Source organism: Nitratireductor sp. CH_MIT9313-5, assembly GCF_037029545.1.
GTDB lineage: Bacteria > Pseudomonadota > Alphaproteobacteria > Rhizobiales > Rhizobiaceae > Chelativorans.
The window spans coordinates 57283-112224 of the sequence record NZ_JAYMER010000014.1 but is presented as its reverse complement, the minus strand read 5'-3'; the positions used below and the strand labels follow the sequence as shown (position 1 = coordinate 112224).

Annotated in this window: 60 protein-coding genes and 1 tRNA gene (2 of these 61 cut by a window edge); 30 read left to right on the top strand and 31 right to left on the bottom strand. The window is 59.7% G+C overall.

From position 1 onward, the window contains the following. The 3 genes from radC to WA367_RS08075 form a co-directional block, all read left to right on the top strand. Positions 1 to 445, top strand: the 3' portion of a protein-coding gene (radC, locus tag WA367_RS08085) for a RadC family protein (protein WP_336056281.1). 338 nt of this gene lie to the left of the window's left edge; only the last 445 of its 783 coding nucleotides appear in the window; the start codon falls outside the window, past its left edge; the stop codon is at positions 443 to 445. Positions 446 to 543: 98 nt separating this feature from the next. Further along, positions 544 to 1173: an RNA polymerase sigma factor gene (locus tag WA367_RS08080; protein WP_336056280.1), complete on the top strand. Its 630-nt coding sequence runs from the start codon at positions 544 to 546 to the stop codon at positions 1171 to 1173. A gap of 2 nt (positions 1174 to 1175) precedes the next feature. Then, a complete protein-coding gene (locus WA367_RS08075) occupies positions 1176 to 1559 on the top strand; it encodes a VOC family protein (protein ID WP_336056279.1) in 384 nt (127 codons plus the stop codon). A 70-nt stretch (positions 1560 to 1629) separates the two neighbouring features. Here the strand turns inward: WA367_RS08075 and WA367_RS08070 are convergent, their stop codons facing one another. The 3 genes from WA367_RS08070 to WA367_RS08060 all read right to left on the bottom strand — a co-directional run bounded on the left by WA367_RS08070 (position 1630) and on the right by WA367_RS08060 (position 4736). After that, on the bottom strand, positions 1630 to 2616 hold the full coding sequence (locus tag WA367_RS08070; RefSeq protein WP_336056278.1) for a glycoside hydrolase family 25 protein: 987 nt from the start codon (positions 2614 to 2616) through the stop codon (positions 1630 to 1632). Positions 2617 to 2775: 159 nt separating this feature from the next. Continuing rightward, positions 2776 to 3552 (bottom strand): MBL fold metallo-hydrolase, encoded by a 777-nt coding sequence (locus WA367_RS08065; protein ID WP_336056277.1) that lies wholly within the window; start codon positions 3550 to 3552, stop codon positions 2776 to 2778. Between the two features lie 134 nt (positions 3553 to 3686). Next, positions 3687 to 4736 carry an aldo/keto reductase gene (locus WA367_RS08060; RefSeq protein ID WP_336056276.1) on the bottom strand — a complete coding sequence of 350 codons (1050 nt, stop codon included), beginning with the start codon at positions 4734 to 4736 and terminating at the stop codon, positions 3687 to 3689. 241 nt (positions 4737 to 4977) lie between these two features. Between WA367_RS08060 and WA367_RS08055 the strand changes: the two genes are divergently transcribed. Then, positions 4978 to 6375 carry an MATE family efflux transporter gene (locus WA367_RS08055; protein WP_336056275.1) on the top strand — a complete coding sequence of 466 codons (1398 nt, stop codon included), beginning with the start codon at positions 4978 to 4980 and terminating at the stop codon, positions 6373 to 6375. Here WA367_RS08055 and WA367_RS08050 read toward each other — a convergent pair. Continuing rightward, the gene (locus WA367_RS08050; RefSeq protein WP_336056274.1) at positions 6356 to 6787 is read right to left on the bottom strand and encodes a hypothetical protein; all 432 of its coding nucleotides are present in this window, start codon (positions 6785 to 6787) and stop codon (positions 6356 to 6358) included. The genes WA367_RS08055 and WA367_RS08050 overlap by 20 nt on opposite strands. Positions 6788 to 6988: 201 nt before the next feature. On the opposite strand from WA367_RS08050, the gene WA367_RS08045 reads away from it, so the two are divergent. Beyond that, positions 6989 to 8014, top strand: a complete 1026-nt coding sequence (locus WA367_RS08045; RefSeq protein ID WP_336056273.1) for a DUF1176 domain-containing protein — start codon at positions 6989 to 6991, stop codon at positions 8012 to 8014. A 2-nt stretch (positions 8015 to 8016) separates the two neighbouring features. Here WA367_RS08045 and WA367_RS08040 read toward each other — a convergent pair whose 3' ends face one another. The 7 genes from WA367_RS08040 to WA367_RS08010 are packed head-to-tail and all read right to left on the bottom strand — an operon-like array spanning position 8017 to position 14261. Beyond that, on the bottom strand, positions 8017 to 8874 hold the full coding sequence (locus WA367_RS08040; RefSeq protein WP_336056272.1) for a prolyl oligopeptidase family serine peptidase: 858 nt from the start codon (positions 8872 to 8874) through the stop codon (positions 8017 to 8019). A gap of 10 nt (positions 8875 to 8884) precedes the next feature. Continuing rightward, positions 8885 to 10492 carry a molybdopterin-binding/glycosyltransferase family 2 protein gene (locus WA367_RS08035; protein WP_336056271.1) on the bottom strand — a complete coding sequence of 536 codons (1608 nt, stop codon included), beginning with the start codon at positions 10490 to 10492 and terminating at the stop codon, positions 8885 to 8887. After that, positions 10489 to 11196: an XdhC family protein gene (locus WA367_RS08030; RefSeq protein WP_336056270.1), complete on the bottom strand. Its 708-nt coding sequence runs from the start codon at positions 11194 to 11196 to the stop codon at positions 10489 to 10491. Before WA367_RS08030 ends, WA367_RS08035 begins: the two co-directional genes overlap by 4 nt. Beyond that, positions 11197 to 11535, bottom strand: coding sequence for an XdhC family protein (locus tag WA367_RS08025; protein ID WP_336056269.1), 339 nt, complete (start codon positions 11533 to 11535; stop codon positions 11197 to 11199). It abuts the gene before it with no gap. After that, on the bottom strand, positions 11522 to 12796 hold the full coding sequence (locus WA367_RS08020) for a vWA domain-containing protein (protein WP_336056268.1): 1275 nt from the start codon (positions 12794 to 12796) through the stop codon (positions 11522 to 11524). The genes WA367_RS08025 and WA367_RS08020 overlap by 14 nt, the downstream gene beginning before the upstream one ends. A gap of 7 nt (positions 12797 to 12803) precedes the next feature. Further along, complete coding sequence (locus WA367_RS08015) at positions 12804 to 13733, bottom strand: AAA family ATPase (RefSeq protein WP_336056267.1); 930 nt, start codon at positions 13731 to 13733, stop codon at positions 12804 to 12806. 33 nt (positions 13734 to 13766) lie between these two features. Continuing rightward, on the bottom strand, positions 13767 to 14261 hold the full coding sequence (locus WA367_RS08010) for a flavin reductase (protein WP_336056266.1): 495 nt from the start codon (positions 14259 to 14261) through the stop codon (positions 13767 to 13769). A gap of 156 nt (positions 14262 to 14417) precedes the next feature. Between WA367_RS08010 and WA367_RS08005 the strand changes: the two genes are divergently transcribed. From WA367_RS08005 to purB, 5 genes are all read left to right on the top strand, one after another. After that, positions 14418 to 15479 carry a branched-chain amino acid ABC transporter substrate-binding protein gene (locus WA367_RS08005; RefSeq protein ID WP_336056265.1) on the top strand — a complete coding sequence of 354 codons (1062 nt, stop codon included), beginning with the start codon at positions 14418 to 14420 and terminating at the stop codon, positions 15477 to 15479. Between the two features lie 5 nt (positions 15480 to 15484). Further along, on the top strand, positions 15485 to 16504 hold the full coding sequence (locus WA367_RS08000) for a P1 family peptidase (RefSeq protein WP_336056264.1): 1020 nt from the start codon (positions 15485 to 15487) through the stop codon (positions 16502 to 16504). A gap of 125 nt (positions 16505 to 16629) precedes the next feature. Continuing rightward, positions 16630 to 17364 (top strand): DUF2259 domain-containing protein, encoded by a 735-nt coding sequence (locus WA367_RS07995; RefSeq protein WP_336056263.1) that lies wholly within the window; start codon positions 16630 to 16632, stop codon positions 17362 to 17364. A gap of 18 nt (positions 17365 to 17382) precedes the next feature. Next, positions 17383 to 17949: a hypothetical protein gene (locus WA367_RS07990; protein WP_336056262.1), complete on the top strand. Its 567-nt coding sequence runs from the start codon at positions 17383 to 17385 to the stop codon at positions 17947 to 17949. A gap of 5 nt (positions 17950 to 17954) precedes the next feature. Continuing rightward, complete coding sequence (purB, locus tag WA367_RS07985; RefSeq protein ID WP_336056261.1) at positions 17955 to 19256, top strand: adenylosuccinate lyase; 1302 nt, start codon at positions 17955 to 17957, stop codon at positions 19254 to 19256. A gap of 19 nt (positions 19257 to 19275) precedes the next feature. Here the strand turns inward: purB and WA367_RS07980 are convergent, their stop codons facing one another. After that, a complete protein-coding gene (locus tag WA367_RS07980) occupies positions 19276 to 20076 on the bottom strand; it encodes a VOC family protein (RefSeq protein ID WP_336056260.1) in 801 nt (266 codons plus the stop codon). 200 nt (positions 20077 to 20276) lie between these two features. Between WA367_RS07980 and WA367_RS07975 the strand changes: the two genes are divergently transcribed. Next, positions 20277 to 20825, top strand: coding sequence for an RBBP9/YdeN family alpha/beta hydrolase (locus WA367_RS07975; RefSeq protein ID WP_336056259.1), 549 nt, complete (start codon positions 20277 to 20279; stop codon positions 20823 to 20825). A 49-nt stretch (positions 20826 to 20874) separates the two neighbouring features. On the opposite strand, the gene WA367_RS07970 is transcribed toward WA367_RS07975, so the two are convergent. Both WA367_RS07970 and WA367_RS07965 read right to left on the bottom strand, forming a co-directional pair. Then, positions 20875 to 21651 (bottom strand): HpcH/HpaI aldolase family protein, encoded by a 777-nt coding sequence (locus WA367_RS07970; RefSeq protein WP_336057069.1) that lies wholly within the window; start codon positions 21649 to 21651, stop codon positions 20875 to 20877. A 6-nt stretch (positions 21652 to 21657) separates the two neighbouring features. Then, the gene (locus WA367_RS07965; protein ID WP_336056258.1) at positions 21658 to 21975 is read right to left on the bottom strand and encodes a DUF1476 domain-containing protein; all 318 of its coding nucleotides are present in this window, start codon (positions 21973 to 21975) and stop codon (positions 21658 to 21660) included. Positions 21976 to 22244: 269 nt separating this feature from the next. On the opposite strand from WA367_RS07965, the gene purC reads away from it, so the two are divergent. Genes purC through WA367_RS07925 form a run of 8 tightly spaced genes read left to right on the top strand, consistent with a single transcriptional unit; the run spans position 22245 to position 28550 of the window. Next, positions 22245 to 23036: a phosphoribosylaminoimidazolesuccinocarboxamide synthase gene (gene purC, locus WA367_RS07960; protein ID WP_336056257.1), complete on the top strand. Its 792-nt coding sequence runs from the start codon at positions 22245 to 22247 to the stop codon at positions 23034 to 23036. Positions 23037 to 23057: 21 nt separating this feature from the next. Continuing rightward, positions 23058 to 23297: a phosphoribosylformylglycinamidine synthase subunit PurS gene (gene purS, locus WA367_RS07955; RefSeq protein ID WP_336056256.1), complete on the top strand. Its 240-nt coding sequence runs from the start codon at positions 23058 to 23060 to the stop codon at positions 23295 to 23297. A gap of 20 nt (positions 23298 to 23317) precedes the next feature. Further along, positions 23318 to 23578 (top strand): hypothetical protein, encoded by a 261-nt coding sequence (locus tag WA367_RS07950; RefSeq protein WP_336056255.1) that lies wholly within the window; start codon positions 23318 to 23320, stop codon positions 23576 to 23578. After that, on the top strand, positions 23575 to 24243 hold the full coding sequence (gene purQ, locus WA367_RS07945) for a phosphoribosylformylglycinamidine synthase subunit PurQ (RefSeq protein ID WP_336056254.1): 669 nt from the start codon (positions 23575 to 23577) through the stop codon (positions 24241 to 24243). Before WA367_RS07950 ends, purQ begins: the two co-directional genes overlap by 4 nt. After that, positions 24240 to 24662, top strand: a complete 423-nt coding sequence (locus tag WA367_RS07940) for a hypothetical protein (RefSeq protein ID WP_336056253.1) — start codon at positions 24240 to 24242, stop codon at positions 24660 to 24662. The genes purQ and WA367_RS07940 overlap by 4 nt, the downstream gene beginning before the upstream one ends. Positions 24663 to 24669: 7 nt before the next feature. Continuing rightward, complete coding sequence (locus WA367_RS07935) at positions 24670 to 25302, top strand: Pr6Pr family membrane protein (protein ID WP_336056252.1); 633 nt, start codon at positions 24670 to 24672, stop codon at positions 25300 to 25302. A 21-nt stretch (positions 25303 to 25323) separates the two neighbouring features. Beyond that, entirely contained in the window at positions 25324 to 27531 is a 2208-nt protein-coding gene (gene purL / locus WA367_RS07930) for a phosphoribosylformylglycinamidine synthase subunit PurL (RefSeq protein WP_336056251.1), read from the top strand. Between the two features lie 53 nt (positions 27532 to 27584). Further along, complete coding sequence (locus WA367_RS07925; protein ID WP_336056250.1) at positions 27585 to 28550, top strand: LysR family transcriptional regulator; 966 nt, start codon at positions 27585 to 27587, stop codon at positions 28548 to 28550. Here the strand turns inward: WA367_RS07925 and WA367_RS07920 are convergent. Next, positions 28493 to 28945, bottom strand: coding sequence for an ester cyclase (locus WA367_RS07920; protein WP_336056249.1), 453 nt, complete (start codon positions 28943 to 28945; stop codon positions 28493 to 28495). The genes WA367_RS07925 and WA367_RS07920 overlap by 58 nt on opposite strands. A gap of 196 nt (positions 28946 to 29141) precedes the next feature. Between WA367_RS07920 and WA367_RS07915 the strand changes: the two genes are divergently transcribed. From WA367_RS07915 to WA367_RS07905, 3 genes are all read left to right on the top strand, one after another. Continuing rightward, entirely contained in the window at positions 29142 to 29375 is a 234-nt protein-coding gene (locus tag WA367_RS07915) for a BolA family protein (RefSeq protein ID WP_336056248.1), read from the top strand. Between the two features lie 115 nt (positions 29376 to 29490). Then, positions 29491 to 29826 carry a Grx4 family monothiol glutaredoxin gene (gene grxD / locus WA367_RS07910; protein WP_036480961.1) on the top strand — a complete coding sequence of 112 codons (336 nt, stop codon included), beginning with the start codon at positions 29491 to 29493 and terminating at the stop codon, positions 29824 to 29826. 216 nt (positions 29827 to 30042) lie between these two features. Continuing rightward, entirely contained in the window at positions 30043 to 31287 is a 1245-nt protein-coding gene (locus tag WA367_RS07905) for a multidrug effflux MFS transporter (protein WP_336056247.1), read from the top strand. Here WA367_RS07905 and ttcA read toward each other — a convergent pair. The 4 genes from ttcA to WA367_RS07885 all read right to left on the bottom strand — a co-directional run bounded on the left by ttcA (position 31271) and on the right by WA367_RS07885 (position 34690). Next, entirely contained in the window at positions 31271 to 32149 is an 879-nt protein-coding gene (ttcA, locus tag WA367_RS07900) for a tRNA 2-thiocytidine(32) synthetase TtcA (RefSeq protein WP_442935563.1), read from the bottom strand. The two genes, WA367_RS07905 and ttcA, sit on opposite strands and share 17 nt — an antisense overlap. Positions 32150 to 32234: 85 nt before the next feature. Next, entirely contained in the window at positions 32235 to 32852 is a 618-nt protein-coding gene (gene rpsD, locus WA367_RS07895; protein ID WP_036480963.1) for a 30S ribosomal protein S4, read from the bottom strand. 231 nt (positions 32853 to 33083) lie between these two features. Continuing rightward, positions 33084 to 33881, bottom strand: a complete 798-nt coding sequence (murI, locus tag WA367_RS07890) for a glutamate racemase (RefSeq protein WP_336056245.1) — start codon at positions 33879 to 33881, stop codon at positions 33084 to 33086. After that, positions 33881 to 34690: an RNA methyltransferase gene (locus tag WA367_RS07885; protein ID WP_336056244.1), complete on the bottom strand. Its 810-nt coding sequence runs from the start codon at positions 34688 to 34690 to the stop codon at positions 33881 to 33883. The genes murI and WA367_RS07885 overlap by 1 nt, the downstream gene beginning before the upstream one ends. 146 nt (positions 34691 to 34836) lie before the next feature. Here WA367_RS07885 and WA367_RS07880 point away from each other — a divergent pair, with 146 nt between their 5' ends. The 3 genes from WA367_RS07880 (at position 34837) to WA367_RS07870 (ending at position 37298) form a co-directional block, all read left to right on the top strand. Continuing rightward, positions 34837 to 35451, top strand: coding sequence for a DJ-1/PfpI family protein (locus WA367_RS07880; RefSeq protein ID WP_336056243.1), 615 nt, complete (start codon positions 34837 to 34839; stop codon positions 35449 to 35451). Between the two features lie 65 nt (positions 35452 to 35516). Then, entirely contained in the window at positions 35517 to 35912 is a 396-nt protein-coding gene (locus WA367_RS07875) for a ribbon-helix-helix domain-containing protein (protein ID WP_336056242.1), read from the top strand. 174 nt (positions 35913 to 36086) lie between these two features. Beyond that, positions 36087 to 37298, top strand: coding sequence for an NADP-dependent isocitrate dehydrogenase (locus tag WA367_RS07870; protein ID WP_336056241.1), 1212 nt, complete (start codon positions 36087 to 36089; stop codon positions 37296 to 37298). A 102-nt stretch (positions 37299 to 37400) separates the two neighbouring features. Here the strand turns inward: WA367_RS07870 and alaS are convergent, their stop codons facing one another. Together alaS and recA are read right to left on the bottom strand one after the other, a co-directional pair. Continuing rightward, on the bottom strand, positions 37401 to 40064 hold the full coding sequence (alaS, locus tag WA367_RS07865; protein ID WP_336056240.1) for an alanine--tRNA ligase: 2664 nt from the start codon (positions 40062 to 40064) through the stop codon (positions 37401 to 37403). A 180-nt stretch (positions 40065 to 40244) separates the two neighbouring features. After that, on the bottom strand, positions 40245 to 41330 hold the full coding sequence (gene recA / locus WA367_RS07860; protein ID WP_336056239.1) for a recombinase RecA: 1086 nt from the start codon (positions 41328 to 41330) through the stop codon (positions 40245 to 40247). A 266-nt stretch (positions 41331 to 41596) separates the two neighbouring features. Between recA and WA367_RS07855 the strand changes: the two genes are divergently transcribed. Together WA367_RS07855 and WA367_RS07850 are read left to right on the top strand one after the other, a co-directional pair. After that, positions 41597 to 42559, top strand: coding sequence for a carbohydrate kinase family protein (locus WA367_RS07855; protein ID WP_336056238.1), 963 nt, complete (start codon positions 41597 to 41599; stop codon positions 42557 to 42559). A gap of 1 nt (position 42560) precedes the next feature. Continuing rightward, positions 42561 to 43472, top strand: coding sequence for a pseudouridine-5'-phosphate glycosidase (locus tag WA367_RS07850; RefSeq protein WP_336056237.1), 912 nt, complete (start codon positions 42561 to 42563; stop codon positions 43470 to 43472). A gap of 76 nt (positions 43473 to 43548) precedes the next feature. Here the strand turns inward: WA367_RS07850 and WA367_RS07845 are convergent, their stop codons facing one another. The 4 genes from WA367_RS07845 to mgtE form a co-directional block, all read right to left on the bottom strand. After that, the gene (locus tag WA367_RS07845; RefSeq protein WP_336056236.1) at positions 43549 to 44205 is read right to left on the bottom strand and encodes an OmpA family protein; all 657 of its coding nucleotides are present in this window, start codon (positions 44203 to 44205) and stop codon (positions 43549 to 43551) included. 113 nt (positions 44206 to 44318) lie between these two features. Beyond that, positions 44319 to 45446, bottom strand: a complete 1128-nt coding sequence (locus WA367_RS07840) for a GGDEF domain-containing protein (RefSeq protein WP_336056235.1) — start codon at positions 45444 to 45446, stop codon at positions 44319 to 44321. A 136-nt stretch (positions 45447 to 45582) separates the two neighbouring features. Further along, entirely contained in the window at positions 45583 to 45969 is a 387-nt protein-coding gene (locus WA367_RS07835; RefSeq protein WP_336056234.1) for a MerR family transcriptional regulator, read from the bottom strand. 163 nt (positions 45970 to 46132) lie between these two features. After that, complete coding sequence (gene mgtE / locus WA367_RS07830; protein WP_336057068.1) at positions 46133 to 47524, bottom strand: magnesium transporter; 1392 nt, start codon at positions 47522 to 47524, stop codon at positions 46133 to 46135. A 200-nt stretch (positions 47525 to 47724) separates the two neighbouring features. Here mgtE and WA367_RS07825 point away from each other — a divergent pair, with 200 nt between their 5' ends. Both WA367_RS07825 and WA367_RS07820 read left to right on the top strand, forming a co-directional pair. Next, a complete protein-coding gene (locus WA367_RS07825; protein ID WP_336056233.1) occupies positions 47725 to 48324 on the top strand; it encodes a hypothetical protein in 600 nt (199 codons plus the stop codon). A gap of 73 nt (positions 48325 to 48397) precedes the next feature. Next, a complete protein-coding gene (locus WA367_RS07820) occupies positions 48398 to 48802 on the top strand; it encodes a hypothetical protein (RefSeq protein WP_336056232.1) in 405 nt (134 codons plus the stop codon). Positions 48803 to 48865: 63 nt separating this feature from the next. On the opposite strand, the gene WA367_RS07815 is transcribed toward WA367_RS07820, so the two are convergent. Continuing rightward, positions 48866 to 48950: transfer RNA gene (locus tag WA367_RS07815), tRNA-Leu, on the bottom strand. A gap of 243 nt (positions 48951 to 49193) precedes the next feature. Between WA367_RS07815 and lipB the strand changes: the two genes are divergently transcribed. Next, the gene (gene lipB / locus WA367_RS07810) at positions 49194 to 49904 is read left to right on the top strand and encodes a lipoyl(octanoyl) transferase LipB (RefSeq protein WP_336056231.1); all 711 of its coding nucleotides are present in this window, start codon (positions 49194 to 49196) and stop codon (positions 49902 to 49904) included. Positions 49905 to 50606: 702 nt separating this feature from the next. Here lipB and WA367_RS07805 read toward each other — a convergent pair. The 5 genes from WA367_RS07805 to mce form a co-directional block, all read right to left on the bottom strand. Then, positions 50607 to 51305, bottom strand: a complete 699-nt coding sequence (locus tag WA367_RS07805; RefSeq protein WP_336056230.1) for an ABC transporter ATP-binding protein — start codon at positions 51303 to 51305, stop codon at positions 50607 to 50609. Continuing rightward, positions 51305 to 52588 carry a lipoprotein-releasing ABC transporter permease subunit gene (locus WA367_RS07800; RefSeq protein WP_336056229.1) on the bottom strand — a complete coding sequence of 428 codons (1284 nt, stop codon included), beginning with the start codon at positions 52586 to 52588 and terminating at the stop codon, positions 51305 to 51307. Before WA367_RS07800 ends, WA367_RS07805 begins: the two co-directional genes overlap by 1 nt. Continuing rightward, entirely contained in the window at positions 52589 to 53911 is a 1323-nt protein-coding gene (proS, locus tag WA367_RS07795) for a proline--tRNA ligase (protein WP_336056228.1), read from the bottom strand. A gap of 502 nt (positions 53912 to 54413) precedes the next feature. Then, complete coding sequence (locus WA367_RS07790) at positions 54414 to 54683, bottom strand: DUF1467 family protein (RefSeq protein WP_336056227.1); 270 nt, start codon at positions 54681 to 54683, stop codon at positions 54414 to 54416. Positions 54684 to 54792: 109 nt separating this feature from the next. Further along, positions 54793 to 54942: the final stretch of a methylmalonyl-CoA epimerase gene (gene mce / locus WA367_RS07785; protein WP_336056226.1), read on the bottom strand. It continues 255 nt past the right edge of the window; the window shows 150 of its 405 coding nt (coding positions 256–405); the start codon falls outside the window, past its right edge; the stop codon is at positions 54793 to 54795.

Below are 54942 nucleotides of genomic sequence, written 5' to 3'. Positions count from 1 at the left end.
CGTGGCACGTGATCTGAAACTGGTTGCGGCCATCACCCAGCGCATGCTGAAGGCGGAGGTGCGCAATCGGCAGGTGCTTTCCTCATGGAGCCAGGTCATCGACTACTGTCATGCGACCATGGCCTATGAAACGGTCGAGCAGTTCCGCATACTGTTTCTTGATCGCAAGAATGCGCTGATACGCGACGAGCAGCAGCAGACAGGAACGGTCGATCACACGCCGGTCTATCCGCGCGAGGTCGTCCGGCGGGCTCTGGAGCTATCGGCAAGCGCGATCATTCTGGTGCACAATCATCCCTCAGGTGATCCCACCCCGTCGCGCGCCGATATCGAAATGACGAAGATGATCATCGAGACCGCCAAACCGCTGGGCGTGACGGTTCATGATCACATCATCATCGGCAAGAAGGGGCATGCCAGTCTGAAGGGCATGCAGCTGATATAGCATTGTTTGCCTGCATCAATGCAAACTGCAGGTGGCATCTCCTGACTGCAGAACGGTATAGATGCACTGCCTCTTAACGCCGGACGAGATCTGCCCCCTTGCGCTCAACCCTCTACGCCCAACTTCTTGCCACTGCTCGTCGCCAGTGCCACGACAAAAGTCTGGCCGATGACCTGGTGCAGGAAGCTTTCCTGGCCGCGATCCTGGCCGGACGTACTGAATTTGAGTCTCCGGAGATTGCACGTTGGCTGACCGGCACCGTGCGCAACCAGGCAAAGATGCTTGCCCGGAGTGCAAGCAGACGACGCCGACGGGAGGGCCAATGGCTGTTCTTGAACGAACTGGACGAGAAGGTTGAGCAAAACAACACCACCAACTTTGTCAACGCCCTGCCGAAATCGCTCAAGGCTGTAGCGACACTCACGCTCTCAGGCCACAACCGGCGGGAGATCGCTTACCTGCTCGGGCTTCGGGATGCGACGCTGCGCCAGCGTATCGTCTCGCTCAGACGCAAGGCAATCCAGGCTGGCCTTGCAACGCCTTCGGAACTGCCGGGCCTTGAGCTGGACATTGCCTATGGCCGCATTCGCGGCACCTTGCTGCCAACCTTGTTGCGACTGCGTGGCACCTTCGCCAGTCATGATCCTGATGGCCATTTATTTTTGATACGGGGCTCACAAAAGTCCGATCGGCGGCAACAGGCGGTGCAATCCAACCAGGAGACCTGATCATGAAATTCAAACCGAAAAGCGCCAGCTTGGTCTATTATGTCAGCGACATCGCGCGCACAGAAGCATTCTACAACAAGACTTTAGGTCTCGAGCTTGAACGCATGGAAGGAGCAGAGCCCTATTGGCTACAGGGTGCGCTTGAAGGCGGGCTGGAGCTGATCTTCTTTCAGCAGGAGGGTGTGCGTGGAAACACCCCCGCAATCATCTTCACTGTCCACGACGGCGGTATCGACGATGTGGTCGCTGATCTCGCGGCCAGTGGCGTGACCATCGTAACACCGGTCAGCGAAGCCCCAGGTGGATGGAGCGCGGATTTTCTCGACCCGGATGGTTTCGGTCTGGGCCTGTGGCAATCGGACGACCTCCCGCGGTCACTAAGGTGACACCATCAGGGGCGCGCATTCAAACAATCAAGCGCATCGAGTGAGCGCCCCGTGATTCGCCATACGCACTCTAGCTCGCATTCTGCTTCAGCCAACGGAACCAGGCAGATTCGTCACCGCGGAAAACGTTGAGGTCGATGCGTCCCTCCACGCCCGCGCTCAGCCCGGAACCCGAATACTGCCAGAAGACCCATTCGCGGTTCGGATAAACCTTCGAGGGATGCTGTGCTACCGCACGGAGCCAGAACGGGTGATTGGGAAACTCGCCCTTGAGATTGTCTTCGTAGAAATCTGGGGCGGTGTAGATGATCGGGCGCTGACCGTAGTGCCGCTCCAGGCGATCGAGGAAGACCTGCATCTTCTCGATGATCTCCGCACGCGATGGCTTCCACTTGCAGCTCGACTGGTGATTATATTCGACGTCAAGTACAGGCGGGAGGGCGCCTTTCACCTTGGGCACGTTGCGGATGAACCATTCGGCCTGATCTTTCGCCGTGCGGCACCAGAAGAAGAAATGATAGGCGCCGCGCTTGATGCCTGCACGATCTGCACCGTCCCAGTTCTTCCGGAACATTGGATCGATATGGTCGATGCCGTCGGTGGCCTTGATGAACGCGAAATTGGCGCCATTCCTGCGCAGCGTTTCCCAATCGATCTCACCTTGCCAGCGGGAGACGTCAACGCCGTGCACCGCATGGTGCTGAGGCTGGATCTTGCCGAAATTGATCGGGTGGGCGTCGCGGAATTTGGGTGAAAAAACGTTCCCGCCAACGGATTTCGGACGGCTTTCGGGACGCGGGGCCTTCAGAAGCGCGACCTGCTCGAGTGCGGGCGTGTGAAGCTTCTCCGGCTCGGCAATGGCCGTCATGCCCGCCTCTGTGACGTGTTGTATCGTTTCCTGCGCCACGGTGCCGACGGCTTCGGCAGGCCGGGGGACCGATCCCGTCACCTCACCAGAAGGGGAACTCACATCCAGCGCGCTATCAATATTCCCTGCTCCGCAAGCAGAAAGAAGAAGCGAAAGCACAACAGGCTTCAGGACGGCACGAATACGCATGAACAACCTTCGGGAACGAGAAAAACCCGAGGCAGGATCTGATCCACCCCCAGATGCAGGGGATTGTTATGCGAGAGTCACCAATAAAGTTTGAATCAAGTTCTTAAGGATTGCGGCAGCGAAAAGGCAAGTTTCCGCTGCCGCGATATCAGGCGGGGCTCAAGCCTTATCGTACCAGCCGCCCATAACGACCTTGGTGGAGGCATTGGATGCCGCGACCTTTTCGGCAAAGGCTTCCACGTCGCTGTCGCGATAATGATAGGGGTAGACATGGTCGGGCTGGAACTCCGCCACGGCGGAAGCCGCCTGATCAATGGTCATCGTATAGGGCAGATTCATCGGCACGAAAGCGATGTAGATGTCTTCCAGCGCACGCATTTCGGGGATGTCTTCCGTATCGCCCGCAATATAGATGCGCTTGCCGCCGGTGGTCAGGATATAGCCGTTGTCGCGGCCCTTGGGATGATATTTCAGCCGCTCTTCGGTAATGTTGTAGGCTGGTATGGCCTCGATCGGCAGGCCGTCCACCTCGATACTGTCACCATTGGCCATGGAGGTCGCGCGCGCCTTCATGTCTTCGCCGAGCATCTCGAAGACTGCGGGGTTGGTGACCAGCCTCGTTTCCTCACCAACGAGCGTGGCAAGGGTTTCCGCGTCGTAATGGTCGCCGTGTTCATGGGTGATGAGGATGAGGTCTGCATCGGGCATGCCCTCATAGGCGGCGGCGCCGCCGACCGGATCAACATAGATAACCCGATCAGGAAGCTCCATGACAAAGGAAGCGTGGGAGATCGGGTGAATGGTGACCTGCCCCTCTTCAAGGGCATATGCATCTCCGCCGTCGAGCTGTGCGCGGGCGGTGGAGGGAAGTGCGAATTTGATTGCTGCGAAGGCGGTAACGCCAAGGGCGAGCGTGTGTCTGCGGGTGAGCTTCATGGAATTCTCCTGGTGCATCCTGCAGGTGAACTAGCGTAGGCAGGACAATCTTCCAGAAGTGGCGCGACGATGTCACGACAATAAAAGTTGATTGGGAGCGGCAAGTATTTTGCCGCTCCCCCAAAGCGTCTGTCTCAGGGACAGGGATTGCCGACCTTCTGGTGGATTTCGTCCACCGCCTTCTGCATCTCCTCCGTCCATGTCACGTCGGCGGAATCAATTGCTTCCTTCAGCTGATCCATCGTGGTCGCGCCGATGATGTTCGACGTGACGAAGGAGCGCGAGGTAACAAAGGCGTTGGCGAAAAGCGCGGGCGTCATGCCAAAGGAGCGGGCAAGATTGTTGTAGGCCACAAACGCCTCCAGAGCGCCGGGGGTCTCATAGCGCTGCAGCCGGTTGAACAACTGTTTACGCGAACCTTCCGGCAGTGCGCCGCCGTCATATTTGCCGGTGAGATAGCCCTGCGCCAGCGGCGAATAGGCAAGAAGCGACACGTCTTCGCGGGTGCAGGCCTCGGCCAGGTTTACCTCGAACAGGCGATTGACCAAATTGTAGGCATTCTGGATCGACTGAACGCGCGGACCAACGCCTCTGTCGGATTCGGCGAGGTAGCGCATCAGCCCCCAGGTGCTTTCGTTGGAGAGGCCGAGATGACGGATCTTGCCGGCCTTCACCAACTCGTCGAACACGGCCAGCGTCTCGGCAATCGGTGTTTCGTCTTCCAGCGGTGCAGGCACCTTGTTCATGCGGTTGGGGTTGGCGCCGAACATGATTTCACGCTCGGGCCAATGGATCTGATAGAGATCGATATAGTCGGTCTGCAGGCGCTTCAGCGACTTGTCGATGGCATCCATGATGTCTGCCCGCACGAGCTTTGACGGGCGATCACCGCGGAACCACTCATTTGCCGTACGTCCAACGACCTTGGAGGCGAGGATGACTTCCGAGCGCTTGCCAGTCTTCTTGAACCAGCTGCCGATGATGCTTTCGGTGCTGCCCTGCGTCTCGGGCTTGGGCGGGATCGAATAGAGCTCGGCCGTGTCGAAGAAATTTATCCCACGCTCCAGGGCGTAGTCCATCTGCTCATGGCCTTCGGCCTCGGTGTTCTGTTCGCCCCAGGTCATGGTACCGAGGCAGATTTTCGAGACGTGGAGGTCGGTGCGACCAAGCTGGCGCTTTTCCATCAGGCTTCTCCGGGATGAGGCGCGCGAGGGAGCTGCGCGCGGAAAGACGGTCTCGATATAATCATTGAAACGCGGAAGGCAAAGTCGCAGCGTCGATTCCCGGTACACCTTCTGCTGGCTCAAGCCATTTGTCTTGTTTCTGCCACAGCTATGACTACAACCAAGAGCGGCAGCCTGGCGGCCCCTGCCCTCGCATTCGGAATTTCACATTCCGGTCGCCTCAGAACATGAGAGTTTAAAGATGACGGCGCTGGCAACGGGCGCGGGCGCGCCACCGGTCAATCCATGGATTCGTGAAGCACGGGCAATGTTGGTTCTCGCCTGGCCAATGGTGCTGACCAATCTCGCGCAGACTGCCATGACGGCGACCGATGTCATGATGATGGGCCGTCTTTCCCCCGACACGCTTGCCGCAGGCACGCTGGGTCACAATTTCTATTTCCTGCCGGTGATCTTCGGCATCGGGCTTTTGACGGCCACCTCGCCGATGATGGCCAGCGCACTCGGGCGCAAGCAACGCTCCCTGCGAGATGTGCGCCGCACCGTGCGCCAGGGTCTATGGGCCTCCATCGCGCTTTCGATCCCGATATGGTTTCTGCTGTGGCACACCGAAATGGTAATGCTTGCCATGGGCCAGTCGCCGAAACTCTCCGCCCTTGCTGGCGATTATGTGCGCGCACTGCAATGGGCGGTCCTGCCCTTTTTCGGCTATATCGTCCTGCGATCCTTCATTTCCGCGCTGGAGCGACCGGGATGGGCACTGACGATTGCCTTTGTCACGGTGGCCTTCAACGTGCTGGCCAATTACTGCCTGATGTTCGGCAATTGGGGTTTTCCCGCGCTTGGCATTGTAGGTTCGGGTCTTGCCACCACGCTTTCCAGCACATTCCTGTTTCTAGGGCTGGTACTGGTTGTCGTGATCGACCGGAACTTCAGGCGCTACCAGCTTTTCGGCCGCTTCTGGCGTCCGGACTGGCCACGCTTCTTCGGCTTGATGAAGCTTGGCCTGCCTGTGGCTGCGATCCTCACCTTCGAAGTATCCATCTTCAATGCCGCAGCATTCCTGATGGGACTTATTGATGCCGTGTCACTGGCAGCCCATGCCATCGCTATTCAGATCGCCTCGATCTCCTTCATGGTGCCGCTTGGTCTGAGCCAGGCGGTGACGGTGCGTGTGGGCCGTGCCTTCGGCGCTCAAAACGCCGAGGGCATCACCCGTGCGGGCTGGACTGCGTTCGCGATGGGTGTCGGCTTCATGAGCCTGATGGCGCTTTTGATGTATGGCGCACCGCATCTGCTGATTGGAGCGTTTCTCAATCTGAACGATCCGGAGAATGGGGCCGTGATCGCAGTTGCCGTGACTTTCCTCGCGCTGGCTGCGCTTTTCCAGATCGTGGATGGTGCACAGGCGGTGGCAGCGGGAATGCTGCGCGGCCTCCATGATACGACCGTGCCCATGATCTATGCGGCAATCGGCTATTGGGGGCTTGGGCTGCCGCTCGGCGTTATCCTCGCCTTTCCGCTTGGATATGGTGGGGTCGGCATCTGGATCGGGCTGTTTACAGGCCTGGCCATCGTGGCGGTATTGCTCATCAGCCGCTGGCTGAAGCGGGACGCGCTCATACCTTTTGCGGCTTGACCCTGCGGCTTTTGGCTTCGTCGATCAGCATATTGGCCACCTGCATGCGGATGATCGCGCGCGCGCGCAGATGCTCTGGCACGCGGTCCGGGTGGTTGTGCTTGGCAAATTCGCGACGAGCGCGGTCAAGTTCCTCGGCGCGTTTTCGCTGCTTCAGACCAAGTTCGCGCGCAATATCGTCGGGCTCGATGGAAGGCACGGGCTCAGGCTGCGCTGCCTTCTTCTCCTCAAGAAACTCGCCATAGGCGGAGGCCGCGCGCTTGGTGTCGATGGTAATGCGCCCGGAATGCAGCTCTTCGGCAACAGCCAGATAGTCAAGCGTCGGCTGCAGCGATGCACCGTCATGCTCGCGGCCTGCCTCGGCCATCATTTCATCAAGCAAATCCGCGAAACTGGGACCGCTGCCTGCCATGCCTGGTGATCCTCTGCTGAAATTCCCGAAGGAACTGATTCAAGGCGTGACCCTAAGGTCTTGAAGTTTAAGAAAGTTGAACGGCTTTGGCGGCAATTGGATGCAATCGCGAGAGTGATTTTCCTCCATTCTGCCAGTGGAAAGCCATATTCGAGCTGCTAGATTGCCCCAGCGCTTCACCATGCGAATTCGGGGGTCTCCATGAAACGCCTATGCCTTTCGCTCGCCAGCCTTGCGATCATGTCCACTGCCCATGCGCAGACCCCACCCTATCTCGATGATCGCTCCACGCCGGAAGCATTGGTCAAGTCGCTCTACAATGCGATCAATCGAAAGGAATATGCGCGAGCCTATTCCTATTTCGAGACGCCGCCTGCGGCAGACCTGGACGCCTATGCTCAAGGTTTCGAAGGCACCGCACGCGTTGACCTGCGAACGGGAAGCGCGGTTCAGGTCGAGCAGGACGGAAAGCGGACCGTTCATCTGCCCGCAGCCATTGCGGCTCACCAGGAAGACGGCTCGAAACGTGTTTTTGCAGGCTGCTATGCGATCACCTCAAGCAGCGGCGAGGACGCGGCCTTCCAACCCATGCGGATCAGTTCCACACGCTTTTCATCCAGTGACGCGGAATTTCTCGACGCTGCGGTTCCCGAAGATTGCGCGGTTGAGGGCGAAGCGGTCGAGCAGGACAGTCTTGCGCAGCAGGCGCGCGATGTATTCACCACCGTCTATGGTGAGGCTTGCATGCGTGCGCGTGAGGAGGGGCTCGTCGAGCCCGAGGAATACACGATCAGCTATATCCTCCCATATGATACAGCGGATCAGCCCAAGCGCGAGAAACGCCTGTTTCGCTTCTTCTGCGATCGCGGCGCCTATAACGAAACCCATATCTATCTCGCCGAAAGCGACTTGGGTGGTGTTGTGCCGCTGCGTTTTGCGTCTCCGGATATCGTGGTGGATTACGAGAATGGCGATCCCGAGGGTGATGTCGAGGATATTCGCATCACCGGCTATGGCGCTCAGGACATGATGGTGAATTCCGAGTTCGATCCGCAGGAGCAGACGATCACCACATTTGCGAAATGGCGCGGCCTTGGTGACGCATCATCCAGCGGGATCTGGCTTTTCCGCGAAGGTGAATTTCACCTGGTGCAATTCTCGGTCGATGCATCCTATGACGGCGAAAGCAATCCGGAATTGCTGCTGGACTATTACACCGGACCCTGATCTCAGCCGCCGCCCAGCATCCAGTTGAGCGTGTCGCGCCAATCGATCATGCGGATGGGGGTGCCGTGGTTGCCGGTTTCAAAGCGCACCATGCGCACGGGATGACGCCTGGCTTTCAGCCGCTTGTAGAACTTTTCCACCTGGCTCACGGGAAAGACCGGGTCGCGGCTGCCATGCGCCAGCATGACCGGCACATTGGCCGTGAATGCGGGCGTGTGATCAAAGCCGTCATCCCACATGGAGCCAAGCAGAACCAAACCGCCAAGTCGGGTGACGAGATCGGCTTCGCGCGCCAGCCGCCAGCACAGCGCTCCGCCCATGGAGCCACATGCAATGATGACGGGAGCCTGTGGAGAGCGCGCAGCGTAATGGCCAACAAGCGCCATGACCTCAGCTGCGCCGCGGTCGGCGAAATCGGTAAAATCGGGCACGAGATACAGTCCGCCATTGCGGGTTGCCAGGTTCTTCAGACGATTGAAATTGCCGCCAAAGGTGAAGTCATCCGCCCCCTGCTTTCGGCTGCCGCCCTGCCCGTGCAGATAGAGAACCATGAACCGCGCACCGGCTTGCTTGCCGACGGCAAAATGGCGGATCGTGCCGAGATTGGTCTTCAATGACAGATCGCCCTGCTGGCGACGCACGCCTGTGTCCAGATAGCGCCGCTCGGCGCGACGCTCCGGTACGGCGTCACGCCCGTTGATGTCGCGCATCTCGTTGTAGTCGACGACGAGATAGGCCCCCGCATCGCGGCTCTCGATGATGCCTGGATAGGCGAAGAGCTGATCCTTGTATGGGCGGATTTCCGCCGCCTCGGCACTGAAGGAGAACAGCAGGATACCGGCCAGCAGGCGAAAGATCATCCGAAAATCCCTATTCAAGCGTTCCGCCTGCCGCTTCAAGCGCTTCGGGTGTATCAAGGTCAAGATGCGCGGCCCTGCCGATCTCGACATCTATGACCGGCAATTCAGTACTTTCAACGATGTGCCGCGCACCGGTATCGCCCTCAAGCTTTTCGATCTCGGGGAAAAGCGCGCGTGGAAGAATGACCGGATTGCCACGTTTACCGGAATGGGTCGCGCGGATGACCGCGGTTCCACCTGACTTGCGAAACGCATCGACCATAAGATCGATATGCGCAGTCTCCACCCGGGGCATGTCTGCGAGCATGACCAATATGGCATCACTTTCAGTCGGCAGAACGCGAATGCCTGCCTTTAGCGAAGAAGCAAGGCCGGAGGCGTAAAGCTCGTTCTCGGTGAAATTCACCGCAAGATCCTTCAACTCGTCCCGGATGCGGTTGGCTTCATGACCCACAACAACGCTGACACCTGAAAGGGTAGCTTTCTCAAGCATTTCGGCACTGCGGCGGACCAGGCTTTGTCCCTCCATTCGGGCAAGCAGCTTGTTGGCGGCGCCCATGCGGCGTGATTGTCCGGCTGCCAGCAGAAGCCCATGGACCTTGGCCGCCTGATGCCTGGGGCGTTCTTTTTCTCGCGGATGCGGACGCGAGGGTATCTCGCTCAACAGGCCGCCCACCCCCATTGCTGCAACGTCTTCCGCCCGCACCGGGATATCCGCAGCGATCCGGTCAAGGATCCAGTCGAAGCCGTTGAGTTTGGGACTGCGCGCGCAGCCCGGTGCACCAAGCACGTGCTTGTCATCCAGCGAACCCAAGACAAGCAGGTTGCCCGGATCGACCGGCATTCCCACGCGTTTTACCGTTCCGCCAGCGCGACGAATTGCTGCGGGGAGCACATCGCCCTCGTCGCAGACCGCAGACGCGCCAAATATCAAAATGAGATCGCTGTCCGCGTGCATTGTGCCGATGGCCTCGGCAAGAGCCTGCTCGGTGTGGGCCGGACGCGCTTCGCGAGTGATCCGGCTTTGCGATCGCGCCAAGCGGTCAGCAGTAATGGCAGTGGTCTTGTCCAGCACATTGGTCCTTGTGCCGGGCAACACGGTCTGGATCAGGCCGACCCGAAGAGCGCGGAAGGGGAACAGCGTAAGCGCGCGGTCCCGCAACGCATCAATGGCGATTGAGACCGTCTGCTTCGATGCCGCGAAGGGAATTATCTTCACCGTCGCAACCATCTGGCCAGCCTGAACGGCTGCATAGTCGGAGAGTGTTGCAAGCGTCACGGCGGGGTCAACGGCATTGACCTTGTCAACCACAGAGCGCTCCACACGCAGGATTCCCGCATCGCAGGCGTGAAGATTCACCCGTCCGGTGGATGGGGCCCGTGCTTCTATTCCTTGCGAAACCAGCGGCTCTGCCAGAAGGCGCGCAGCATCGTCCTCCGAAATATCAGCATCTTCCAACAAGGCGGCGATGACGACCTCCACCCCCGCCTCGCGAAGTTGCGCGATATCGTCCGCGTCGAGGCGGTGCGCCTTTTTCCATCGGCGTTGCCCCACGGTGAGTGTATGTGCAAGCACCGCGCCTTCAGCTTCGTCCAGAGGAAGTGGACCGAACTTCACGCCGCGCGCGCCCCAGCCACTTGCAGGCCTCGCTTGCGCAAAGCCTCAATGATCTGCGCCAGTGTGGCAACGGCGATCTCGGCCGGGTTCGCCGCTCCGATATCCAGACCGATGGGCGCATGGATGCGGGCGATCTGCTTGTCGCTCAATCCCGCCTGCTTCAGGCGCTCAACGCGCGCTTCGTGCGTCTTTCGGCTCCCCAGCGCACCCACATAGAAACAATCGGCCTTGAGGGCGGCTATGAGCGCATGGTCATCGATCTTGGGGTCATGGGTGAGAGCTGCGACTGCCGTGTAGGGATCAAGCGGTTCCTGCGCGAGTACCGTTTCGGGCCAATCGTCCGTCAGGCGCGTTTCCGGGAAACGGTGGGGCGTTGCAAAAGCCGTGCGTGGATCGATGATGTGCAGGTCGAAGCCGGAAAGCCGCGCCATGGGCGCCAGCGCCTGGCTGATATGAACCGCACCGATGACCACCAGGCGTGGCGGCGGCAAATGCGGATTGAGGAAGAATGTGCGCCCGTCGATCTCAGCGGTGAACGCCTTGCCCTGGCGAAAGGCGCGCAGCACCGCCTTGCCCAGAAGACCAGCGACCACATCGCTTTCTTCGATCACGCGATCGCGCCCGTCACCCAGATCGGTGACGTGAACCGCGGCTTGACGATTCATGCGCAAGGCATTGAGTTTCTTGAGGCTGTAGGGATCCATCTAGCCCAGACGCTCCAGGTAAACGCGGATACGGCCACCGCAGGAGAGACCGACGCGCCAGGCGGTCTCATCAGCCACGCCGAATTCGAGCATGCGCGGCTCTCCCGTTTCCAGCACTTCTGCGGCTTCGGCGATGACAGCACCTTCCACACAGCCGCCGGAAACCGAACCCGCGAAATTGCCATCAGCGTCAATCACGAGATGGCTGCCGGTCGGGCGCGGTGCGGAGCCCCAGGTTTCGATAACGGTGGCGATAGCAACATCACGACCGGATGCCATCCAGGCTTCCGCCGTTGCCAGCGGGTCCTGCGTCTGCATCACATTTTCAGCGTCTGACATGTACTCCTCCGGTTCCTGCAGTATGGGCCGGTGCATGAGGATTTGCCAAGTGTTTCCACGCCTTGCGATCACTCCCTGAAAGAGCGTCGCAAAGGTCGGAGATGGCTTCAAGCGAGTGGACGGGCCGAAGCTCATCCATATGAGGCAGCATTGCGCGCACCCCGCGTGCCTTCGGCTCGAAACCATCGAAACGCAGGAGCGGATTGACCCAGATCAACCGGCGGCAGGATTTGGAGAGGCGTTCGGTCTCACGCTCGAGCAGGTCAACGCGATCACGTTCAAGGCCGTCGGTCATGAGGATAACGGTTGCGCCCTGCCCCAGCACGCGACGCGACCAGTCCTTGTTGAAGACATGCAGCGCCTCGCCGATGCGCGTACCGCCTGACCAGTCTTCCACCGCCTTTGTGCATTCGGCCAATGCCTCGTCAGGGTCACGGTGGCGCAGCTGGCGCGTTAGATTGGTCAGCCGCGTGCCGAAGACGAAGCTGTGAACATGCCGGCGTCTTTCGCTCAAGACATGCAGGAAATGCAGGAAAATTCGCGAATACTGGCTCATGGACCCCGAGATATCGGCCAGCACGACGAGCGGCGCCTGAACGCTTCTGGGCGCGGTGAAGCGGGGCAGGATGAGGTCTCCGCCGGTGCGCAAGCCCTGGCGCATCATCGCCCGCGGGTCCATGCGCCGACCGCTCGCGACAGGCTGATGGCGGCGCGTCTTCACCCGGTCGTGGGGCATGATCATCTTGCGCATGGCGCGGCGGGCCAGTTCGAGTTCGTCAGCGCTCATCTGCGCAAAGTCGCGGCTACGCAGCACCTCGCTTGCCGACAGGCTGAAGCGCGCGTCGATCTCGATCTCGGTATCCGGCTCCTGTTTGCGCTCACGTTCAGGTGGCTTGGCCAGCGCTTCGGCTGCCCGCTTTTCGCCGCTGCGCGGTTTCTCGCGCTGCGCACCTGCCGGTGCGACGGGAGATAGCATCGCCAGCATTTTTTCCACCAGTTCGCGCGAGCGCCAGAACAGGCGGAACGCCTCGTCGAAAACGGCATGATCCTCATGCCGCTTCACGAGAACGGCATGAAGTGTCCAGTAGAAATCGTCCCGGCTGCCAATACCGGCGGCCAATACCGCGTTGATCGCATCGGTGACGGAAGCAGGCCCCACATTCAGCCCTGCATTTCGAAGCGTGCGGGCGAAGTGAACGATATTCTCGCCTAGCCGACCTTCCGGCTCCTCCGTTTCGACGATCTTGTTGCGAGGAACCATTCGCGCCTCAGTCCGCCGTGGCGAGTTCCGAACGCACTTCCTCCAGAAGACGTGCGCTTTCCCCCTCGCCCAGTCGCGCGATGTCATCCTGATATTTCAGGAGCACGCCCAGCGTGTCGGAAATGGTCTGCGGGTCGAGGGCGAGCCGATCAAGCTCGGTCAGAGCGGTCGCCCAATCGATCGATTCTGCCACACCGGGCACCTTGAACAGGTCCATCTGGCGCAGGCGCTGAACATAGGCCACGACTTCCCTTGAAAGCCGCGCATTTGCATCCGGTACCTTGCGGCTTACGATTTCCAACTCACGCCCGGCCTCGGGATAGTCCACCCAATGATAGAGGCAGCGGCGCTTCAGCGCGTCATGGATTTCGCGGGTGCGGTTCGTGGTTATGATGACGATGGGCGGCTCTGCCGCCTTCACCGTTCCAAGCTCGGGAATGGTGACCTGATAGTCGGAGAGAACCTCCAGCAGGAAAGCTTCGAAAGCCTCGTCCGTACGATCGAGTTCATCGATTAAAAATACGGGTGCAGCGCCAGCCTCGCCCGATATGGCTTCCAGCACCGGCCTGCGGATCAGGTGGCGCTCGGAGAAGACATTGCGCTCCATCGCCTGCCGATCCGCGCCGCCTGCCGCCTCTTCCATACGGATCTCTATCATCTGCGCGGCGTAGTTCCACTCATAGACCGCGGAGGAGACATCCAGCCCTTCGTAGCACTGCAGACGGATGAGACGGCGACCGAGCGCCTTGCTCAGCACCTTGGCGATCTCGGTCTTGCCCACGCCAGCCTCTCCCTCCAGAAACAGCGGGCGCTGCATGGTCAGGCTGAGATAGAGTACGGTGGCGAGCGCACGGTCGGCTACATAGTCGCCTGCCGTCAGAAGCGAGAGTGTTTCATCAATGGAGCGAGGAAGCGGGCGTGGCGTCAGCTCTGGCATTTCTGCTCCGGTTCTGGCGGCCAGAGGGGAGCTTCAGAGCACCTTGTAGCCGCGATTGTGGTAAAGAAGCGGCTTCACGTTATCGCCGATGCGCAAGCCTGTCACCTCACCGAAATAGATCCGGTGCGTAGCCATGTCCCTGGATTCCACCAGGCGGCAATCGAAAACGGCCAGTGCGTTCTTCAAGGTTGGCGCACCGCTTGAAAGCACATCCCACTCGGCCTGTGCGAAGCGCTCGTCTTGCGACTTTCCGTCGAAACCGGCGAAGGTATTGGAAAGCTGTTCGTGCTGCGCACCAAGCGTATTGAGCGCGAAAACACCGTTTTCCAGAAACGCATCGTTCTGGGGATTTTCGCGGTTGAGGCAGGCGAGGATCGTGGGCGGACTGTCCGATACGGAGCAGGCCGCGATGATGGTAACGCCGCGTCGCCCCGCCTTGCCATCAGTGGTGATGACATGAACCGCCCCGGCGAACTGCGCCATGGCGTCTCGGTAAAGCTGGGGTCCTACGTCGTTTGTTTTCAGCACTGCTCATCCTCGCAACAGCGATATAGGTCTTCGGCCCTGCGGTACAAGGCACGGGGCTTATGCGCGCAATAGCGTGTTGCACGCGGGGCAGCCAGCCTTTACCAGTGAGTGCGTTTACAGATTGCCATCTTTTCCACCCGAGCATGACCGGAAGATATGCGAATAGCGGCTCTTATTTTCAGCCTGACACTGCTTTGCCTGCCTGCTGTCGCACAGGAATTACGCCTGGGCATTGCAGCTCCGCTATCGGGAAGCTTCCAGATGTTGGGCGAGCAATGGGCCGATGGTGCGCGTGTGGCCGCCCAAAATGGCGGCACCACGGTGACCTTCGAAATATTCGATACCAGATGCGATGAGGATGAAGCGCCAGCATTGGCGGCTCGCATGGTGGAGGCAGAAGTGGATGCCGTGGCCGGATTTCTGTGCACACCGGTTGCAATGGCTGCTCTTCCCCTTCTTGCCGAGGCTGGCATTCCAGTCGTGACGCCAATTCGCTCGACAGGTCTGACGGATCAGCGCCAGCGCAGCGGTTTCGAGGTTTATCGCATCGGACCGCGCGCGGATGAGGAGCGCGCCGCTCTTGCCGATATTCTGACCGAGCGGTGGCGTGAGGCATTTTTCGCCATTGTGGATGACGGCACCATCTATGGCCGCGAACTGGCCGAGACCTTTCGTGCAAGTGCCGAAGAGGCAGAGCTGGAACCGGTTTATGTCGATACCTACCGCCCGCAACTTGAAAACCAGATCGGCCTTGTCGGGCGGCTGAGGCGTGCCGGCGCAAGCCATGTAATGGTCGGCGGGGATCGCACCGACATCGCCATTATCGCCCGCGATGCAGCAGAACTCGGCATGTCGCTGACGATAGCCGGTGGTGAAGCCCTGCGGGCCGAAAGCGGTGGGGTCCCGCTGGCCGAAGGCGTTTTGATGGTCGCACCGCCTCTTTGGGAAGATTTGGCGAGCGAACAAGCGCTGGCTGCCCTTGATGAAGAGACTGTTGAGCCCGCAGGTTATGTGCTGCCGGGCTATGCAGCAGCCGAAATACTGATCTCTGCTCATCGACGTGCGCAAGATGAAGGCGGCAATATTGCAGAAGTGCTCAAGCGCCATTCCTTTAACACCGCCATCGGCATCGTCTCCTTTGACGAGAAGGGCGACCGCAAACAGCAGCTTTACCGGCTCTACCGGTATGACGGGCTGGCTTTTCAGGAGATCGAGTAGGCACGATGCGGGCGGGGACAAAAAACAGCATCACCGACATTGCAGGGCTGAAGGTTGGTAACGCCGACGATGATCGCCTGAAATCCGGCAACACTGCCATTATCTGCGACACGCCCGCTGTGGCTGCCGTGCAGGTTCTGGGGGGAGCGCCCGGCACGCGCGAGACGGATCTTCTGGAGCCGCACAATCTGGTTGAGACGGTGGACGGGCTGGTGCTTTCGGGCGGCTCGGCCTTCGGTCTGGATGCGGCCAGCGGGGTGCAGGCCTATCTGCGCGAACAGGGGCGCGGCTTCGAAGTGGCAGGCCAACGCGTGCCAATCGTGCCCGGCGCAATCCTGTTTGATCTTGCCAATGGCGGAGCGAAGGACTGGGGTCGCTTTTCGCCCTATCGCGAGCTTGGTTTCGAGGCCGCGCAGAATGCCGCCGTGGATTTCGAGACAGGCTCTGCGGGAGCCGGCAAAGGTGCAACAACTGCGGGGCTGAAAGGCGGGCTTGGGTCAGCATCAACAAGGCTTTCAAGCGGTTTCACGCTTGGTGCGCTGGTCGCGGTAAACGCGCTTGGCAGTGCCACGATTGGCTCGTCGCGCCATTTCTGGGCCGCCCCTTTCGAACTGGATGGGGAGTTCGGTGGGCTCGGCATGCCATCCCCCTTCCCTGCAGATGCACAAAGGCCCATCACGAAATTCTCCATGGACGGCAAAGCCCCCGAAGCCGGCTCGAACACGACGATCGCGGTTATTGCCACCGATGCGGCCCTGACGAAGGCGGAGGCGAAGCGACTGGCGATTGCCGCCCATGACGGTTTTGCGCGCGCATTGTGGCCCGCGCACACGCCGCTCGATGGCGATCTTGTCTTTGCGCTTGCGACCGGTTCCACGGGTCGAAAGCCCGATCTTGCCGAAGCGATCGAACTTTACGCAGCCGCCGGTGCCACCATGGCTCGCGCTATCGCGCGCGGCGTTTATGACGCGCAGCACGAAAAGGGTGATATCATGCCCAGCTGGCACCAAAGGCACGGCGCATGATTGCAGATTTCCGGCTCGCCTGCGACCATTTGGGCCAGCCAGTTGACGCCGGGTAACACAATTTAACCATTGTTTACCTTATGAGAACTGACGGTATCCTGTGGGGCGGGAAAAGGAACTGTTTCATGTTTTTCAACCGCATTTTGGCAGCCCTCGCGGCTGCATTGATTATTGCTACCTATTCCACCGGCGCTGCTCGCGCAGGTGACACGGCAACGCTCGAAGTTCTGGGCTTCAGCCCGGACGGCAAGATCTTTGCCTTCGAGGAATATGGCGTTCAGGACGGCTCCGGCTTTCCCTATGCCAACCGGTATTACATCGACACGCATAGCGACAGCTATCTGCCGGAGACACCCTTCCGGGCCATGCTTCAGGAAGATGGGGCCAGCGTCGAAGACGTGCGCGCAAAGGTAAAGGCCCTTGGCGAAACGATCATCGAAGATGACGCGCTTGCTGAGAATCCAGGCTTCATTGCCGGCAGCAACATGATTACTGAATTGTCTGCCGATCCGCACCGGATGCTGGTTCTGCCCAATTCCTACACATTGTCTGGCGCAGAAGCACTGGAGTTCCGCCTGGAGGAGCTGCCGATGGACAACGGATCATGCCACGGATTGGGCGAAGCAAAGGGCTTCCGGCTGCTGCAGGTCGCGCAAAAGCCGGGCGAGGAAACCGCACTCATCCATGAAGACAAAACGGTGCCGAAAAGCCGAGGGTGTCCTCTCGGCTACCGTCTGCACGGCGTAAGGCTGTTTTCGCCGGACGGAGCGCAGCCGGTCTATTCGGTGATGATTGCCATTCGCAAACTGGGCTTTGAAGGGCCTGACTACCGCTACATGGCGGTCACCGGCACGATGTGACTTGAGGTGCGGCCTGTCATGACTGACGCCCCACAGGCGACAAGAGCGGCAGGCCGCTCCAATCTGGATCTTCGGGTCGGGTCGATCCTTCCGGCCGCAATCCTCTGGTCGGCGGTTTGCGCCACGGCTGCCTGGAGCGGCCTTCTTCACTGGCAAACCGAAAGCTTGCGGCTGGTCGTGGTTGGCATATTCGCTGCTGGCGGTCTTCTGGCACTGCCGGCTGCGTTCATCGCCGCATATCTCGTTACGCGTTACCACCGCTTGAAGACACAAGCCTTCGCAGCCTTTTTTGTCAGCCTGACAATCATGACAATTGGCGCAACCGGCATGATCTTCGCGCTGGTCTATCGCAGCTATTATGCCGCCTGGCATGCGGAAACATTCAGCTATGTGTGGTTTCTGCAGCTTGCATTCACGACCGCCAGCGCGCTTTACCAATTCGCGACCGTGGGTCTCAGATTGTATTTTCCCCTTGGGTTTGTCGGCCTCTTCCTGTTCAGCCTGTGGTTTGCGCGCTCCTTCACATTGAGCCAACCTGCCTCCTCTGCTACGAGACAGCGCAACATTTCCCCTAAGGCAGGCTAAACGACATGATCCCTCGCTATTCGCGCCCCGAGATGGCGGCCATCTGGTCGCCGGAATCCAAGTTCCGCATCTGGTTCGAGATCGAGGCGCATGCAGCCGACGCCATGGCCGAGCTTGGCATCGTGCCCAAGGAAGCGGCCAAGACCATCTGGGACAAGGCTGGCGAGGCAGAGTTCGACATCGAGCGCATCGACGAGATCGAGCGTGAGACGAAGCATGATGTCATCGCGTTCCTGACACATTTGGCGGAGATCGTCGGCCCCGAGGCACGGTTCGTGCATCAGGGCATGACCTCATCGGATGTGCTCGACACCTGCTTCAACGTGCAGCTCGTCAAGGCTACGGATATCCTGTTGGATGATCTCGACCGTCTTCTCGAGGCGCTCAAGAAGCGTGCCTATGAGCACAAGGACACGATCACCATTGGCCGCAGCCATGGCATCCATGCCGAGCCGACCACCTTCGGCGTAAAGCTGGCACAGGCCTATGCAGAATTCGAGCGCTGCCGCGAGCGTCTTGTCAATGCGCGCGAGGAAATCGCGACCTGCGCAATTTCCGGTGCGGTCGGCACCTTTGCCAATATCGACCCGAGCGTTGAGGCGCATGTGGCCGAAAAGCTTGGCCTGAAGCCCGAGCCGGTTTCCACGCAGGTTATCCCGCGTGACCGCCATGCCATGTATTTTGCGACGCTTGGCGTTATCGCCTCTTCCATCGAGCGCCTGGCCACCGAAGTGCGCCACCTGCAGCGTACGGAAGTTCTGGAAGCGGAGGAATATTTCTCTCCGGGCCAGAAAGGCTCATCCGCCATGCCGCACAAGCGCAATCCGGTGCTGTCGGAAAACCTGACCGGCCTTGCCCGCATGGTGCGCGCTTACGTAACGCCCGCGCTTGAAAATGTGGCGCTGTGGCACGAGCGGGACATCTCGCACTCTTCGGTCGAGCGCATGATCGGTCCTGACGCGACCGTCACGTTGGACTTCGCGCTGCAGCGCCTGACCGGCATGATGGAAAAGCTCGTGGTTTACCCCGAAACCATGGAGAAGAACCTCAACAAGTTCCGTGGCCTTGTCCACTCCCAGCGCGTGCTTCTCGCACTCACGCAGGCGGGTGTGAGCCGCGAGGATTCCTACAAGCTCGTTCAGCGCAATGCGATGAAGGTGTGGGAACAGGGCGCGGATTTCCTTGAGGAACTGCTCGGCGACAAGGATGTGCGTGCTGCACTTTCCGAGGAGCAGATCCGCGAGAAGTTCGACCTTGGCTACCACACCAAGCATGTAGACACGATCTTCAACCGGGTTTTCGGCTGAAGATCGGATCGGGCGGAGATCAGGCGAACCTGATCTCCGTGCCCCATGGGTCTTGAAGGGAGCGGGCCTCACCGGCCCCCTCGCCCGTGAACAGCACATAGGATAACCCCGCGCGGTTGTGATCGCGCGGGCCCGCGCCAGCGCTTCGCCAGCTGTTAACGCCTACGTGATGATGATAGCCGCCAGAGGCCAGAAACTCAGCTTGGCTGCCATAGCGCGCCATCGTCTCCAGTCCCACGACCTCGTTCCACCACCGACCAGCCTGAGCCGGATCGCCGACGCGCAGATGGACATGGCCGATCACCGTGCCCTCGGGCGAGCCTGACCAGCCGGCATCGTCGGCAGGCAGGGTTTCCAGAAGCCCGTCCACATCGAGCGGCAAGGTCTTCATGGCAATCTGGTCGCCTTCCCACGGCCATTCATCCGCGTCGCGATCCACATAGATCTCGATGCCGTTTCCTTCCGGATCGGACAGATAGACGGCCTCGCTGACCAGATGATCCGACGCGCCTTCAAGGCGCAGCCCCTGCGATGCAGCGTATTTGAGCCATCGCGCAAGATCCTGGCGTTCTGGCAGGAGGAAGGCGGTATGAAAGAGGCCAGCCTCGCGCGTGTCATCGGGCACTGCGTCGGGCGTGGATTTGAGTGTCAGGAGCGTCTTCTCTCCTACGCCAAGCCTGATTTCGTCTGATTGCGTATCGATCTCTGTGAGGTCGAGAAGGCGCTTGTAGAACTCCGCCAGCGCGTTCGCGTCACGGGCGTTCAAGCCGACTTCCCCTATATGCAACGGCGTTGTGGCGGCGAAGGATTTGCGAGTCATTTCAATCTCCTGGGGCGCAGAGCGGACAAATCGATTCCAGTTCTTCGCGTCTCGATTCAAGCTGTGGGTTCCCTGCAAAGATGCTGAGCGTTCGGCGTCGAGACAATTGCCCAAAGCGAAGACAGGCTGTTCACCGATCGCGGCACCGGCCTGGAGCAAATGGGTTGCATGGAAGGGATGCACTGGCTAAATGCGGCGCCATGAAAGCCAAGGACGCAGATATTCTCATCATCCCCGGTTATACCAATTCCGGCCCCGATCACTGGCAGAGCCGGTGGGAAAAACGCATTGAGACAGCTCGGCGCGTGGAACAGGCCGAATGGTCAAAACCGGTGCGCGATGATTGGGTGAACACGGTTGCAGAAGCCGTGAACGAGGCGGAGAAGCCTGTCGTTCTCGTTGCTCATTCCCTTGGAGTGGCGACAGCCGTTCAGGCGCTCCCCCTGTTCAAGAAGCCTGTGGCCGGCGCTTTCTTCGTGGCGCCGCCGGATGTGGCCAACCCCAAGATTCGCCCGAAGCATCTGATGACGTTTGGCCCCTATCCGCGCGAGAAGCTTCCTTTCCCGACGATCGTCATTGCCAGCCGCAATGATCATTTCTCCAGCTACGAAGCTGCAGAAGACATTGCATCAGCCTGGGGTGCATTGTTGATGGATGCCGGTGAAGCTGGCCACATCAATACCGAATCCGGCTTTGGCCCATGGCCTGAAGGCTCGATGACATTCGCCAAATTCCTGGCCCATCTGTGACAGATGCGAAAAGCGCCTCCCCCGCCTTACGGGAGAGGCGTGCACTGGGCTAGCGGATGCTGCCACGGGCTGTAGCGATGAAGCTTTCCGCCCCCTTGGCCAGATAGCCAAAATCGCTGCCGAGCGCGAAGAACCGGTAGCCCATCCGGTGGTACTTGCCCACTTCACGCGGATCGGGACAATAAAGCGCTGCAAATTTGCCCGCGTTGATCGCCTTGGTGGCGATCTGTTCGATTGCCTCCATCATGTCGTCCAGTGAAGGATCGAGCTTTCGTCCGGAGCTCCAGGCGATCGAGAAATCGGCAGGACCGACGAAAACGCCGTCGATTCCTTCCACCGCGAGGATCTCGTCGACAGCCTCAAAGGCTTCGCGTGTCTCGATCATCGCATAGGCAATGGTTTCGTGGTTCTGCTGCTCCAGCCATTCCTGACCATTGCTTGCGCCAGAGCGCGGCATGGCGAAGACCGGCCCCCATGAGCGCTGCCCAAGCGGGGGATATTTCATTGCCGTCGCGAAGGCACGGGCATCTGCTACGCCGTTGATCATCGGAGCGATGACGGCTTCGGCACCGAAATCAAGCGCGCGGCTTGCCATGTCGAACCGTCCGACGGGGATGCGCACCACGGGATGGCAGACCTTGCGATCAATGGCACCCAGGGAACGGATGACACTGTCGTCGCTATGACCGCCATGCTGCATATCGAGCGTTATTGCCTCGAAACCGAGCCTGGAAATCGCCTCGACGGTCAAAGATTCGGGGATGCAGGACCAGGATGACAGTACCGTGTTGCCGGAACGAAGACGCTGCGCAAGTGTAGGCAAAATCATGCGTCAGCTCTTCACCTGATCAATTGCTACTTCGAGCAGTCGGACCATCTCGGCACGCAGATCCGCATCAGAAAGGCTGACGCCTGCCGCGTCGAGGTCAGCACGCACCTTGCGGAAAACATCCTCGTCGCCAGCCTCCTCGAAATCGGCTTTCACGACGTCGCGCGCATAGGCTTCCGCGTCTTCGTCCTTCTTGCCGATTTTCTCGGCCACCCAAAGCCCCAGAAGCTTGTTGCGCCGAGCCATGGCGCGGAACTTGGTCTCCTCGTCGCGTACATACTTGTTTTCAAATGCCCGTTCGCGCTCTTCCATGCTGCCCATAGCCTTTATCCTTCTTGTTGGTCTGCCGCGTACTCCCCGGCAGAATCCCACCACTGTTGGAATATTCTGCCTAAGTGACAGGCTGATCAAGGTCATTATGGGCCGGTTTGGCACCGCGGGTTATTTCCAGTTGACTTTGGGAAATGCGGATTGAGAAACCGCTCCAGTTGCGCTAGAGACCCCGTTGAAGCCACTGGGGCCTTTCTTTCAGCCGCGCCGGCATGTTCAGCATCACGCTCGAACCGGCGCCCTTTAGACCAGAGAAGCTCATGAACCGTCGCCGCCGCATCTATGAAGGCAAGGCCAAAATTCTTTATGAAGGGCCAGAGCCGGGTACGCTCATCCAGTTTTTCAAAGACGACGCGACTGCCTTCAACAAGAAGAAACACGAGATCGTCGACGGCAAGGGTGTACTCAACAATCGGATCTCGGAGTATATTTTCGAGCATCTGAACCGCATCGGCATCCCGACCCATTTCATCCGCCGCCTCAATATGCGCGAGCAGCTGATCAAGGAAGTGGAGATCATTCCGCTCGAGATCGTCGTGCGCAATGTGGCAGCCGGATCGCTCGCAAAGCGGCTTGGCATCGAGGAAGGCACCGTCCTGCCCCGCTCCATCATCGAATTCTACTACAAGGCCGATGCGCTGGACGACCCGATGGTCTCCGAAGAGCACATCACGGCCTTCGGCTGGGCAAGCCCCCAGGAGATCGATGACATGATGGCGCTTGCCATCCGCGTCAACGACTTCCTCTCCGGCCTGTTCCTCGGCGTCGGCATCCAGCTTGTCGATTTCAAGATCGAATGCGGCCGCCTGTTTGAAGGTGACACGATGCGCATTGTCGTGGCCGACGAAATCTCGCCCGACTCCTGCCGCCTGTGGGATGTCGCTTCCAAGGACAAGCTCGACAAGGATGTCTTCCGCCGCGATCTCGGCGGTCTGGTCGAAGCCTATCAGGAAGTTGCCCGCCGCCTCGGCATCATGAACGAGAACGAGCCCGCGAAGCCCTCCGGCCCCGTGCTCGTATCCTCGAAGCCCGACGACGAAACCCGCCACTAATACGAAGAGAGCGCCGTTCAGATGAAAGCCCGCGTAACTGTCACCCTCAAGAACGGCGTGCTGGACCCGCAGGGGAAAGCCATCCAGTCAGCCCTTGGGGGGCTCGGCTTTGATAGCGTAAACAGCGTGCGCCAGGGCAAGGTTTTCGACGTCGAACTGGCCACTTCCGACAAGGCTGCAGCCGAGAGCGAGCTGAAAGCCATGTGCGAGAAGCTTCTGGCGAATACGGTGATCGAAGACTATAGTATCGACATAACCTGAGGTTGTGGAAGGATACTCAGATGGCGGATGTAAGCACCGAGCTTGTTTATGAAGTTCTGAAGCAGGTTCAGCAGGAAATCCGCAATCTGGGGGACGGGCAGAATGAGGTGAGACAGGAGCTGATCTCCATCCGCGGCCAGCTCATCTCCATCAACCAGGACACGTCGAACATATACGGAATGCTTTCGCGCCAGGATGGTCGGCTCGACAAGATCGAGCGTCGCCTCGAACTGCAAGAACTGGCAGATCGCCCTCAGGAGCCATACGAACCGTCGCCATGAAATCAGCCATCATTCAACTCCCCGGCCTCAACCGCGACCGCGACATGATCGCGGCGCTGACGAAGATTTCCGGCAAGGCACCGACGGTGGTCTGGCAAACCGAGACGGAAATCCCCGATGTCGATCTGATCGCCATTCCCGGCGGCTTTTCCTATGGCGACTATCTGCGTTGTGGTGCGATTGCAGCACGCATGCCGGTCATGCGCGCGGTTGCGGAAAAGGCAGCCAGGGGTGTGAAGGTGATCGGCGTCTGCAACGGTTTCCAGATCCTGCTTGAGGCAGGGCTTTTGCCCGGTGCGCTGATGCGCAATGCGTCGCTGAAATTTGTCTGCCGCGAAGTGAAGCTTGAGGTGGCAAACGCCTCCACCGCTTTCACCTCTACCTATTCCCAGGGCCAGATCATTCGCTGCCCGGTTGCCCATCATGACGGCAATTTCCAGGCGGATGGCGAAACGCTGAAGCGCATCGAGGGGGAAGGTCAGGTTGTCTTCCGTTATGCCGAGGGCACCAATCCGAACGGCTCCATCAACGACATTGCGGGCATCATCAATGACGCAGGCAATGTGCTCGGTCTCATGCCGCATCCGGAGAACCTGATCGAAGCTGCCCATGGCGGGGACGACGGGCGAGGCATCTTTGCAGGTGTTCTGGAGCGCGCCGCGTGAAGCCTGCCCGCCACCAGCCCTTGCTTGCGGTGGCGCTTCTTGCGATCACCGCCGCACTCCTGCCCGGCTGCAACAGCGAACCTGTCGGCGGGCCGCTGGCGCTGACGGTTGAGGCCAATGACCCGGTCAAGACGCTTCAGCTCATCAACGAGAACGGCCAGCGCTGCTGGATCAAATCCGGTGGACGCGATTTCGCCGAGCTGCGGCTGATGCCGGAGCTCGACACACGCGTGGGGCGCCCGCGCCTGCTTGTCCTTTCAAGAAAGAGCATGCAGGGTCTGCCACAACTCGTCATCGAAGCAGCGGGCAGTCCGGTGAAAATCGAAACCTATGGTCCGCTCGCATCTACGGGTGCCGGTGCGCAGATCAATGCAGATATCATGCGCTGGTCCGCTGGTGCGAAAGACTGCAAGGCCTGAGGGTGCCATGACACGATTGCTGAATATTGGGGGCGCGGTGATCGGCATTGTCGCGCTGGTGCTCCAATTTTCGATAACCGTTCCTGCCTCACTGGAGGCGGGCCGCAGCCTTGTCGGCTCGATCGTCTATTTCTTCTCCTTCTTCACGATCCTGACCAATATTCTCGTTGTCCTTGTGCATGTGAGCGCCCTCACCGGACGACCCGTGGTCATGCGAAGACCTTCCTGGCGTGCCGGCACTGGCGTGGCAATTGCGGTGGTGGGCATCGTCTATCACGTCCTGCTCGCCGATCTCTGGCAGCCGGAAGGGTTGTTCTATGTCTGCGACATGCTCCTGCACTATGTGACGCCAGCTCTTTACGTGGTGTGGTGGCTGATGATGGCGGAAGGAAGCCTTGGCTGGCGTCATCTTTTCTGGTGGCTGGTCTGGCCTGTCGGGTACTCCGCCTATGCGCTTGCACGCGCGCCTATCGCTGGAGAAGTGCCCTACCCCTTCCTTGATATGGCGGTCATCGGCCTTCCGCGTGTGCTCATTGCCATTGGAGCAATCGCCCTTCTCTTCATCGCGGTTGGGATTGTCTTCCTCGCCTATGATTATTTCGTTGGACGCCGGCGCCGCCGCGCCGTTGTCAATGCCTGAAGCCCGTAGAGTTCTGAGATCATGTCCATACCAAATTCCGTTCCCATCACTGACGAGCTGATCGCCGCGCACGGGCTCAAGCCCGACGAGTATCAGCGCATCCTTGACCTGATCGGGCGGGAGCCGAGTTTTACCGAGCTTGGCATCTTCTCGGCCATGTGGAACGAGCATTGCTCCTACAAGAGCTCGAAGAAGTGGCTGCGCACGCTGCCGACGGACGGTGAGAAGGTCATCCAGGGGCCGGGCGAGAATGCCGGCATTGTGGATATCGGCGATGGTCAATGCGTGGTCTTCAAGATGGAGAGCCACAACCATCCCTCCTATATCGAGCCCTATCAGGGTGCTGCGACCGGTGTTGGCGGCATTCTGCGTGACGTTTTCACCATGGGCGCACGACCGATCGCGGCGATGAACGCGCTGCGCTTTGGCGAGCCCGATCATCCCAAAACGCGCCACATCGTTTCGGGCGTGGTGGCTGGCGTTGGCGGCTACGGCAACTCCTTCGGTGTGCCGACCGTTGGCGGCGAAGTGAATTTCGACAAGCGCTACAATGGCAACTGTCTCGTAAATGCGTTTGCAGCCGGTCTCGCGCGCACCGACGCGATCTTCTATTCCAAGGCCGAAGGTGTGGGCCTGCCGGTGGTCTATCTCGGCGCCAAGACCGGCCGTGACGGCGTGGGCGGTGCCACCATGGCTTCCGCCGAGTTCGATGCCGATATTGACGAAAAGCGCCCCACCGTTCAGGTGGGCGATCCTTTCACCGAGAAGTGTCTGCTTGAAGCATGCCTTGAGCTGATGGAGACGGGTGCTGTCATCGCCATTCAGGACATGGGTGCTGCAGGTCTGACCTGTTCTGCGGTCGAAATGGGTGCGAAGGGCGATTTGGGTATCGAGCTTGATCTTGACCAGGTGCCGGTGCGCGAGGAGCGCATGAGCGCCTATGAGATGATGCTGTCTGAAAGCCAGGAGCGCATGCTCATGGTTCTGCGGCCCGAAAAGCGTGATCAGGCCGAGGCGATCTTCCGCAAATGGGGCCTCGACTTCGCTGTGGTTGGCAAGACCACCGATGACCTGCGCTTCCGCGTGATGCATCAGGGCGAGGAAGTTGCCAATCTGCCGATCAAGGAACTGGGTGACGAGGCACCGGAATATGACCGCCCGTGGGTAGTACCGGCGTCACCTGCGCCACTTGGCGAGGTTCCTGAAGCAGATGTCGCTGAAGCGCTGATGAAGCTGGTTGGCTCGCCCGATCTTTCGTCCCGGCGCTGGGTCTGGGAGCAGTATGACACGCTGATCCAGGGTAATTCGCTGCAGATTCCAGGTGGTGATGCAGGTGTCGTGCGCGTGGAAGGCCATGAGACCAAGGCGCTGGCCTTCTCCTCCGACGTGACGCCGCGCTATTGCGAAGCTGATCCCTTCGAGGGCGGCAAACAGGCGGTGGCGGAGTGCTGGCGGAATATCTCGGCCACTGGCGCGGAGCCGCTGGCAGCAACTGACAATCTGAATTTCGGCAATCCGGAACGCCCTGACATCATGGGTCAGCTCGTGCGCGCCATCCAAGGCGTTGGCGAGGCCTGCCGCGCGCTTTCCTTCCCGATCGTGTCCGGCAATGTCTCGCTTTATAACGAGACGCTTGGTGAAGCCATTCTGCCGACCCCGACCATAGGCGGCGTAGGGCTTATTCCCGACTGGCAGCGCATGGGACGCATCGCCTTTGCGGGCGAAGGCCACACCATCCTGCTCCTTGGCGCGCCGGAGAACTGGGGTTCGCATCTCGGCCAGAGCATCTATCTGCGCGACATTCTGGGCCGTGCGGAAGGTGCGCCGCCCCCTGTCGATCTGGAGGCCGAAAAGCGCAATGGCGACCTCGTGCGCAAGCTGATCCGCTCGGGCGACGTGACCGCAGTCCACGACTGCTCCGACGGCGGGCTTGCGCTCGCACTGGCCGAAATGGCAATGGCGTCCGGCATTGGCGCACAGGTGGACAAACCGGCTGGCAGCGCGGTCGAAGCCTTCTATGGTGAAGATCAGGGTCGCTATGTGCTGACGGTAAAGGCTGACAAGGCTGATACCGTCATCGAAGAGGCCAAATCTGCGGGTGTTTCAGCCATTGTTATCGGCAAGACCGGTGGCGACAGCCTGACGTTGGGCAGTGCCGAAGCCGTTTCGGTCGAGCGTCTTAAAAATGCACATGAGGCGTGGTTTCCCGAATTCATGGGCGGCGCCTGACAAGCCTGTTCCCTGCTGGCCAACCCTCCTGCTAAAATCAGGCGGAGGGTGCCATGTATGACTGGAACGACCTAAAATATTTTCTTGCGGCGGTGCGACACGGTTCAACCGCCGCTGCCGCACGCAATCTCGGCGTCAGCCAGACGACAGTTTCTCGCCGGATCGATGTGCTCGAGCATGCGTTGGGCGGAAGGCTTTTCGAGCGCATGCCCGAGGGATTTCGCGTCACCCCGCTTGGAAGCGAAGTTCTGCCGGTCGCCGAACAGATGGAAGCGCTGGCGGATGCCCTTGGCAGTCGTGCACAGGCTCATGCGCGTTCGAGCAGGAAACATTTGCGCATTTCCACGACCTCATTGCTTGCCGTTCATCTGCTGCCGGAACTGGCCGCGCGCTATCGCACGGCGCATCCGGATGTAACGCTTGAGATAGACACGCGTGGAGCAGCCGCGGACCTCGTCCACGGTGAAGCAGACATCGCGATCAGAGTGGGAACTTTGCCGCCAAGTCCCGAGGTGTTGCGCGTTCGCCTGGGCACCAGCCTATGGGGTCTCTACGCATCAAGGGACCTCATCGGCATATGCGGGGTGCCCACGGAGGCAAGCGCGCTGGCCGACATGCCGGTGGTCGAGGGTGCTGGTGAGGTTGCCTCGATTGTACCGCTGAAGCGTCTGCGTGCTCTGCTTGGCTCCTCCCCTCCAGCCTATCGCTGCGACAGTCTGGAAGGCCTGTTGGCGATCATACGAAAAGGGTTGGCTGTCGGACCTCTTCCGGTCTGGCTTGCCAGCAGGGATGATCATCTGGTCAGACTTCCGCTGGTGGAGTGCGACACCGCGGCTCCGATCTGGATGTTAAGCCATGCGCGCAATCGGCATGTCTCCCACATCGATGGTTTCAGGAAGGCGGCAACCCGGTATTTCAAGGAGATGCGCCACCACCTTCCCGACGATCAGTCGCCGCCCCTTCAGGCAGCTTCCTCCTCAGAGGGTTTTGGGCCTGCAGCTACGGGAAAAGCCAGCTGACGAGCCTGCGCAGCGGCATCACGCACGCCCCAGCGCCTGGATATCTTCCCGTCTGTGATCTCGAACCATTCCATGGCGAGCAATTCATAGCTGTTGCCGGTGGGGTGGCTGAAGTCTAGAAACGGCGCTGTCCAGCGGCCGGTTTCGCGGAAACGAACAGCGGCTCGGTTGCCCTGGACCACGCAGTCCTCGACCTCCAGATGCATATTCAGCGAGTCATGAAGCTTCTGCCAGATGCGGGAGGCAAAATCGAATGCCCCCTTGCCCGTCACACCTTGGATCTCGCAATCTTCTGCGAACAGAGTGCGCAGCCGGTCAATGTCTCCGCGGTTCATCGCATTGACGTAGTTGTCGATGACGGCACGCAGGCCGTTTGCATCTATCTTCTGTGTCATCTTGTATTCCTCAACATCACCGCCCCAGCGGCGGCGCGTCCAGATGCGACAGAATGTGAACCTCTCTCAATCGAGATTGCCGCAGCCCCCCTCTGCAAAACTGTGGCCTGCAGCAAGGATTGGCGAGGCTCGATTGACCTTGGCTTGCCGAGCCGCCATATCTGAGGAAGGAATTATTTCAGGAGTAGAGTCACCCATGGCAATGCAAGCTGCCGAAATCGAGCGTCTGATCAAGGAAGGGATTCCGGATGCAAAGGTGACGATCCGCGATCTTGCTGGCGACGGCGACCACTATGCTGCCGAGGTCGTCTCGGAATCCTTCCGCGGCAAGTCACGCGTGCAGCAACACCAGATGGTCTATGATGCGCTGAAGGGCAATATGGGTGGTGCGCTGCATGCTCTGGCGCTCCAGACCAGCGTTCCTGGCTGAAAACCCCGCTTTCCGGCCTCACGCATTGCGCCATTGCGCGCGCTACAATAGATAGGGTCTGAACAGACAGACCATCCACTGCCGGGCCTTTAACCCGGACGAGAAAGGACAGACGATGAGCGGTATCAGCGAATTCATCGCAAATGAGATCAAGTCGAACGACGTCGTACTCTTCATGAAGGGTACGCCGGATTTTCCGCAGTGCGGTTTCTCCGGGCAGGTCGTGCAGATCCTCGATTATCTCGGCGTCGACTATCACGGCGTCAATGTGCTGACGTCGGACGAACTGCGCCAGGGCATCAAGGAATTTTCCAACTGGCCGACCATCCCTCAGCTCTATGTAAAAGGCGAGTTCGTCGGTGGTTGCGACATTATCCGCGAAATGTTCCAGGCAAGCGAGCTGAAGGACTTCCTCGCCGAGAAGGGCATCAGCGTCCAGAACGCGGCCTGATTGGCGGGGCTTCTACAGTTCAGTCGAACCAAGTCGCTTTAAATTTGGTTCGGAGTACTTATATATTGCTCCGGCGTGGCCCTATGGCCGCGCCGTTTTCGTCGGGATCATGATTTTTCTTCTCGACGCATGTCTTTCACATTTTTCCATTGCGCCTGCATGGCCTCCCCTCCCAAAAGCCACGCGACGCTTCCAGGTCTTTGGAGCACCAAATTCATGGCACAGCCATCCATTCATCCTGACATGCAGGCGAAGATGCGTATCGGGCGCGCGGAATTCATCACGCTTGCAGCCGCCCTCATGGCGCTCAACGCGCTTGCAATCGACATCATGTTGCCGGCTCTGCAGCAGATCGGCGCCGCGCTCGACGTGGTTGAAGAGAATGACCGACAGTTCGTTATTTCTGCCTATCTGATAGGCTTTGGCGGCGGGCAGTTGATCTATGGCCCCCTCACCGATCGCTTCGGTCGCCGCGGGCCGCTTCTGTTCGGGCTTGCTCTGTATATTCTTGCCGCCTCTGCGGCCATTTTCGCGCCGAGTTTCACCGTCCTTCTGGGGCTTCGCATGATCCAGGGCCTTGGGGCTGCAGCAACGCGCGTCATTGCCGTTTCCGCAATACGAGACGTGTTTGGCGGTCGCCAGATGGCTGAAGTTCTTTCCATGGTGATGATGGTCTTCATGGCGATCCCCGTCATCGCCCCCAGCCTCGGCCAACTCGTCATGATGTTTGGCGCCTGGCCCGAAATCTTCATGCTGATGGCCGGACTTGCCTTTGCCATAGCGGTCTGGGCCTATCTGCGCCTGCCGGAGACACTCGACGAGGCGGACCGGCGGCCGCTGGTCTTTTCGACTGTGTTGCAAGGCTTTCGCTATGTCGTCACCAGCCGTGTCGCGCTGTTCTACACGCTTGCCACGACTGCGATCTTCGGCGCGCTGTTCGGTTTCATCAATTCCGCGCAACAGATCTATGTCGACATCTATGGGATGGGTGACCTGTTTCCGATCCTGTTTGCGGTGGGTGCAGGCCTGATGGCGCTGTCATCCTTCACGAATTCTCGCTTCGTTGGACGCTTTGGCATGCGCCGCCTGTCGCATACCGCACTCGTCACATTCATCGCGATCAATGCGCTGTGGTTCGTGATTTCGCTCGCGGGACCCGTGCCCTTCCCGCTGTTCTTCCTGCTTTTTTCGGCCTCGATGTTCATGTTCGGCTGGATCGGACCGAACTTCAACTCCATCGCCATGGAGCCGCTCGGTCATGTGGCTGGCACGGCTGCCGCGGTGCAGGGCTTTACCACGACGCTGGGCGGCGCGCTTCTTGGCGCGATGATCGGACAGGCCTTCGACGGCACCCTGACGCCACTGGCCGGCGGCTATTTCATCGTCTCGACGGTGGGTCTGATTTTCGTGCTGATAGCCGAGCGCGGAAAGCTCTTCCAGGTGGTCAATCCGGCTGTGTAGCCGGATTGCCAGCCATTTCGGGCATCAGACTTGCAAAGTCGAAGAGGCCGCAATCCAGCAAATGGGAAGGGCGCACATTGGCGAGCGCCCGGATCATCGTGTCCTTGCGGCCAGGCATGCGTTTCTCGATGTCCGAGAGCATATCCTTCATCGCATTGCGCTGAAGCCCGTCCTGGCTGCCGCACAGGTCGCATGGAATGATGGGAAACTTCATGGCATCGGCAAAGCGCGCCAGATCGCTTTCCGCGCAGAAACTCAATGGCCGCAGCACGTTCACGTCACCCTCGTCATTGAGAAGTTTGGGCGGCATGGCCGCGAGCCTTCCACCATGAAAGAGATTCATGAAGAAGGTTTCGAGAATGTCGTCCCGGTGATGACCGAGCACCAGCGATGAGCAGCCCTCCTCTCGCGCGATGCGGTACAGATGACCGCGGCGCAGGCGCGAGCAGAGTGAACAATAGGTGCGGTTTTCCGGGATCTTGTCGGTGACGATCGAATAGGTGTCCTGATATTCGATGCGGTGTGGCACGCCGAGCGACTGGAGATATCCCGGCAGGATGTGCTTTGGGAAATTCGGCTGCCCCTGATCGAGATTGCAGGCCAGAAGCTCCACCGGCAAAAGCCCGCGCCATTTCAGATCGAGCAGGATCGTCAGAAGTCCGTAGGAATCCTTTCCGCCCGAAAGGGCCACCAGCCAGCGGTCGCCGGGGCGCACCATGCCATAATCCTCAATCGCCTGCCGCGTAAGCCGCAACAGCCGTTTGCGCAGCTTGTTGAACTCCACGCTAGAAGGCGCGTCGCGGAAAAGCGGATGAAGGCCGGCATCCTCGCCGTCCGTCTCGATTGTCTGGTGCATGGTCATCATGGCTTTCCCTTAATCCGTCCGCACCAAAAGAAAAAGGCCGCACGGGGCGGCCTTTCTCCAGAAATCGTAGAAGCGGACCAAATCAGCGCGAGTAGTACTCGATGACAAGGTTCGGTTCCATCTGGACTGCGAAGGGCACATCGGCGAGAGCCGGGACGCGGACGAACTTCGCGGTCATCTTGTTGTGGTCGGCTTCGACATATTCGGGAACTTCGCGCTCAGCGAGCTGAACGGCTTCCAGAACCAGCGCCATCTGCTTGGACTTCTCGCGAACCTCAATCACGTCGCCCGGACGGCAACGGAAGGAGGGAATGTTCACGCGGCGACCATTGACCATGACATGGCCATGGTTGACGAACTGGCGGGCAGCGAAGATCGTGGGAACGAACTTCGCGCGGTAGACGAGTGCGTCGAGGCGCGACTCCAGAAGACCGATCAGGTTCTCGGTCGTCTCGCCCTTGCGGCGGTCGGCTTCCTCGTAAATCTTGCGGAACTGCTTCTCGGAAATGTCACCGTAGTGACCCTTGAGCTTCTGCTTTGCGCGGAGCTGCTGACCGAAATCGGAAAGCTTGCCCTTGCGGCGCTGACCGTGCTGGCCGGGGCCGTATTCACGCTTGTTGACCGGGGACTTCGGGCGACCCCAGATATTTTCGCCAAGACGGCGATCGAGCTTGTACTTGGCTGAATGGCGCTTGCTCATCGCATTCCCTTTCAAATGTTTGCGCCCGGTACTTCAAGTACCGGGTGAAGGAAACGCGCCCTCCTCTGGCTCCCGTTTTGGAGAACCTGACAGGGCATTGCCTAACGCTTCAGGCAATCCCCACGGGACACGTCAATAAACAACGCGACAACCGGGTGGCCATCGCGCTGGTGGGTGAATAGGCTGGAATCAGGGCGGAGTCAACGCTCAAAGGGCCAGGAAACAGCCTTTTCAGGCCTGAAGCGCAAAACCAAAGCCGGTCATCAGCCGCGCCAGCGGCTTGGTGACATTGCCGGAGGTGACAATTGCCACATCGCGACCCTGTGGCTGGGCGTCAGGCAGTGGCAATGTAGAGGCCAGCAGGAGGGCGCGCCGTGCAATCGCTTCGGAGGTATCGATCCAATCCACCGGCCATGGCGCCATCTTGCGCATGCGGTTGACCAGAAAGGGATAATGCGTGCAGGCCAGCACCACGATGTCCGTGCGTCGCCCGTCCTTCTCCTGAAAACATGGGGCAATTTCGCGTGCGACATCGGCCTCTTCGACATGACCTTCGCGCATATATTGCTCGGCCAGTCGCGCCAGATTTTCGCTGCCGACCAGATTGACCTCGCAGCGCGAGGCATAGTCGCGGATGAGATCGAATGTGTATTGGCGGCGCACGGTGCCAGGGGTGGCAAGCACCGAGACAAGGCCGGAACGCGTGCGCTCGGCTGCAGGCTTGATGGCCGGAACCGTGCCGACAAATGTCTCTTCGGGATAGGCTGCGCGCAGATCGCTGATGACAAGCGTGGAGGCCGTATTGCAGGGGATGACGATGATGGAGGGCGCAAAGCGCGCGATCAGCTCGCCGAAAAGCGCGATCAGGCGCGCCCGCAACGCGTCTTCCTGCCAGTCGCCATAGGGAAATGCAGCATCATCGGCCACATAGACATAGGCGCGATCGGGCATCAGGATGCGGGCTTCCTTGACCACAGAAAGCCCGCCCACGCCTGAATCGAAGAAGAGGATCGGGCCTTTTGGGTTCATCAGTCCAGTCCATCCTCTTTCGCACGCTCTTCAGGTGCCCCTGCCCCGCGCGGATTTTTGGGCGAAAATCGTTCAAGCGAAGCAAGCACGCCGCGCAGCACGCCAAGCTCCTCCACCGTGAAGCGCGGGCGCGTGAAGAGCGCGCGCAGACTTTCGAGCATTCTGGGCTTCTTGTCGGCTGGGCGGAAATAACCGCGCGCTTCCAGCACCTCGTCCAGATAAGAGATCAAGCTTTCAAGATGCTGCTTTGTAGCTGGTGTCAGATCATGCTCGGGCGGCTTTACCCCGGCACCTGTCTGCTGCATCCATTCATAGGACATCAGGAGCACCGCCTGCGCGATGTTGAGAGAGGCAAAGGCCGGATTGACCGGGAAGGTCACGATCTCGTCGGCCAGCGCCACTTCCTCGTTGGTCAGCCCCCAGCGCTCGCGGCCGAAGAGAATGCCCGTTTTCTCGCCGCGCTCAAAACGACCGTGAAGTGCCTTTGCGGCTTCCGTCGGACCGCGCACGGGCTTGAAATTGTCGCGTGGGCGGGCGGTCGTGGCGAAGACGAAATTCAGGTCGGCAATGGCGTCGGCAAGGCTCTCGAAAACCGCCACGCCGTCGATGATGTGATCGGCCCGGCTTGCTGCCGCGCGTGCCTTTTCGTTCGGCCATCCGTCGCGCGGATTGACCAGACGCAATTCGCCCAAGCCGAAATTGGCCATGGCGCGCGCCACCATGCCGATATTTTCGCCAAGCTGCGGTTCGACAAGGATTATTGTCGGGCCTTCGCTCAGCATTTCGCGTTGTTTGTCTGTTCCTGCCATGGGGGCAAGCTGTTAGCGGCTTCTTCCGCTCACGACAAGCGGGAGCCTGCGGCTTCTCTGCTTCTTTTGATGTAGTAACCCGCTAACACCACCAGCCCCCTTCCCCGTGGAAGAATGCGAGCCTGTCGGAAACCAGGGAGGATGAGATGACGGGCAAGAAGATACTCATGATCTGCGGCGATTTTGTCGAGGATTACGAACTGATGGTGCCGTTTCAGGCGCTGCTTGCGGTCGGCCACAAGGTTGACGCGGTCTGTCCGGACAAGAAGTCCGGCGACCAGATCGCGACCTCGATCCACGATTTCGAGGGCGACCAGACCTATTCGGAAAAGCGCGGGCACAATTTCACGCTGAATGCGAGCTTTGAGGCCGTGAATGCCACCGATTACGACGCGCTGATAATTCCGGGGGGACGCGCGCCGGAATATCTGCGGCTGAACAGGCAGGTCATCGAGATCGTTCAGCACTTCTTCGAAGCTGAAAAGCCTGTGGCCGCCATCTGCCACGGTGCGCAGCTTCTGGCAGCCGCACGGGTTCTGGAAGGGCGCAAATGCTCCGCCTACCCCGCATGCGCGCCGGAAGTGGAACTGGCCGGTGGCGACTATCAGGATATTCCGGTTGATGGTGCCGTGACCGATGGTAACCTCGTCACAGCACCGGCCTGGCCTGCGCATCCCGCCTGGCTTGCGCAGTTCCTGGAGGTAATGGGCACGCGCATCAGCCACAGCGGCGAGAGCGGTGCACGGGCTGCGGCCGAATAGAAGCTGCCATAGCTGCCATAAATGACGGGCGTGGCCCTTCGCGCCCGTCCCTGGGAGGGAAAGTCATGTGCCATCTGTTCGTGGGAGCCGATCCAACGCTCTGGGAGAACGAAACCCGATCGCTCAGGCTTTCCGGCATGGCGACCAGTGTTCGGCTCGAGCGCTTTTTCTGGACGGTGCTTCTGGATATTGCCGAGCGTGACCATCTGACAGTCAGCCAACTTTTGCAGCGCCTTTATGCGGAATCGCTTGATGAAGGGCATGATCTGGATAATTTCGCCTCGTTTCTGCGCGTGTGCTGCGGGCGCTATCTGGCGCTTCAGCTTGAGGGTGAAATTCCCGCCGACCGTGACGTTACCATTCGCAGCATCGACGCCAAAGGGATCCTGGCGCGCGAACGCGACAAGGCGGCGCGGGCACGCGTGAAAGATGCGGTGGTTGGCGCGTCTCACCAGGCGTAGCGCTGAAGCGGTATCACCTGCCGACAAATTCCCATGGGGATGACGCGCGCGCTCGACCAATGGCCTGAGCCTCCACGCTTTGCGCTTTAGCGGCAGAATGCTATAGGGGCGCCGATACCTCACCCGGGGGGCACTTCGGGATTTCCTCAACATTTGCAAGCGTGGAGCTTTTTCATGGGCAAAATCAAGGTCGCGAACCCGGTCGTCGAGCTCGACGGCGACGAGATGACCCGCATCATCTGGCAGTTCATCAAGGAAAAGCTGATCCACCCCTATCTGGATATCGACCTGAAATATTTTGACCTGGGGATCGAGTCGCGTGATGCCACCGACGACCAGATCACGGTCGATGCAGCCAATGCCATCAAGGAACACGGTGTGGGCGTGAAGTGCGCCACCATCACGCCGGATGAGGCGCGCGTGGAAGAATTCGGCCTAAAGAAGATGTATCGTTCGCCGAATGGCACGATCCGCAACATTCTGGGCGGCGTGATCTTCCGCGAGCCGATCATCATGAAGAACGTGCCGCGCCTGGTTCCGGGTTGGACGCAGCCGATCATCGTTGGCCGTCACGCATTTGGTGACCAGTATCGCGCAACCGACTTCAAGTTCCCCGGCAAGGGCAAGCTCACGATCAAGTTCGTCGGTGAGGACGGCCAGGAAATCGAGCACGAGGTCTATGACGCACCATCTGCGGGCGTTGCGATGGCCATGTACAATCTCGACGACTCCATCCGCGACTTCGCCCGCGCTTCCATGAACTACGCGCTGATGCGCAAGGTGCCGTGCTACCTGTCGACCAAGAACACCATCATGAAAGTCTATGATGGTCGCTTCAAGGACATCTTTCAGGAGGTCTACGAGACCGAATTCAAGGAGAAGTACGAGGAAGCCAAGATCTGGTACGAGCATCGCCTGATCGATGACATGGTCGCTTCCGCCCTGAAGTGGTCCGGCGGCTATGTCTGGGCCTGCAAGAACTATGACGGCGATGTGCAGTCCGACACGGTTGCACAGGGCTTTGGTTCGCTCGGCCTCATGACTTCGGTCCTGATGACGCCGGATGGCAAGACCGTTGAGGCGGAAGCCGCTCACGGCACCGTGACGCGTCACTATCGCCAGCACCAGAAGGGCGAAGAGACCTCCACCAACTCCATCGCCTCGATCTTCGCCTGGACGCGTGGCCTCGCCCACCGTGCGAAGCTCGATGACAATGCGGAACTGGCGAAATTCGCCAATACGCTGGAGAAGGTCTGCATCGACACGGTCGAGTCCGGCTTCATGACCAAGGATCTGGCTCTTCTCATCGGTCCGGATCAGCCGTGGCTCTCCACCACCGGATTCCTCGACAAGATCGACGAGAACCTGCAGAAGGCCATGGCATAAGCCTCAATCGGCTCACCGAAACACAGAAGGCCGCGGAGCGATCCGCGGCCTTTTTCTATTATGGGATTAGGAGGCAGGCGCCGATGAGGCGCCCTTGCCTGTTCAGCCAGCCATGGCGGCCTTGACCGCATCGATGGCAGCCTGAGCCTGGGAGCCATCAGGGCCGCCGGCCTGAGCCATGTCGGGACGGCCACCGCCACCCTTGCCACCGATGGCGGCAGACGCTGCGCGCACGAGTTCAACGGCGGAAAAACGGTCGGTCAGGTCATCGGTGACACCAACTACCACGCTTGCCTTGCCGTCTTCGGAGGTGCCGACAAATGTGACGACACCGGAGCCCAGCGACTGCTTGCCTTCGTCAGCAAGCGGCTTGAGATCCTTGCCGGAGATACCTTCCACGACACGGCCGAGGAAACCGACGCCTGCCACATCCTCACGCTCGCTGCCGCCTGACTGTGCGCCGCCGCCGCCAAGGGCCAGCTTGCGCTTCGTCTCGTTCAGCTCACGTTCAAGCTTGCGGCGTTCTTCGACGAGCGAAGAAACGCGGGCGGTGACATCGGCAGGTGAAACCTTCAGGAGGCTTGCTGCTTCCTTCAGACGGCGCTCCTGCTCATCGAGATGCGCTCGAGCGGCAGGACCGGTCAGCGCCTCGATGCGGCGCACGCCCGAGGCAACAGCACCTTCCGAAAGGATGCGCACAAGGCCGATATCGCCCGTCGCGCGTACATGGGTGCCGCCGCAAAGCTCGATCGACCAGCTCTTGCCGGCGCGCTCGCCGCTATCGCAGAGGCCCATGGAGACGACGCGGACCTCGTCGCCATATTTTTCGCCAAACAGCGCGCGCGCGCCCTCGGCGATGGCGTCATCGACGGCCATCAGGCGCGTGACGACCTTGTCGTTCTGCAGGATGATCTCGTTTGCGCGATCCTCGATGCGGGAAAGTTCCTCATCCGTGATCGGCTTGGGATGCGAGAAGTCGAAACGCAGGCGGTCGGGTGCGACGAGCGAGCCCTTCTGTGCCACATGGTCGCCCAGCACTTCGCGCAGTGCCTCGTGCAGGAGGTGGGTGGCGGAGTGGTTGGCGCGAATGCGCTTGCGGCGCGCCGAATTCACCTTCAGCTCGACCTCGTCACCAAGGCTGACCTTGCCTTCGGCAATCTTGCCAAAATGCACGATCAGGCCATCGCCCTTGCGCTGCGTGTCGGTGATCTCAATGCTGAAACCTTCGCCGGAAATCACGCCCGTATCGCCAATCTGACCACCGGATTCGGCGTAGAAAGGCGTCTGGTTGGTGACGAGTGCGATGTCCTGACCAGCTTCAGCCTCGCGGGCCTGCGCGCCATCCACAACGATTGCGGTGACCACACCTTCAGCTTCTTCCGTCTCATAGCCCAGGAAGTCGCTGGCACCTGCCTCGTCCTTGACCGCGAACCAGACCGCTTCGGTAGCCGCTTCGCCGGAGCCTGCCCAATTGGCGCGGGCTTCGGCCTTCTGGCGCTCCATGGCGGCGTTGAAGCCTTCAAGATCGACCTTGATGTTGCGCTGGCGCAGCGCATCCTGCGTCAGGTCGAGCGGGAAGCCGTAGGTGTCATACAGCTTGAAGGCAGTCTCGCCGTCCAGTTCGGCACCCTCGCCCATTTCGCTTGTAGCATCGGCCAAGAGGTTCAGGCCGCGCGCGAGCGTCTTGCGGAAGCGGGTTTCCTCCAGCTTCAAGGTTTCGGTGATGAGCGCTTCACCGCGCACCAGCTCAGGATAGGCCTGGCCCATTTCGCGCACGAGTGCTGGCACGAGTTTCCACATCAGGGGCTCGTCGGCACCCAGAAGCTGCGCGTGGCGCATGGCGCGACGCATGATGCGGCGCAGCACATAGCCGCGGCCTTCATTGGACGGCAGCACACCATCGGCAATGAGGAAGGAAGAGGCGCGCAGATGGTCGGCGATAACCTTGTGGCTGGCATGGCTCTTGCCGGCCGCCTCAACACCGGTTGCCTCTACCGAGGCGCGGATCAGCGCCTTGAAGAGATCGATTTCGTAATTGTCATGCACGCCCTGCAGCACGGCTGCAACACGCTCGATACCCATGCCCGTGTCGATAGACGGACGCGGCAGGTTCACACGTTCATCCGGCGTGATCTGCTCAAACTGCATGAAAACGAGGTTCCAGATCTCGATGAAGCGGTCGCCATCTTCATCGGGGCTTCCGGGGGGGCCGCCGAGAATGCCTTCGCCGTGGTCGTAGAAGATTTCCGAACACGGACCGCAAGGACCGGTATCGCCCATGGCCCAAAAATTGTCGCTGGTCGGGATGCGGATGATCCGGTCGTCGGACAGGCCCGCAATCTTCTTCCAGAAGGAGGCTGCCTCGTCATCGGTGTGATAAACGGTGACCAGCAGGCGCTTGGCATCCAACCCGAATTCCTTCGTAACCAGGTTCCAGGCAAGCTCGATCGCGCGTTCCTTGAAATAGTCGCCGAAGGAGAAATTGCCCATCATCTCGAAGAAGGTGTGATGGCGCGCGGTGTAGCCGACATTGTCGAGGTCGTTGTGCTTGCCGCCGGCGCGGACGCATTTCTGCGCGGAAACGGCCGTCGAATAGGGACGCGTCTCCAGACCCGTGAACACGTTCTTGAATGGCACCATGCCCGCATTGGTGAACATGAGGGTCGGGTCATTGCGCGGAACAAGCGGTCCGGAGGGAACGATCTCGTGCCCGTTCTTCGCGAAATAGTCTAGAAAAGTCGACCGGATGTCGTTGACGCCACTCATGAATTTGCCTTTGCGAGAGACCTGGCCGGAATACGGCTGAACTGGAAGCCGCCTTTTAGCGGCTGCGCAATGCACTGTCCAGAAATCCGCGGTGGAGACCACTGTTCCAGACAAAAAGAAGGCACCGCTGGTGGTGCAGCGATGCCTTCATTCATGAACAGGTTGGTGGGAGGCTCAGGATCAGCCCTCGGCTGCGTCGTCCAGACCTTCATCCTTGCGCGCGTCGTCGAGGAATTTCTCGGCGATCAGGCCTGCATTCTGACGCAGGGCAAGCTCAACCTCCTCGGCCACGGCAGGATTTTCCCTGAGGAAGTTCTTGGCGTTCTCACGCCCCTGCCCCAGACGCTGGGAATTGTAGCTGAACCAGGCGCCCGATTTTTCGACGATGCCGGCCTTCACGCCCAGATCGATCAGCTCGCCAAGCTTGGAAACGCCTTCGCCATACATGATGTCGAATTCGATCTGCTTGAAGGGCGGTGCGAGCTTGTTCTTGACCACCTTCACACGGGTCTGGTTGCCGACCACCTCGTCGCGATCCTTGACGGAGCCGATGCGACGGATGTCGAGACGCACGGAGGCATAGAATTTCAGTGCATTGCCGCCGGTGGTGGTCTCCGGCGAGCCGAACATGACGCCGATCTTCATGCGGATCTGGTTGATGAAGATCACCATAGTCTTCGAGCGCGAGATCGAAGCGGTGAGCTTGCGCAGCGCCTGGCTCATCAGGCGGGCCTGCATGCCCGGCAGAGAGTCGCCCATCTCGCCCTCGATTTCCGCGCGCGGCGTCAATGCGGCCACGGAATCGACCACGATCACATCCAGCGCGCCGGAGCGCACCAGCGTATCGCAGATCTCAAGCGCCTGCTCACCGGTATCGGGCTGCGAAATCAGGAGATTTTCCAGATCCACGCCAAGCTTGCGGGCATAGACCGGGTCGAGAGCATGTTCGGCATCGATGAAGCCGCAAATACCGCCCTTCTTCTGGGCTTCGGCCACCGTGTGGAGAGCAAGGGTCGTCTTGCCCGAGCTTTCAGGCCCGTAAACCTCAATGATGCGGCCACGCGGCAGACCGCCGACGCCCAGCGCAATATCGAGGCCAAGAGAGCCGGTTGGAACCGTCTCGATCTCGACCACCTGGTCTTTGCTTCCCAGACGCATGATCGAGCCCTTGCCGAAGGAACGCTCGATCTGCGACAGGGCCGCGTCCAATGCCTTGGATTTGTCCACCGAATTGTCCTCTACAAGCCGCAATGAATTCTGAGCCATGATACAACACCTCTTGCCCGTCAATGGAGGCCTTTGCGGCCGATCGGTTCAGTTGGCTATTCGTACCTCTTTTGTTCTCATTTTGCAAGAGATAGTAAATATCTGTTTTAATTGAGTTATCCCAATTTGTTCTGCTCCTGTACTCAGAATGCAGCTCCCATAGAGAGGTCGGAATCATTTGAACTTGTCCCCTATGGATTTGTCGGCCCCTTCATAGTAGGCCCTCCAGCGACCTCGAATCGAGCCGGCCTGGAGGCCTGTGTTCCTTGAATGCTCCCATCATTTTTGCCATGGGTGGCGCGCATATCGACCGGCGCGGACGGGTGATCGGTCCCTATGTGGCCGAAGCTTCCAATCCGGGCGTGATACGGGAGGAAGTCGGCGGCGGGATTTTCAATGCCTGCTCGACCCTTTCCCGGCGCGGCTCATCGGTCCGCTTCTTTTCGGTGCGCGGGGGTGACAGCGGCGGTGAGGCCGTGGCACGGGCCATCGAAGAAGCGGATTTTGACGATCTGTCCGCGACGCATCTTGATCGACAGACGGCAAGCTACACTGCAATTCTCGACGGCAATGGCGACGTCATCGTCGCGCTTGCCGACATGGCGATCTATGAGGCGTGCCTTGAGCGCAATCTGCGCCGCGCCAAGCTGCGCGAGGCGATTGCGTCCAGCGATGCGATCTTCTGCGACGCCAATCTGCCGGAAGCTGCACTGGCCACGCTGATGCGGCATTGCGCGGATCAACCGGTTTTTGCCATCGCCATATCACCCGCCAAGGTCGTGCGGTTGCGGACCGTCCTCTCGCGGCTTTCCGTATTATTCATGAACCGGCGGGAGGCGAAGGCGCTTCTGGATATTCCACAGGAGAGCGACCCGGCGGGTGAAGCGCTTTGCGCGGGCCTGATGAAGGCCGGGCTTGAGGGCGGCGTCATCAGCGACGGCGGACATACGCTTCATGCCTTCCAGTCCGGCAGAATATTCACGCTCACGCCTCCGCCAGTGGATAAAATTGTCGATGTGACCGGTGCGGGAGATGCATTGGCCGGGGCCACCGTCGCAGCCATGATGCGCGGTGAACCCTTGGAGAATGCATTACTGGAGGGACTGGCAGCCTCCGCGCTCACGATCCAGAGCGACAAGGCCGTGGCGCCATTCAACACAGAGCAATTCGCGCAGATGCTGGCCGAGGTCGGTCAGGCGCAGACAGTTTCAGATGTGAAGGAGTACTGAGATGGCAAATGCCAAGGCCTTGATGGATATTCATCCGGAAGTCGCCGAAGCCGTCAAGGCCGGACGTCCGGTCGTGGCCCTTGAGAGCACGATCATCACCCACGGCATGCCCTGGCCGGAAAATGACGCCATGGCCGGTCGTGTCGAAGCCATCGTCCGTGAGGAAGGTGCCATACCGGCAACCATCGCCGTCATGAACGGACGGCTGAAGATCGGGCTATCGGAAGATGAGCGCAAGGCGCTGGCGCAGACAAAAGACGCGATGAAGCTCTCGCGCGCCGATCTTGCCTTCGCAATGGCCGAAGGCCGCGATGGCGGCACCACGGTTGCTGCCACGATGATTGCGGCGGCCTGGGCGGGAATAAAGGTCTTCGCGACAGGCGGCATTGGCGGTGTCCACAAGGGTGCCGAGACGAGCTTCGACATTTCCGCCGACCTTCCGGAACTTGCGCGCACACCCGTCATCGTGGTTTCTGCCGGGCCGAAGGCCATTCTTGACGGCGCGAAGACGCTTGAAGTGCTGGAGACCAATGGCGTCCCGGTGGTTTGCTATCAGAGCGATGTCGTGCCTGCATTCTGGTCGCGTCAATCGCCCCTGCCCGCGCCCTTGCGTCTTGACGAGCCGAAGGCCATAGCGCGCTTCCACTCGGTGCGGCAGGAACTGGAACTTGGCGGCGGCATGCTGGTGGCAAACCCGGTGCCGGAGAAGGACGAAATTCCTGCGGATGTGATGGCGGACTTCATCGCGCAGGCGCAGGAAGATGCCGAACGCCTGAAGATTTCGGGCAAGGAGGTGACGCCTTACCTGCTCGGTCGATTGCTTGAGATTACCGGCGGCCGCAGCCTGGCAACCAATATCGCCCTGGTGGAGAACAATGCCCGCCTGGCAGCAAGGATCGCCGCGGGCTTCTAAGCCTCAGCATCTGGCTTGTGAATGCAAAAAGGCCTGGCAATGCCAGGCCTTTTCATATCGGGATTAAGAAACGCAATTACTGCGTGACCGGAACCAGCTGGATCTCGACGCGGCGGTTCTGCGCGCGGCCTTCCGGCGTGGCATTCGACGCGATCGGCTGCGTCTCGCCCATACCGATGACCTCGAAGCGCTGCGAAGCGGCACCCTGGGCCATCAGATAGTTGGCGACAGAAGATGCACGGCGGCGCGACAGGTCCATGTTGTAGCCGTCGTCACCGGTGGAATCGGTATGGCCAACCACGTCGACAAGCGTCTGGTTATACTGCTTCAACACCAGCGCGACCGAATTCAGCGTCGGGTAGAATGCCGGCTGAATGTTGGCTTCATCGGTGGCGAAGGTGATGTTGGACGGCATGTTCAGGATGATGTTGTTGCCTTGGCGGGTAACACTTACACCGGTCCCCTGAAGCTGACTGCGCAGTTGTGCTTCCTGGCGGTCCATATAGGCGCCAACAGAACCACCCGCGAGAGCGCCGATACCGGCACCGATCAGCGCATTGCGGCGGTCATCGCCACCGGCCAGAAGGCCCACACCGGCGCCTGCCAGCGCCCCGAGCGCGGCACCGCCTGCCGTGTTTGAGATCTTCTGCTGGCCCGTATAGGGATCCGTGGAGGTCACGCAGCCTGCGGAAAAACCCGCGATCAGGGCTACGGCAACGGCTTTCTTAAGCATATGGGGTCTTCCTCTCCTGCGATTCGGGGCAAAACGGCCCTGTTTCAGGCGCTTTCTATCATAATTGGGGCAAAAAACTGAATGCAGCGCGGGAAGAGGGCAAAGAAGACGCTTCAATCGCCCTTGTAGAGCAGCCAATTTTTCGCAAAGCCACCCTTGGGCAGCTTGGAGAAGAGGCTGGTGCGGTTGCGGCCTGCACTTTTCGAGGCGTAAAGCGCTCGATCCGCCTTGGCGTAGAGATCCTCCGCATCGCTGGCTTCTGCCGCCATGCATACGCCAAGCGAAATTGAGATCGGGCCGAATTGCTGCGCGGTTGGTCCTACGGCAAACTCAGCCTGCGCGATGGCCGTTCGCGCGAATTCGGCAAGCTCGAAGACGCCGTTCTCGCTTTTGCCATCAACGACGATTGCAAATTCCTCGCCGCCGGTTCGTGCGACAAAGCCATTCTGGCCGACTTTCTGCGAGATAAGGTGAGCGACCATCTGCAGAACCTTGTCACCCACCGGATGACCGTGGCGATCGTTGAAGGCCTTGAAGCCATCGATATCGGCAAGGATCAGCGCGTTGAACATGACTTCGCGCCCGTCATTGTAGATTTCCGCCATGCGGCGGTCGAAGGCGCGTCTGTTCCAGACCCGCGTGAGCGGATCCGTCTCCGCCAGCCGCTTGTAGCGCGCCAGCTTGGTCTTCATGGCCTCAAGCTCTGCAGTCTTTTCCTGCATGGCTTTTGAGATCGTACGGCCCTGTTCGAGGGTGGAGTGGGTTGCCGCAGCCATGATGCCCACAACCTTCTGCAACACGTCACGCGATAGCGCACTCGGGCCATCCAATCCGCCAGCCGTCTTGTCGAGAATGGTGCAGAACTTTTCGATGGAGGTCTGCTCGCGCTCCATCAAGGCGAGGATTTCCGAAGTGTTCGCGCTGACCTGATCCTGGGCGGTCTGAACGATCTGGTCGCGACTGTTGGATGTGAAATATTTCTGGGACAGCTCATCAAGAGCCTGCTGGGTGGGTCGTTCGCCCAATTGCGAGAACTCCTGACAGAGATCCGCATTGGTGGCGGTTTCTACCGCATAGAATATCTCGTAATTTCGAGGCAGCCCCGTCACCCCCATCTGGCGCATGCGCGCCACGATCATGGATGCCAAATCAGGTTTACCTTCGCGTGCGCTTGCTGCCTGCAGCATATTCAGCACTACCCCCACAATGCGCATGGCCGTGCCATTCGCAATCTGCGACAAACACGCAGCCGGCAAAAAAACCAGCCACGCCTCGCTTCCCCTAGGTAAACCTTAGTATAGCCTGCCTAATGATGGGTTAACCCCGGTTGTTGCCTCACACGGGTTTATCCACTGTTACGTGCAACGGCAAATCCGGTCAGGTTTTGACACCCAGTTCGGCCAACCGCTCCACCACCGCCTCTTCCGCCTGATCAAGCTCGGAGAGCGTATCCTCAAGGTCGCGGCGCTTCTGACGCAGGGTCTCGCGCTTCTCCTCGATGCGCGTAATCATCAGGTTGAGCTGAGCCACCTCGCCCGGCGGGCTTTTGTATACCTGTATAATCTCGCGGATCTCGTTGATGGAGAAACCAATACGCCGCCCCCGCAGGATTTGGCGGATGAGATGGCGGTCGGAGGGACGGTAAAGCCTGGTGCGACCACGGCGTACAGGGTGTATCAGCCCTTCGTCCTCGTAAAAGCGCAGAGTACGCGTGGAGATACCGAATTCCCGTGTCAGTTCGGTAATCGTGTAATATTCGCGCATGCCCTGCCTTTCCTGCCCTCTTTGCAGGAGACAGTGCCACCTGATTTACGTAAAAGTCAATTCTGAGCCACTCCAAGCGGCCGGTTCTGCACGAATGTTCTGCTCTTTTCGCAGTTTTTTGCCCTGGAGCGCACCCCGCACCCATCTCTGCGGATCAAGGGCCTCACAGAAATCCGAACCACCAGGTTGCAAGTCCGAGAAATGCAAAAAAGCCGACCACATCTGTAACGGCGGTAACGAATACCGAGGAGGCGACCGCGGGATCGGCACCTACCTTGTCGAGCAGAAGCGGAATGAGGATACCGCCAAGCGCTGCAACGAACATGTTGATCACCATGGCGGCGGCGATAATGCCCCCAATATTCGGGTCTTGGAACCAGAGCCCTGCCACAAGTCCGATCAGGGTGGCGAAGATCGCTCCATTAAGGAGCCCCACGCCCATTTCACGGCGAATGATGCGGCCGGCATTGTAGATATCGAGATCGCGGGTCGCGAGCGCGCGCACGGTGACGGTCATGGTTTGCGACCCGGCATTGCCCCCCATGCCCGCAACGATGGGCATCAGGACGGCCAGCGCCACGATCTGCTGAATGGTTGCATCGAAGAGACCGATTACGGAGGCGGCAAGAAAGGCCGTGATCAGGTTGACGAGCAGCCAGGGAACGCGTGAACGCGCAGCGGTCATGACCGTATCGGAGAGTTCCTCATCACCCACACCGCCCATGCGCAGAAGGTCTTCTTCCGCTTCCTGCTGGATTACGTCGACAACGTCATCAATGGTGAGAACGCCGACCAGGCGCTCATTCTCATCCACGACGGCCGCCGACAGAAGATCGTATTGCTCGAAGATCTGTGCGGCTTCTTCCTGATCCATTGTTGCCGGTATTGCGTGGCGCGTCTCGCGCATCACATCCTCGATGCGCACGTTGCGTTTCGAACGCAGGATGCGATCGAGATCGACGGCGCCGACCAGCCTGAAGCCCGGATCGATCACGAAAACCTGGGAGAAATTGTCCGGCAGGTTCTGGTCATCGCGCATATAGTCGATGGTCTGACCGACAGTCCAGAACGGGGGCACGGCCACGAATTCGGTCTGCATGCGCCGACCGGCCGTCTCTTCGGGATATCCAAGCGAGCGGCGCAGACGGATGCGTTCGGTGAAAGGAAGCTGAGCCAGGATCTCGTCCTGATCCTCAGTCTCGAGGTCTTCCAGAATGTAGACAGCATCATCGGAATCAAGCTGCTGGACCGCCTGGGCGATCTGCGCATTAGGCAGGTTCTCGACAATGTCGAGGCGGATGGCCTCATCAACCTCGGTCAGCGCGGTGAAATCGAAGTCATCGCCCATCAGCTCCACTAGCGCACGGCGCTGTTCGGGCAGGAGCGCTTCCAGAAGATCGCCGATTTCGGATTGGTGGAGCGAGCTTACATCCTCTTTGAGCGTAAGCGTTGCACGGTCAGCGATGGCCGCGCCGATATGCGCCAGAAAATCGGAAGAGATGACACCGTCGGCATCATAGATGCCGGTTTCCTCGACGACTGGGGCTTCTTCCATTTCCGGCTGATTCTCGTTCAAAGGCACACTCCACTGGAGAGTTGGTTGCGCTGCACCTGCAGCTTCTCACCCTACAAGCTTAGCGCCCTCTAGCCCATTAGAAAGCCCGACAGCAACCCGAATGCGTACCGCAGGCGCACGACCCGTACTTGCTACACAAGTTATGGCTGTGGCCCGATACACGCAAAGGAGGATCAGCCATGATGTGGTGGAGAGAGGTATTGAGCGCCGGCGCCATGGTGCTGACCTTCGCAGCGTTTCTGCCCTATATCCGCTCGATCCATGACGGACGCACGCGCCCGCATGTCTTCTCATGGCTCTTGTGGGGTTCCACCACATTTGTCGTCTTCCTGGCACAGCTGGTAGACGGGGGCGGTGCTGGTGCGTGGCCCATCGGCCTCGCCGGGATCGTGACACTCTATGTCGCAGCGCTTGCATATTCGCACCGACACAGCGTGACGATCACCCGCTCTGACTGGTTCTTTCTCATAAGCGGGCTCAGCGCCCTGCCCGCCTGGGCTTTGACCGCCGATCCCCTATGGGCGGTTGTCATCCTGACCACGATCGACGTGATCGGTTTCCTGCCGACCTTCCGCAAATCCATTCATGACCCCTTCGCGGAGAATATGGGCTTCTATGCATTCACCACCGCGCGCAATGTGCTTGCGATGGCAGCACTGGAACATTTCAGCGCCACGACCCTGCTCTTTCCCGCGGTCACGGGATTTCTGTGCCTGATCTTCATTGCCGTGACGCTCGTCCAGCGGGGAAGGCATAGACGACACGGTTTACTTCCCTAAGGTTATTCTCTTTTGCGCGGTTTGCAGGCAGACTGACCCCATGGCACGTCAATCAAAATTGGGGGAACGACAAATGCCTGTGCTTGCCGACCGCTTCTTCAAACTCGCAATCATTTTCCTGATTCTGGGCATCGTGATGGGATTGCAGATGGCAATCTCGGGCAATCACAATGTCATCGGGCCGCATGCGCATACCAATCTGGTGGGCTGGGTGACGAGCGCGCTGTTCGGCGCCTATTACGCGCTCAACCCTGCAAAGGCAGAGCTGCGCCTGGCACAGATCCATTTCTGGACATGGCTTGTCGGCCTCGTGCTTCTGACGCCGGCGCTTTACATGCTTTATCTGGGTTATGGCGCGCTTGAGCCAGTAACGGCTTTCGGCTCACTGCTGCTCCTGGCGAGCGTCCTGATATTCGCTGCTGTCATGTTCAGAAGTGAAAGCGCATCCATGCCCGCCAGCATGAAGCCTGCCGAGTAGACGACGAGACCACCAACGGCCGCATCATCGCACCGACGAAAATCCGATCTTCGGAGAGGGTGTTGGTGCGGTCGAGAAGACTCGAACTTCCACGGGTTGCCCCACAGCGACCTCAACGCTGCGCGTCTACCAATTCCGCCACGACCGCACGTAACGAAGTGGCCAGCCCTGCCGGCCACGGAGGGGCATGTAGCAAATAGGCTCAGGGCGCACAAGCCTGAGATTGAATGATTTTTCGAAAAAGAAGCGGCTGGGGATATCCCTTGTCGTACGGCCTGCTCGCCCTGCCCCTGCAGGACTGGAACACACCGGTTGAAACGCTTAAGTAGGAGACAGCCAAGTGAGGCGCGACGCATGTCGGCGCCTGCAGCCAGTATCGGAGAATCCCCCCATGAGCGAGCTTGCCGAGGATCGGATCACCTTTCATCCTCAAGGCGCAAATGCGCCGGTTGAGTGGCGCGTTGAACCCGGGCTCACCGACTACGAATCGGCGCTGACATTCATGGAACAGAGAGCCGAAGCGATCCGCGCAGGCGAAGCGGAGGAACTGGTCTGGCTCGTCGAGCATCCACCGCTTTACACCGCCGGCACCAGCGCGAAGCCGGACGGCCTGGTGCAGGCCGATCGCTTTCCCGTCTACAAGGCTGGACGAGGCGGCGAGTTCACCTATCACGGCCCGGGGCAGCGGGTTGCCTATGTGATGTTGGACCTGAAGCGCCGCCGCGAGGATGTACGGGCCTTCGTGAAGGCGCTGGAAGAGTGGATCATCCACAGCCTTGCCAGCTTCAACATTCGGGCCGAGCGGCGCTGCGACCGCATCGGCGTCTGGGTTGAGCGCCCCGACAAGCCCCCTCTTCCCGATGGCAGCATGATGGAGGACAAGATTGCGGCCATCGGCATTCGCCTGCGCCGCTGGGTAAGCTTCCACGGCATTGCCGTGAATGTGGAGCCCGATCTCAGCCATTTCGGCGGCATCGTGCCTTGCGGCATTACCGGCTACGGTGTGACGAGCCTCGTTGATCTGGGGCTGCCGGTCACCATGGAAGATTACGATCTGGCATTGCGCCAGTCATTCGAGGACATTTTCGGTCCGGCACGCTGATCTGCCAGATCGGCTTGAACTGCGCGCGCGACCGGCACCTGATCTGAGCCGGACAGCAACTCCCTGCGTCGCTACCGAACCCATTCGTCCATTGGTCGATTCGACGAACGAACCAATCCATACGAGTGGACAGCGTTCCGCCTGCCGAAAGCTATGCGGTTCATTGCGCAATATGTTCCTTAGAGCGCGCCGATCCAGGTCGCGGCGACAACGATGAAAGAGCTTACAGCCACCAGCGAAACAACATCCTGAATGAGGTCGGTCATGGGTGTCTCCTGTGCATAAGATATTTTTGATCCTTGTATGATCCTTATATGTTCTTCTATTGTTCTCGTCAACCGGAGTGGGCGCTTCAAGGTGAACAAAGGGTTACACTGCGCTGCGTGGTAGCGCTTCGACAGGTGCTGGATCGTCAGCTGTGCGAGCTTTTCGCTGTCGCCGGAGCGCAGTCATTTGCGCTGGAGGCTTGGGGAGGTTTTGCGGCATCGAAGCCGCGAACTCTGATGCCAAGGACATAGCGTCATATACAGGAGACTTTGCTCCGGCGCGTGACACTGCACAGCCCAATGGGAGCCTTAGGAGGGTGAGCTTCGCGAGGTCTCTCGATCAGCGCTCCTGTCAGCGCGCTGCAAGCACTACCGCATGGCAGCCGCAGAGGCAGCATCTGCGACATGTGTCAGCATGCGCTTGGTGGCGAGCGTGTCAGTGGCCGCTTTTCACGTCGATCTCGACAATCTTGCCGTCGCGCAAGGTCACGCAGCGGTCCATGCGACGTGCGAGCTCCTCGTTATGCGTGGCGATCATTGCCGCAAGGCCTGACTGGCGCACCAGCGCTTCCAGCGCCTCGAAGACATAGCCCGCCGTGGCGGGATCGAGATTGCCGGTCGGCTCGTCGGCAAGCAGCACCAGGGGCGCGTTCGCCACGGCGCGCGCAATGGCAACGCGCTGCTGTTCACCACCGGACAGCTCTGCCGGACGGTGATCCGCGCGTTTGCCGATCTTCATGTAGTCGAGTAGCTGAACCGCCCTCGCCTGCGCCTCTTTGGGCGAAAGACCGGCGATGAGCTGCGGCATCATCACATTTTCCAGCGCGGTGAATTCCGGCAGGAGATGATGAAACTGATAGACAAAGCCAATCTCACGGCGGCGAATGGCCGTGCGCTTTTCGTCGGAGAGCGCCGTGCAGGGTTGACCGTTGACGATCACATCGCCCGCATCTGCATGTTCCAGCAAGCCTGCAATATGCAAGAGCGTCGACTTGCCCGTGCCTGATGGCGCAACAAGTGCGACCGTCTCGCCGGAATTGAGCGTAAAATCTGCACCTTCCAGAATGCGCAGAACCTTTGCACCCTGGGTGAACTGGCGATCAATCGCCTTCAGTTCCAGAACGGCTGTCGCCATTACTCGTATCTCAATGCTTCAACGGGATCGAGGCGCGAGGCGCGCCAGGCGGGGAAAATGGTCGCCAGGAAAGACAGGAGAAGCGCGATGATGACGACCGATGCCGTCTCGCCCGAATCCATGTCGGCTGGCAATGTGGAGAGGAAATAGACTTCCGGATCGAAGATCGTGGAGCCGGAAAGCCAGGAGAAGAACTGGCGGATCGATTCGACGTTGAGGCACAGGAGCGTGCCCAGGACGAAGCCGGCAAGCGTTCCCGCCACACCAATTGCTGCACCTGCCATGACAAAGATGCGCATGACCGCACCACTGGTCGCGCCCATGGTGCGCAGGATCGCGATATCGTGCCCCTTGTCCTTCACCAGCATGATCATGCCGGAGATGATGTTCATGGCTGCCACCAGAATGATCATGGTCAGGATCATGAACATGACATTGCGCTCCACCTCCAGGGCGGAGAAGAAAGTCTGGTTGCGCTGACGCCAGTCTGAAATGAGGAGCGGCTGGGTAAGCACGGAGGCAATCGCCTCTCGCGCGGCATCCACATTGTCCGGATCGTCGATGAAGACTTCCACAAGCTCCACGCGACCTTCCATATTGTTGAAGAGCTGCGCTTCTTCCAAAGGCATGAAGACGATGGAGGCATCATATTCCGACATGCCGACTTCGAAGATGGCGGTTACCGGGTAGCCCTTCACACGGGGCGTGGTGCCAAAGGGGGTCACGTCGCCTTCCGGCGCGACAAGGGTAATCGTATCACCGAGCGCAAGACCCAGGCGCTGCGCCATACGCGTGCCAATGGCCACGCCCTCGCCTGCCGCGAAATCGACAAGCGATCCATGGCGGATATTTTCCGACACCAGTTCCAGCTTGGTGAAATCCTCGGTGCGTATGCCGCGCACGAGCGCACCCGTGGATGCACCACGCGTGCCGGAGGCAAGAACCTGCGCCTCGACCAACGGTATAGCCAGACGCACGCCGTCAAGCTCCATAAGCCGCTCAGAGAGGGTGTCATAGTCTTCCAGAGGCAGATCGGTTGGCTGAAGGATCACGTGGCCGTTGATGCCGAGGATCCTGCTCATCAGCTCGGCGCGAAAACCGTTCATCACCGCCATGACGACAATGAGCGTTGCCACGCCTAGCATGATGCCCACGAAGGAGATGGATGCGATGACAGAGACCGCCGTCTCCTTGCGGCGCGAACGCAAATAACGCCAGGCAACCAGCCGCTCGAAATACGAGAAGGGTCCGCCCCCTTCTCCGGGTTTGGCGGTCACGGCCATTTAAGCGCCAAGCCTTTTTGCGACATCTGCGAGTGGCAGGGCTTCGCGCTCGCCTGTCTTGCGGTTCTTGATCTCGGCTTCGCCGGATTTCACACCGCGCGGGCCCACGACGACCTGCCAGGGCAGACCGATCAGGTCGGCAGTGGCGAATTTGGAACCGGCGCGCTGGTCGGTATCGTCATAAAGTACCTCGACACCGGCTTTGGTGAGCTCGTCGTAGAGCTTCTCGCAGGCATCGTCACAGGCTTCGTCGCCAACCTTCATGTTGATCAGTGCGACCTGGAAAGGTGCGACCGCTTCCGGCCAGATGATGCCATTCTCGTCGTGGCTTGCCTCAATGATCGCTGCCAGCAGACGCGACGGGCCGATGCCGTAGGAGCCCATGGAGACGAGATGTTCCTGACCATCAGGGCCAGTGACGCTTGCCCCCATCGGCTCAGAGTATTTGGTGCCGAAATGGAAGATGTGGCCGACCTCGATGCCGCGCGCGGAAAGCTGGTCTTCGCCTAGCACCTTCGACCATTCGCTCTCTTCGTGCATCTCGTCCGTTGCCGCATAAGGCGTGGTCCATTTCTCCACGATACCGGCGATTTCCGCGTCATCGGAGAAGTTCACATTCTCGTCGGGCACCTCCATCTGGAGGAAGGCGCGGTCGCAGAAGACTTCGCTCTCGCCCGTGGAGGCAAGAATGATGAATTCGTGGCTAAGGTCGCCGCCAATCGGGCCTGTATCCGCGCGCATCGGAATGGAATTCAGCCCCATTCGGGCAAAAGTGCGGAGATAGGCAACAAACATGCGGTTATAGGCCGCTTTTGCGCCATCATAATCCAGATCAAAGGAATAGGCGTCCTTCATCAGGAATTCGCGCGAGCGCATGACGCCGAAGCGCGGGCGCACCTCGTCGCGGAACTTCCACTGGATGTGGTAGAGATTGAGCGGCAGGTCCTTGTAGGACTTCACATAGGAACGGAAAATATCCGTCACCATCTCCTCATTGGTCGGGCCATAGAGAAGCTCGCGCTCGTGACGGTCGGTGATGCGCAGCATCTCCTTGCCGTAATCGTCATAGCGCCCGCTTTCGCGCCACAGATCGGCCGACTGGATGGTCGGCATCAGTATCTCCTGCGCGCCTGCGCGGTTCTGCTCCTCGCGGATGATCTGGTTGACCTTGTCGAGAACGCGCTTGCCGAGCGGCAGCCAGGAGAAGCTGCCCGCCCCCTGCTGGCGGATCATGCCCGAGCGCAGCATCAGCCGATGCGAGACGATTTCCGCCTCGCGCGGGTTCTCTTTGAGGATCGGCATGAAGAAGCGGGACAGACGCATCGAAATTATCCGTTACATGAGAAGCGGGCGCGGAATCATGGGCCCGATAAAACAGAGCCTGCGCTTATTAGCGATTTCGTAACGAATTGAAAACCCGAGCTTCACCGGGCCGAAGCATTCGCCTTGGGAATGGATAAGGCGCATGTCGATCACAAAACGTAACAATCGCACACAGGCGAAAATTTTTCGTGACAAGTTCGTGAAACTGAGTCTATGTTTCGTCCACACAATAAGAGGGCGGAGAAAAATCCGTCTTCACTACGCGGTCAAAGTCTTGGGAGGATAAGATCCTGGCGCGGAAACCCGCAGCCGCCGTGACATGAACGGAAACGGATCGGACGCGTTTAGTTTGCAAGGCTTCGAGCCTTGCATTTTTTTTGGCCCAAGGTCATTCGCCGACTAACACAAGGGCAGTATCATCTGCCCTTCTGCATCCCGCTGATCTGATGAGTAAATAAGCGTGCGTGGCTGGCAGCAGCCGCAAGGACAGGTGCCGCGCCGATCAGTCCAGCCCGGGGACCATGTTGGGAATGTCGTCGAAACTCAGGCCAAGTCCGCGTGTCAGGCCATAGAGTACGCCCATCACGATCAGGGTCAGGATCGTGGCGCGCAGAAAGGCCCTGCCTACATGTCGCCCACGGGGTGCGCTGGAGGTGGTGCCAAGCGTAACGTCGCCTTCATCATCCTGCGTGCGCAAGCCCACGGGCAGCGACAGGAACAGCATGATCCACCAGACGATCAGGAACACCGCGAGGAAGGAAATCAGGCTCATTCACCAGCTCCGCATGGGCTTGTGTGGAATTGGAAGCCAGAACCCGATCGGTCCTGACGCAGGGGCATGCTCTAGCACCGGCGAGGTGAAACAGCCACGTGACCGCCCGTCACACCTCTTCGAGTTCGACAAGCGTGCCGCAAAAGTCCTTGGGATGCAAAAAGAGGACGGGCTTACCATGGGCTCCGATTTTCGGCTCCCCATCACCCAGCACCCGCGCACCCTCTGCAAGAAGGCGATCACGCGCGGAACGAATATC

Bases quoted from the DNA above. Each gene is read 5' to 3' on its own strand.
- WA367_RS07935 (WP_336056252.1), top strand. From the start codon at position 24,670: ATGACACGATTGCTGAATATTGGGGGCGCGGTGATCGGCATTGTCGCG.
- recA (WP_336056239.1), bottom strand. From the start codon at position 41,330: ATGGCTCAGAATTCATTGCGGCTTGTAGAGGACAATTCGGTGGACAAA.
- WA367_RS07995 (WP_336056263.1), top strand. From the start codon at position 16,630: ATGTTTTTCAACCGCATTTTGGCAGCCCTCGCGGCTGCATTGATTATT.
- purS (WP_336056256.1), top strand. From the start codon at position 23,058: ATGAAAGCCCGCGTAACTGTCACCCTCAAGAACGGCGTGCTGGACCCG.
- WA367_RS08025 (WP_336056269.1), bottom strand. From the start codon at position 11,535: ATGTCAGACGCTGAAAATGTGATGCAGACGCAGGACCCGCTGGCAACG.
- WA367_RS07835 (WP_336056234.1), bottom strand. From the start codon at position 45,969: ATGCGCGAATATTACACGATTACCGAACTGACACGGGAATTCGGTATC.
- WA367_RS08060 (WP_336056276.1), bottom strand. From the start codon at position 4,736: ATGGAAAAGCGCCAGCTTGGTCGCACCGACCTCCACGTCTCGAAAATC.
- WA367_RS07950 (WP_336056255.1), top strand. From the start codon at position 23,318: ATGGCGGATGTAAGCACCGAGCTTGTTTATGAAGTTCTGAAGCAGGTT.
- purB (WP_336056261.1), top strand. From the start codon at position 17,955: ATGATCCCTCGCTATTCGCGCCCCGAGATGGCGGCCATCTGGTCGCCG.
- purC (WP_336056257.1), top strand. From the start codon at position 22,245: ATGAACCGTCGCCGCCGCATCTATGAAGGCAAGGCCAAAATTCTTTAT.
- WA367_RS07800 (WP_336056229.1), bottom strand. From the start codon at position 52,588: ATGGCCGTGACCGCCAAACCCGGAGAAGGGGGCGGACCCTTCTCGTAT.
- WA367_RS07880 (WP_336056243.1), top strand. From the start codon at position 34,837: ATGACGGGCAAGAAGATACTCATGATCTGCGGCGATTTTGTCGAGGAT.
- murI (WP_336056245.1), bottom strand. From the start codon at position 33,881: ATGAACCCAAAAGGCCCGATCCTCTTCTTCGATTCAGGCGTGGGCGGG.
- purL (WP_336056251.1), top strand. From the start codon at position 25,324: ATGTCCATACCAAATTCCGTTCCCATCACTGACGAGCTGATCGCCGCG.
- proS (WP_336056228.1), bottom strand. From the start codon at position 53,911: ATGCGTCTGTCCCGCTTCTTCATGCCGATCCTCAAAGAGAACCCGCGC.
- WA367_RS07990 (WP_336056262.1), top strand. From the start codon at position 17,383: ATGACTGACGCCCCACAGGCGACAAGAGCGGCAGGCCGCTCCAATCTG.
- WA367_RS07920 (WP_336056249.1), bottom strand. From the start codon at position 28,945: ATGACACAGAAGATAGATGCAAACGGCCTGCGTGCCGTCATCGACAAC.
- WA367_RS07790 (WP_336056227.1), bottom strand. From the start codon at position 54,683: ATGAGCCTGATTTCCTTCCTCGCGGTGTTCCTGATCGTCTGGTGGATC.
- WA367_RS08000 (WP_336056264.1), top strand. From the start codon at position 15,485: ATGCGGGCGGGGACAAAAAACAGCATCACCGACATTGCAGGGCTGAAG.
- ttcA (WP_442935563.1), bottom strand. From the start codon at position 32,149: ATGACCATGCACCAGACAATCGAGACGGACGGCGAGGATGCCGGCCTT.
- lipB (WP_336056231.1), top strand. From the start codon at position 49,194: ATGAGCGAGCTTGCCGAGGATCGGATCACCTTTCATCCTCAAGGCGCA.
- WA367_RS07975 (WP_336056259.1), top strand. From the start codon at position 20,277: ATGAAAGCCAAGGACGCAGATATTCTCATCATCCCCGGTTATACCAAT.
- WA367_RS07885 (WP_336056244.1), bottom strand. From the start codon at position 34,690: ATGGCAGGAACAGACAAACAACGCGAAATGCTGAGCGAAGGCCCGACA.
- mgtE (WP_336057068.1), bottom strand. From the start codon at position 47,524: ATGGAAGAAGCCCCAGTCGTCGAGGAAACCGGCATCTATGATGCCGAC.
- WA367_RS08075 (WP_336056279.1), top strand. From the start codon at position 1,176: ATGAAATTCAAACCGAAAAGCGCCAGCTTGGTCTATTATGTCAGCGAC.
- WA367_RS08050 (WP_336056274.1), bottom strand. From the start codon at position 6,787: ATGGCAGGCAGCGGTCCCAGTTTCGCGGATTTGCTTGATGAAATGATG.
- WA367_RS07980 (WP_336056260.1), bottom strand. From the start codon at position 20,076: ATGACTCGCAAATCCTTCGCCGCCACAACGCCGTTGCATATAGGGGAA.
- WA367_RS07915 (WP_336056248.1), top strand. From the start codon at position 29,142: ATGGCAATGCAAGCTGCCGAAATCGAGCGTCTGATCAAGGAAGGGATT.
- alaS (WP_336056240.1), bottom strand. From the start codon at position 40,064: ATGAGTGGCGTCAACGACATCCGGTCGACTTTTCTAGACTATTTCGCG.
- WA367_RS08045 (WP_336056273.1), top strand. From the start codon at position 6,989: ATGAAACGCCTATGCCTTTCGCTCGCCAGCCTTGCGATCATGTCCACT.
- WA367_RS07870 (WP_336056241.1), top strand. From the start codon at position 36,087: ATGGGCAAAATCAAGGTCGCGAACCCGGTCGTCGAGCTCGACGGCGAC.
- WA367_RS07825 (WP_336056233.1), top strand. From the start codon at position 47,725: ATGATGTGGTGGAGAGAGGTATTGAGCGCCGGCGCCATGGTGCTGACC.
- WA367_RS07875 (WP_336056242.1), top strand. From the start codon at position 35,517: ATGTGCCATCTGTTCGTGGGAGCCGATCCAACGCTCTGGGAGAACGAA.
- WA367_RS08020 (WP_336056268.1), bottom strand. From the start codon at position 12,796: ATGGTTCCTCGCAACAAGATCGTCGAAACGGAGGAGCCGGAAGGTCGG.
- WA367_RS08015 (WP_336056267.1), bottom strand. From the start codon at position 13,733: ATGCCAGAGCTGACGCCACGCCCGCTTCCTCGCTCCATTGATGAAACA.
- WA367_RS07925 (WP_336056250.1), top strand. From the start codon at position 27,585: ATGTATGACTGGAACGACCTAAAATATTTTCTTGCGGCGGTGCGACAC.
- WA367_RS08030 (WP_336056270.1), bottom strand. From the start codon at position 11,196: ATGGATCCCTACAGCCTCAAGAAACTCAATGCCTTGCGCATGAATCGT.
- grxD (WP_036480961.1), top strand. From the start codon at position 29,491: ATGAGCGGTATCAGCGAATTCATCGCAAATGAGATCAAGTCGAACGAC.
- WA367_RS07845 (WP_336056236.1), bottom strand. From the start codon at position 44,205: ATGCTTAAGAAAGCCGTTGCCGTAGCCCTGATCGCGGGTTTTTCCGCA.
- WA367_RS07905 (WP_336056247.1), top strand. From the start codon at position 30,043: ATGGCACAGCCATCCATTCATCCTGACATGCAGGCGAAGATGCGTATC.
- WA367_RS07805 (WP_336056230.1), bottom strand. From the start codon at position 51,305: ATGGCGACAGCCGTTCTGGAACTGAAGGCGATTGATCGCCAGTTCACC.
- WA367_RS08040 (WP_336056272.1), bottom strand. From the start codon at position 8,874: ATGATCTTTCGCCTGCTGGCCGGTATCCTGCTGTTCTCCTTCAGTGCC.
- WA367_RS07965 (WP_336056258.1), bottom strand. From the start codon at position 21,975: ATGGGCAGCATGGAAGAGCGCGAACGGGCATTTGAAAACAAGTATGTA.
- WA367_RS08055 (WP_336056275.1), top strand. From the start codon at position 4,978: ATGACGGCGCTGGCAACGGGCGCGGGCGCGCCACCGGTCAATCCATGG.
- WA367_RS08005 (WP_336056265.1), top strand. From the start codon at position 14,418: ATGCGAATAGCGGCTCTTATTTTCAGCCTGACACTGCTTTGCCTGCCT.
- WA367_RS08070 (WP_336056278.1), bottom strand. From the start codon at position 2,616: ATGCGTATTCGTGCCGTCCTGAAGCCTGTTGTGCTTTCGCTTCTTCTT.
- WA367_RS07850 (WP_336056237.1), top strand. From the start codon at position 42,561: ATGGCAAATGCCAAGGCCTTGATGGATATTCATCCGGAAGTCGCCGAA.
- rpsD (WP_036480963.1), bottom strand. From the start codon at position 32,852: ATGAGCAAGCGCCATTCAGCCAAGTACAAGCTCGATCGCCGTCTTGGC.
- WA367_RS08065 (WP_336056277.1), bottom strand. From the start codon at position 3,552: ATGAAGCTCACCCGCAGACACACGCTCGCCCTTGGCGTTACCGCCTTC.
- purQ (WP_336056254.1), top strand. From the start codon at position 23,575: ATGAAATCAGCCATCATTCAACTCCCCGGCCTCAACCGCGACCGCGAC.
- WA367_RS07820 (WP_336056232.1), top strand. From the start codon at position 48,398: ATGCCTGTGCTTGCCGACCGCTTCTTCAAACTCGCAATCATTTTCCTG.